The organism is Pseudoalteromonas sp. NH0006-46, assembly GCF_057547735.1.
In genome coordinates this window covers 115,344-173,014 of the sequence record NZ_BAAJML010000008.1, presented here as the reverse complement: position 1 = coordinate 173,014, position 57,671 = coordinate 115,344, and the positions used below count along the sequence as shown (strand labels likewise).

General features: G+C 38.3%; 58 protein-coding genes and 2 pseudogenes (2 of these 60 cut by a window edge). 19 read left to right on the top strand and 41 right to left on the bottom strand.

Translation table 11 applies throughout. From position 1 onward, the window contains the following. The 4 genes in view from AC27I2_RS15455 to AC27I2_RS15440 are tightly spaced (at most 12 nt apart) and all read right to left on the bottom strand, a layout consistent with a single transcriptional unit that may run on beyond the window. On the bottom strand, positions 1–1,550 hold the 5' portion of the coding sequence (locus AC27I2_RS15455; protein WP_138527674.1) for a transglutaminase TgpA family protein. The gene continues 427 nt to the left of window position 1, outside the view; the window shows 1,550 of its 1,977 coding nt (coding positions 1–1,550); the start codon lies at positions 1,548–1,550; the stop codon falls past the left edge of the window. Beyond that, on the bottom strand, positions 1,543–2,535 hold the full coding sequence (locus tag AC27I2_RS15450; protein ID WP_138527672.1) for a DUF58 domain-containing protein: 993 nt from the start codon (positions 2,533–2,535) through the stop codon (positions 1,543–1,545). Before AC27I2_RS15450 ends, AC27I2_RS15455 begins: the two co-directional genes overlap by 8 nt. A gap of 5 nt (positions 2,536–2,540) precedes the next feature. Further along, positions 2,541–3,446: an AAA family ATPase gene (locus AC27I2_RS15445; RefSeq protein ID WP_138527670.1), complete on the bottom strand. Its 906-nt coding sequence runs from the start codon at positions 3,444–3,446 to the stop codon at positions 2,541–2,543. A gap of 12 nt (positions 3,447–3,458) precedes the next feature. Further along, positions 3,459–3,842: a response regulator gene (locus tag AC27I2_RS15440; RefSeq protein ID WP_138527668.1), complete on the bottom strand. Its 384-nt coding sequence runs from the start codon at positions 3,840–3,842 to the stop codon at positions 3,459–3,461. 665 nt (positions 3,843–4,507) lie between these two features. On the opposite strand from AC27I2_RS15440, the gene AC27I2_RS15435 reads away from it, so the two are divergent. The 6 genes from AC27I2_RS15435 (at position 4,508) to AC27I2_RS15410 (ending at position 11,241) form a co-directional block, all read left to right on the top strand. After that, complete coding sequence (locus AC27I2_RS15435) at positions 4,508–5,836, top strand: hypothetical protein (RefSeq protein ID WP_487204778.1); 1,329 nt, start codon at positions 4,508–4,510, stop codon at positions 5,834–5,836. 93 nt (positions 5,837–5,929) lie between these two features. Then, positions 5,930–7,237, top strand: a complete 1,308-nt coding sequence (locus AC27I2_RS15430; RefSeq protein WP_487204777.1) for an ABC transporter substrate-binding protein — start codon at positions 5,930–5,932, stop codon at positions 7,235–7,237. A gap of 139 nt (positions 7,238–7,376) precedes the next feature. Further along, positions 7,377–8,249, top strand: a complete 873-nt coding sequence (locus AC27I2_RS15425) for a carbohydrate ABC transporter permease (RefSeq protein WP_002960879.1) — start codon at positions 7,377–7,379, stop codon at positions 8,247–8,249. A gap of 2 nt (positions 8,250–8,251) precedes the next feature. After that, positions 8,252–9,082 carry a carbohydrate ABC transporter permease gene (locus AC27I2_RS15420; protein ID WP_138527662.1) on the top strand — a complete coding sequence of 277 codons (831 nt, stop codon included), beginning with the start codon at positions 8,252–8,254 and terminating at the stop codon, positions 9,080–9,082. A gap of 10 nt (positions 9,083–9,092) precedes the next feature. Next, positions 9,093–10,103, top strand: coding sequence for an ABC transporter ATP-binding protein (locus AC27I2_RS15415; RefSeq protein ID WP_058404010.1), 1,011 nt, complete (start codon positions 9,093–9,095; stop codon positions 10,101–10,103). Positions 10,104–10,272: 169 nt separating this feature from the next. Next, positions 10,273–11,241, top strand: a complete 969-nt coding sequence (locus tag AC27I2_RS15410) for a sugar-binding transcriptional regulator (RefSeq protein ID WP_487204776.1) — start codon at positions 10,273–10,275, stop codon at positions 11,239–11,241. 280 nt (positions 11,242–11,521) lie between these two features. On the opposite strand, the gene AC27I2_RS15405 is transcribed toward AC27I2_RS15410, so the two are convergent. The 4 genes from AC27I2_RS15405 to AC27I2_RS15390 form a co-directional block, all read right to left on the bottom strand. After that, on the bottom strand, positions 11,522–12,298 hold the full coding sequence (locus tag AC27I2_RS15405; RefSeq protein ID WP_058404012.1) for a DNA/RNA non-specific endonuclease: 777 nt from the start codon (positions 12,296–12,298) through the stop codon (positions 11,522–11,524). Positions 12,299–12,574: 276 nt separating this feature from the next. After that, a complete protein-coding gene (locus AC27I2_RS15400) occupies positions 12,575–13,147 on the bottom strand; it encodes a MiaE family protein (protein ID WP_138527656.1) in 573 nt (190 codons plus the stop codon). 75 nt (positions 13,148–13,222) lie between these two features. Beyond that, positions 13,223–13,852, bottom strand: coding sequence for a sulfotransferase (locus AC27I2_RS15395; RefSeq protein ID WP_487204775.1), 630 nt, complete (start codon positions 13,850–13,852; stop codon positions 13,223–13,225). Next, a complete protein-coding gene (locus tag AC27I2_RS15390; protein ID WP_058551958.1) occupies positions 13,853–14,227 on the bottom strand; it encodes an MAPEG family protein in 375 nt (124 codons plus the stop codon). Positions 14,228–14,386: 159 nt separating this feature from the next. Between AC27I2_RS15390 and AC27I2_RS15385 the strand changes: the two genes are divergently transcribed. Further along, the gene (locus AC27I2_RS15385; RefSeq protein ID WP_487204774.1) at positions 14,387–15,739 is read left to right on the top strand and encodes a DUF2254 domain-containing protein; all 1,353 of its coding nucleotides are present in this window, start codon (positions 14,387–14,389) and stop codon (positions 15,737–15,739) included. A 27-nt stretch (positions 15,740–15,766) separates the two neighbouring features. Here AC27I2_RS15385 and AC27I2_RS15380 read toward each other — a convergent pair whose 3' ends face one another. The 3 genes from AC27I2_RS15380 to ggt form a co-directional block, all read right to left on the bottom strand. Continuing rightward, on the bottom strand, positions 15,767–16,495 hold the full coding sequence (locus tag AC27I2_RS15380; RefSeq protein ID WP_487204773.1) for an SIMPL domain-containing protein: 729 nt from the start codon (positions 16,493–16,495) through the stop codon (positions 15,767–15,769). 153 nt (positions 16,496–16,648) lie between these two features. Beyond that, positions 16,649–18,343, bottom strand: a complete 1,695-nt coding sequence (locus tag AC27I2_RS15375) for an NAD-dependent malic enzyme (RefSeq protein ID WP_058404018.1) — start codon at positions 18,341–18,343, stop codon at positions 16,649–16,651. A 137-nt stretch (positions 18,344–18,480) separates the two neighbouring features. Further along, a complete protein-coding gene (ggt, locus tag AC27I2_RS15370) occupies positions 18,481–20,259 on the bottom strand; it encodes a gamma-glutamyltransferase (protein WP_487204772.1) in 1,779 nt (592 codons plus the stop codon). A 96-nt stretch (positions 20,260–20,355) separates the two neighbouring features. On the opposite strand from ggt, the gene rrtA reads away from it, so the two are divergent. Further along, complete coding sequence (gene rrtA, locus AC27I2_RS15365; RefSeq protein ID WP_058404042.1) at positions 20,356–20,940, top strand: rhombosortase; 585 nt, start codon at positions 20,356–20,358, stop codon at positions 20,938–20,940. A gap of 82 nt (positions 20,941–21,022) precedes the next feature. Here rrtA and AC27I2_RS15360 read toward each other — a convergent pair whose 3' ends face one another. From AC27I2_RS15360 to AC27I2_RS15340, 5 genes are all read right to left on the bottom strand, one after another. After that, positions 21,023–23,524 carry a S9 family peptidase gene (locus tag AC27I2_RS15360; protein ID WP_487204771.1) on the bottom strand — a complete coding sequence of 834 codons (2,502 nt, stop codon included), beginning with the start codon at positions 23,522–23,524 and terminating at the stop codon, positions 21,023–21,025. Between the two features lie 119 nt (positions 23,525–23,643). Continuing rightward, positions 23,644–24,804: an endonuclease/exonuclease/phosphatase family protein gene (locus AC27I2_RS15355; RefSeq protein WP_058404021.1), complete on the bottom strand. Its 1,161-nt coding sequence runs from the start codon at positions 24,802–24,804 to the stop codon at positions 23,644–23,646. Between the two features lie 218 nt (positions 24,805–25,022). Then, entirely contained in the window at positions 25,023–26,171 is a 1,149-nt protein-coding gene (locus AC27I2_RS15350; protein ID WP_058404022.1) for a 5-(carboxyamino)imidazole ribonucleotide synthase, read from the bottom strand. Positions 26,172–26,173: 2 nt separating this feature from the next. Then, on the bottom strand, positions 26,174–26,656 hold the full coding sequence (purE, locus tag AC27I2_RS15345; protein WP_058404023.1) for a 5-(carboxyamino)imidazole ribonucleotide mutase: 483 nt from the start codon (positions 26,654–26,656) through the stop codon (positions 26,174–26,176). A 204-nt stretch (positions 26,657–26,860) separates the two neighbouring features. Next, on the bottom strand, positions 26,861–28,450 hold the full coding sequence (locus AC27I2_RS15340; protein ID WP_487204792.1) for an ABC-F family ATPase: 1,590 nt from the start codon (positions 28,448–28,450) through the stop codon (positions 26,861–26,863). Between the two features lie 518 nt (positions 28,451–28,968). Here AC27I2_RS15340 and AC27I2_RS15335 point away from each other — a divergent pair. Further along, on the top strand, positions 28,969–30,177 hold the full coding sequence (locus AC27I2_RS15335) for a porin (protein WP_487204770.1): 1,209 nt from the start codon (positions 28,969–28,971) through the stop codon (positions 30,175–30,177). Between the two features lie 214 nt (positions 30,178–30,391). Here the strand turns inward: AC27I2_RS15335 and AC27I2_RS15330 are convergent, their stop codons facing one another. Next, positions 30,392–31,273, bottom strand: a complete 882-nt coding sequence (locus AC27I2_RS15330; protein WP_138527637.1) for an alpha/beta hydrolase — start codon at positions 31,271–31,273, stop codon at positions 30,392–30,394. 15 nt (positions 31,274–31,288) lie between these two features. Then, the gene (locus tag AC27I2_RS15325) at positions 31,289–31,777 is read right to left on the bottom strand and encodes a GNAT family N-acetyltransferase (RefSeq protein WP_487204769.1); all 489 of its coding nucleotides are present in this window, start codon (positions 31,775–31,777) and stop codon (positions 31,289–31,291) included. Between the two features lie 91 nt (positions 31,778–31,868). Between AC27I2_RS15325 and AC27I2_RS15320 the strand changes: the two genes are divergently transcribed. Next, positions 31,869–32,069, top strand: a complete 201-nt coding sequence (locus tag AC27I2_RS15320; RefSeq protein WP_008133044.1) for a hypothetical protein — start codon at positions 31,869–31,871, stop codon at positions 32,067–32,069. A gap of 57 nt (positions 32,070–32,126) precedes the next feature. Here the strand turns inward: AC27I2_RS15320 and AC27I2_RS15315 are convergent, their stop codons facing one another. Further along, the gene (locus tag AC27I2_RS15315; protein WP_058404027.1) at positions 32,127–32,321 is read right to left on the bottom strand and encodes a CPXCG motif-containing cysteine-rich protein; all 195 of its coding nucleotides are present in this window, start codon (positions 32,319–32,321) and stop codon (positions 32,127–32,129) included. A gap of 214 nt (positions 32,322–32,535) precedes the next feature. Here AC27I2_RS15315 and msrA point away from each other — a divergent pair, with 214 nt between their 5' ends. The 3 genes and pseudogenes from msrA to AC27I2_RS15300 all read left to right on the top strand — a co-directional run bounded on the left by msrA (position 32,536) and on the right by AC27I2_RS15300 (position 35,113). Continuing rightward, entirely contained in the window at positions 32,536–33,135 is a 600-nt protein-coding gene (gene msrA, locus AC27I2_RS15310) for a peptide-methionine (S)-S-oxide reductase MsrA (protein WP_487204768.1), read from the top strand. 176 nt (positions 33,136–33,311) lie between these two features. Then, positions 33,312–34,226 (top strand): annotated as a pseudogene (locus AC27I2_RS15305) (2OG-Fe(II) oxygenase family protein). Between the two features lie 134 nt (positions 34,227–34,360). Next, positions 34,361–35,113 carry a substrate-binding periplasmic protein gene (locus tag AC27I2_RS15300; RefSeq protein ID WP_487204767.1) on the top strand — a complete coding sequence of 251 codons (753 nt, stop codon included), beginning with the start codon at positions 34,361–34,363 and terminating at the stop codon, positions 35,111–35,113. 59 nt (positions 35,114–35,172) lie between these two features. Here AC27I2_RS15300 and AC27I2_RS15295 read toward each other — a convergent pair whose 3' ends face one another. The 4 genes from AC27I2_RS15295 to AC27I2_RS15280 all read right to left on the bottom strand — a co-directional run bounded on the left by AC27I2_RS15295 (position 35,173) and on the right by AC27I2_RS15280 (position 40,900). Then, positions 35,173–37,284 carry a TonB-dependent siderophore receptor gene (locus tag AC27I2_RS15295; RefSeq protein ID WP_487204766.1) on the bottom strand — a complete coding sequence of 704 codons (2,112 nt, stop codon included), beginning with the start codon at positions 37,282–37,284 and terminating at the stop codon, positions 35,173–35,175. Positions 37,285–37,368: 84 nt separating this feature from the next. After that, entirely contained in the window at positions 37,369–38,640 is a 1,272-nt protein-coding gene (locus tag AC27I2_RS15290) for a DUF3526 domain-containing protein (RefSeq protein WP_487204765.1), read from the bottom strand. Then, on the bottom strand, positions 38,637–40,085 hold the full coding sequence (locus AC27I2_RS15285) for an ABC transporter permease (protein WP_487204764.1): 1,449 nt from the start codon (positions 40,083–40,085) through the stop codon (positions 38,637–38,639). Before AC27I2_RS15285 ends, AC27I2_RS15290 begins: the two co-directional genes overlap by 4 nt. Then, positions 40,085–40,900 (bottom strand): ABC transporter ATP-binding protein, encoded by an 816-nt coding sequence (locus tag AC27I2_RS15280; RefSeq protein WP_487204763.1) that lies wholly within the window; start codon positions 40,898–40,900, stop codon positions 40,085–40,087. The genes AC27I2_RS15285 and AC27I2_RS15280 overlap by 1 nt, the downstream gene beginning before the upstream one ends. A gap of 205 nt (positions 40,901–41,105) precedes the next feature. On the opposite strand from AC27I2_RS15280, the gene AC27I2_RS15275 reads away from it, so the two are divergent. The 4 genes from AC27I2_RS15275 to bktB all read left to right on the top strand — a co-directional run bounded on the left by AC27I2_RS15275 (position 41,106) and on the right by bktB (position 44,832). Then, positions 41,106–41,672, top strand: coding sequence for a diguanylate cyclase domain-containing protein (locus AC27I2_RS15275; RefSeq protein ID WP_487204791.1), 567 nt, complete (start codon positions 41,106–41,108; stop codon positions 41,670–41,672). A gap of 75 nt (positions 41,673–41,747) precedes the next feature. Then, a complete protein-coding gene (locus tag AC27I2_RS15270; protein WP_487204762.1) occupies positions 41,748–42,449 on the top strand; it encodes a metal-dependent hydrolase in 702 nt (233 codons plus the stop codon). A 200-nt stretch (positions 42,450–42,649) separates the two neighbouring features. Next, positions 42,650–43,252: a thiamine biosynthesis protein ThiC gene (locus tag AC27I2_RS15265; RefSeq protein ID WP_487204761.1), complete on the top strand. Its 603-nt coding sequence runs from the start codon at positions 42,650–42,652 to the stop codon at positions 43,250–43,252. A 389-nt stretch (positions 43,253–43,641) separates the two neighbouring features. After that, a complete protein-coding gene (bktB, locus tag AC27I2_RS15260; protein ID WP_058404033.1) occupies positions 43,642–44,832 on the top strand; it encodes a beta-ketothiolase BktB in 1,191 nt (396 codons plus the stop codon). A 172-nt stretch (positions 44,833–45,004) separates the two neighbouring features. Here the strand turns inward: bktB and AC27I2_RS15255 are convergent, their stop codons facing one another. From AC27I2_RS15255 to AC27I2_RS15205, 11 genes and pseudogenes are all read right to left on the bottom strand, one after another. After that, positions 45,005–45,313 carry a DUF6419 family natural product biosynthesis protein gene (locus AC27I2_RS15255; RefSeq protein WP_058404043.1) on the bottom strand — a complete coding sequence of 103 codons (309 nt, stop codon included), beginning with the start codon at positions 45,311–45,313 and terminating at the stop codon, positions 45,005–45,007. Between the two features lie 115 nt (positions 45,314–45,428). Beyond that, complete coding sequence (locus tag AC27I2_RS15250) at positions 45,429–45,791, bottom strand: hypothetical protein (protein WP_058404034.1); 363 nt, start codon at positions 45,789–45,791, stop codon at positions 45,429–45,431. A gap of 35 nt (positions 45,792–45,826) precedes the next feature. Beyond that, entirely contained in the window at positions 45,827–46,381 is a 555-nt protein-coding gene (locus AC27I2_RS15245) for a GNAT family N-acetyltransferase (protein WP_058404035.1), read from the bottom strand. Positions 46,382–46,402: 21 nt separating this feature from the next. Further along, entirely contained in the window at positions 46,403–46,756 is a 354-nt protein-coding gene (locus AC27I2_RS15240) for a hypothetical protein (protein WP_235591424.1), read from the bottom strand. A gap of 164 nt (positions 46,757–46,920) precedes the next feature. Continuing rightward, positions 46,921–47,232 carry a hypothetical protein gene (locus tag AC27I2_RS15235; protein WP_058404036.1) on the bottom strand — a complete coding sequence of 104 codons (312 nt, stop codon included), beginning with the start codon at positions 47,230–47,232 and terminating at the stop codon, positions 46,921–46,923. A gap of 254 nt (positions 47,233–47,486) precedes the next feature. Beyond that, positions 47,487–47,885, bottom strand: a complete 399-nt coding sequence (locus AC27I2_RS15230; protein WP_487204760.1) for a hypothetical protein — start codon at positions 47,883–47,885, stop codon at positions 47,487–47,489. Positions 47,886–47,947: 62 nt separating this feature from the next. After that, complete coding sequence (locus tag AC27I2_RS15225; RefSeq protein WP_487204759.1) at positions 47,948–48,358, bottom strand: cytochrome c oxidase assembly factor Coa1 family protein; 411 nt, start codon at positions 48,356–48,358, stop codon at positions 47,948–47,950. Between the two features lie 99 nt (positions 48,359–48,457). After that, complete coding sequence (locus AC27I2_RS15220) at positions 48,458–48,676, bottom strand: hypothetical protein (protein WP_487204758.1); 219 nt, start codon at positions 48,674–48,676, stop codon at positions 48,458–48,460. A gap of 153 nt (positions 48,677–48,829) precedes the next feature. After that, entirely contained in the window at positions 48,830–49,282 is a 453-nt protein-coding gene (locus AC27I2_RS15215) for a hypothetical protein (RefSeq protein WP_487204757.1), read from the bottom strand. A gap of 224 nt (positions 49,283–49,506) precedes the next feature. Then, positions 49,507–49,629, bottom strand: a pseudogene (locus AC27I2_RS15210) (transposase); the annotation flags it as partial. A 304-nt stretch (positions 49,630–49,933) separates the two neighbouring features. Beyond that, entirely contained in the window at positions 49,934–50,182 is a 249-nt protein-coding gene (locus tag AC27I2_RS15205) for a hypothetical protein (RefSeq protein WP_058404807.1), read from the bottom strand. Between the two features lie 191 nt (positions 50,183–50,373). Here AC27I2_RS15205 and AC27I2_RS15200 point away from each other — a divergent pair, with 191 nt between their 5' ends. Then, positions 50,374–51,528, top strand: coding sequence for an IS110 family RNA-guided transposase (locus AC27I2_RS15200; protein WP_058404808.1), 1,155 nt, complete (start codon positions 50,374–50,376; stop codon positions 51,526–51,528). 471 nt (positions 51,529–51,999) lie between these two features. On the opposite strand, the gene AC27I2_RS15195 is transcribed toward AC27I2_RS15200, so the two are convergent. Together AC27I2_RS15195 and AC27I2_RS15190 are read right to left on the bottom strand one after the other, a co-directional pair. Further along, entirely contained in the window at positions 52,000–52,437 is a 438-nt protein-coding gene (locus AC27I2_RS15195) for a hypothetical protein (protein ID WP_487204756.1), read from the bottom strand. A gap of 106 nt (positions 52,438–52,543) precedes the next feature. Then, the gene (locus tag AC27I2_RS15190; RefSeq protein WP_058405604.1) at positions 52,544–52,939 is read right to left on the bottom strand and encodes a hypothetical protein; all 396 of its coding nucleotides are present in this window, start codon (positions 52,937–52,939) and stop codon (positions 52,544–52,546) included. A gap of 372 nt (positions 52,940–53,311) precedes the next feature. On the opposite strand from AC27I2_RS15190, the gene gloA reads away from it, so the two are divergent. After that, positions 53,312–53,839 (top strand): lactoylglutathione lyase, encoded by a 528-nt coding sequence (gene gloA / locus AC27I2_RS15185; RefSeq protein ID WP_487204755.1) that lies wholly within the window; start codon positions 53,312–53,314, stop codon positions 53,837–53,839. A gap of 72 nt (positions 53,840–53,911) precedes the next feature. On the opposite strand, the gene htpX is transcribed toward gloA, so the two are convergent. The 5 genes from htpX to bioB all read right to left on the bottom strand — a co-directional run. Continuing rightward, the gene (htpX, locus tag AC27I2_RS15180; protein ID WP_487204754.1) at positions 53,912–54,775 is read right to left on the bottom strand and encodes a protease HtpX; all 864 of its coding nucleotides are present in this window, start codon (positions 54,773–54,775) and stop codon (positions 53,912–53,914) included. Positions 54,776–54,916: 141 nt separating this feature from the next. Continuing rightward, the gene (bioD, locus tag AC27I2_RS15175) at positions 54,917–55,600 is read right to left on the bottom strand and encodes a dethiobiotin synthase (RefSeq protein ID WP_487204753.1); all 684 of its coding nucleotides are present in this window, start codon (positions 55,598–55,600) and stop codon (positions 54,917–54,919) included. Positions 55,601–55,626: 26 nt separating this feature from the next. Next, entirely contained in the window at positions 55,627–56,460 is an 834-nt protein-coding gene (locus AC27I2_RS15170; protein WP_487204752.1) for a methyltransferase domain-containing protein, read from the bottom strand. Next, a complete protein-coding gene (locus AC27I2_RS15165) occupies positions 56,457–57,608 on the bottom strand; it encodes an aminotransferase class I/II-fold pyridoxal phosphate-dependent enzyme (protein WP_487204751.1) in 1,152 nt (383 codons plus the stop codon). Before AC27I2_RS15165 ends, AC27I2_RS15170 begins: the two co-directional genes overlap by 4 nt. A gap of 13 nt (positions 57,609–57,621) precedes the next feature. Further along, positions 57,622–57,671 carry the end of a biotin synthase BioB gene (gene bioB / locus AC27I2_RS15160; protein WP_058405598.1) on the bottom strand. Its footprint extends 991 nt past the window's final position, so only the last 50 of its 1,041 coding nucleotides appear in the window; its start codon lies off the right edge, out of view — the gene reads right to left on this strand; the stop codon is at positions 57,622–57,624.

Genomic DNA, 57,671 nt, shown 5'->3' with positions numbered 1-57,671 from the left:
TCTAATTGCTCGAGTTCCAGCCTTAACCAGTTTATTGCGGCAAAGTTACTTAAGCTGACTAAGCCAAAGTCTAAATTATTTTTAAACTCTTCGTTTAACTCTTGGTTTTGAGAAAGCGATCCATTTAATCGCTCTGGAGCAACAACCGCCGTGGCATCAAAAATAGTCCAGCCTTTATTTTGTAAATAAACTTCTACCCAAGCATGGGCGTCGTATTGGCGAACAGTGAGCGTATTGTTGTCGTTATTATATTCACCACCTAAATAACCACTCACTACACGAGCAGGAATACCTGCAGATCTAAATATATACGCAGCAGCACTGGCATAATGACCGCAAAAGCCACGTTTATTTTCAAATAAAAATTGATCAAGAGTGTTATTGCCCGACATTGGGGTAGGGGTTAACGTATAGGTGAAATTTTGCTCTACGAAGTAATTAAGTAACGCGTTATAAAATGTTTGTTCATTACTTACTTGCTCTTTTAACTGCATGGCAAGTTTATTAGTTTTAATATTTTGCTTAAAGCCTAAATAAGTGTACCTGTTTTGCTCAAACTCATTGAGGGGATTCACTGAAAATTGATAGCTTGCTACATTGTATTGCAGGCTTTTGGCTTGATAACTTTGTTTTCTGAGCAAACCAAGCGCATTAGCGTCTACATTTTTACTGTTACTAGTTGAGTAGGTTAATCCATAAAGCCACTTTTGTGTTGCAGGCTCTGCAATGACTGAGTAGTTGGCAATAAGCGTGTTTTGCTCGGTTGCTAAATTTTGATTTGATTGTTGATTATTATATTTTAAAAAGTCAGACGTAAGCCATGCATTACCATTAAATTCATCATGAATAATTGCACGCCAATAGTAAGGCGTTAGAGGAGGTTGTTTACTAAACGTTGCTCTAAAAACAAGTTCATCTGAGTTAGATAATTTAGCAATATCAAAAGGGTCGACTTGTTCAGAAAGTCCAGTTTTAGCTAGTTTTGGGCCGGGCAACTGCCAAAAAGCAGGCATTTTTGGTAAAAACAAAAGTAGAAATATGGCCAGCGGTAATGCCATTAATAACAATTTTGAGCTTTGTTTAGCGCTTATTTTTAGATTATGTTTAGACTCAAGTAGTCCAAGAACAGCAAAGTTTAATATATATAAGCCACTTACCGTTAACGTAGTTACTATTGTTTGGCTAAATAAATAAACAGAAGACAAAGAGAAAAACGTCAGTGTGGTTATAACATGATAGTGCTTTTTGTTTTTTGCTTGTAGTAATTTAAATAAACTTGATAACAAAAGCATAGCAACAAACAGTATTACAGTATCGGACATTCCGATTGTAAATACCATTAAGCCCAATGCGCCTGCGGCAAGTATATTTGCCAGCCATGCATTAGGCTTTGCTATGTTTTTTCCTGTTATAAATGCATTCCAAAGGCATAACCCAGCCAACACACTAATAAATGGAAGCGGCAAGTGGGATGTAAAAAATATAACTAAGCAGGCGTAAATAAAACATAACGATAAATTAATTACTTTTTCGTTTTTAAGTTCAATCATTATTATCACCAGCAAAAGAACTTAAGCTTTCTAAACATTGTTGCTTATGTGCTTGCCCAGTGTTGATGTTAATTAATGTGTTTGGCAATTTTAACATGAAAGGGGTGTTGTGTTCAGTGGCTTCACACACTAAATAACATAGCTGACTTAAACGTTGCTCAGTGGCGCCAGTCATTAGATTAAAATCAAATAATGCATTCGTTGTTTTAAAATCAACAAAGTCTTTTACTAATAATTGTTTGGTTTTGGCATAGTGCTTCCAAGATATTCTGTTTAAGCCCATTTCAGGCTGATGAATTAATAGGTTTTCGAATTCTTCTGTACCAGGCTTTTTTGCCATTCCATTTTGTGCGTATTCGTCTTGCGAAGAAATATGCGCATCACTAAGCACATATTCGTGGGCTGGGTAAACATAGGTTTTAGTTTGTATTTGTAAGTAGCTCCACACAGATACCAAACCAAAAGGATAATTACTGGCTATTTTTATTCGTTGGAGTTCATAACTGCCTCGGTTTTCATAAGGAAGTGGCAAACTACTACTAATCGACTTATTTGAAATTGTGTCGTAATGAGTATGTGCTTTTAGGTCATTGTTGTAGGTAATAGAAACCGACTGACATATAGAGTTACTTTGTAAACTCAATTTTAAAATTGGCTTTTGCGGAGAAAAGCTCGGCAATACTTTATCAAAAGTAACTGTTAACCCTTTTGCGTTGCTGTACCCCATAAAAACAGCCAGTACAATGACTACAAACATTAAATAAGACATTACCAAAATTAAATTATTTTGATAGTTAATACCCATTACAAAATTTAAAATAGCAACAATAACAAAATACCACCCTAAGGAAGACGGCAGTACATAAATTGTATTGTGTTCAAGCGTAATAGAATTTTTAAGGTGTTTGTTTTTTAGAAACTTTTCAAAAATTATCCGTTTAAAAGATGTAAATAAACTAACTCGTTTTGCTTTTTTAGCTGGCATAAAGGCTATACCGGAACCGGCACTGCTTGTAACAGCTCTCTTACTTGAGCTTCGCCCGAGTCGCTATGCAATCCCAAACGGTGTAGGCAAACACTTGAAAACACCGCCTGCACATCTTCAGGAATTACAAAGTCGCGGCCATCTATATATGCCCATGATTTAGCGGCTTTGGCTAATGCAATACTTGCACGAGGTGATAATGAAGCTGCAAATGAATGACTGTTTCTCGTAAAGTTTACCAATTCAATAATGTAATCAACAATCGGTATACTCAGTGTTACACCGTTAATTTGTGTTTGAATTTGTTTTAATTGTTGCTCATCAATTCGCTTAGGTAATTGGCTATAGTCACGTTTTTGTAAATTTAAAATTAAACGTTTTTCTGCATCTTTTGTTGGAAAGCCCAAGCTAATACGCATCATAAAACGATCTAATTGTGATTCTGGTAGCGGGTATGTACCTGACTGATAAAGTGGATTTTGGGTAGCAATAACAAAAAATGGATCGGGGAGGTTATACTTTTTACCATCAACCGTGACTTGTTGTTCTTCCATCGCTTCGAGTAAAGCACTTTGTGTTTTAGGACCGGCACGATTTATTTCATCAGCTAATACAACTTGGCTAAAAATAGGGCCTTTATGAAAAGTAAAACTATGTTCATTACTATTAAAAACATTTGTTCCAAGTATATCTGCAGGTAACAGGTCGCTGGTAAATTGAATACGTTGGTAAGATAAGCCAAGTACAGTAGCTAACCCATGCGACAATGTTGTTTTGCCCATACCGGGTAAATCTTCAATTAATAAGTGGCCTTGACTAAACAGGCAAGTAAGCGCTAATTTTATCTGCTTTTGTTTTCCAAAAATAACATTTGATAAGTCGTCTATGATCGCGGTAACGGTGCTTTGCATGCTAACCTTTTATTATTTTATGAGTTCGAGACGTTTCATTACTGTGTCTACTTTTTTGGCATTAAAAGGTTTTGCTATAAATCCTTTAGCCCCTAGCTCCCATGTATTCTGTACATTTTCCAAACTGTTATGTCCAGAGCACATAACTACATGAGCGTGAGGGTAGGTTATATTAATAAATTCTAAAATATCAGTCCCATCAGAGTCGGGTAAATCCACATCTAAAAATATAACATTAGGGGATTTTTTATCGATAACCGGTTTTGCAGAGCTAAAATCAGTGCTTTCTAAAATGTCTTCATAACCCAGTTCGGTTAAAATTTGATTTAGATAATCTCGAATTTCTTTTACATCGTCAATGATGAGGATAGGCTCTAGTGGGCGAACAAATTCCATATGTAAGTTACTTCTTTTAATACTTCTCAAGTATTTTAATATTAAGCTAAGGCTTACATAACCTCAAGAATGTTGCACAAAAAATCACTCTATAACACTACTTTAATCAAACTATATGTGTTTAATAATGAGGGTCTGTTGATCTTTCAAGATTTAATCTCATCAGTCTATTTGGTATTCAGGCAAGTTAGAGTCTAAAAAGTGTGGGGATTACCCATAAATTGACCATAACACAGAAGTAGTTATCGAGCCCACTTGGTTACAAAGCTCGCGCCACCATTAAACAGCCCCAGTTTGAACGATTTTTAATCCGCAAAAAACAACAGACCCTAGGCCCTGCATATAAAAAGCATTAACAACCCGTATAAAATCAATACTATATTCCTACCTTTATCGTCATTAAATTTAATAACATGTTTAATCATACTTTTTTCACTTATTAATTTTATTACACAAACTATTGATATAAATACATTTAATTAACAATTTTAAATTTGTAAATGTTTTGTAATAAAAAACCGTTGACCTATCAAATTCATTCTGTGATTATGCCCACCAGTTGAGCTTATGCCCATTAATGAAATTTGTTACAGTAATTCAACTTAATGCTCGCATAACTTTTCTACACACTCACACTAAACACTACACAAAACGAAGAGCTTATTATGTTAAAAAACAAAAATACAAAATTCGCAATTTCACTTTTAACTGCCGCTATGGCTTCATCTATGCCCGCACACGCTGACATGTCTGACTATTTAGACCGCATTGATGTTGATTTTCTATTAATGCAAAACTTTCAGTCTATTCAAGCTAAAGACGGTGCATTTCGTCCAGATGATGAAGTACAAGAGTCTGGTTTTGGGCGTATAAGAGCAAATTTACAGCTTAAATTTCACATTAATGAATTTATCACGGCAGATATAGATATAGCTGAAGAACCAAATGATTTTGGTGGCGGCGATCGAGACTTTTCATTTCATAATGACTTTGCTGGTGTAGAGTTTGACTTACTTGGCTTATATGGCACACCAAAAGATGATGAAAATCTAACGCTTAGATTAGGCAATATTGGTGCAGCGCCATTTCAGTTTAAAGGCTTTCAAGATGGTGCAGATAACCAAGGTAATGCACTCATTGGTAATGGCATAACCGACTACGCAACTGCGGAGAACGGCGCGCAGCTTAGTTACACTAAAACATACGATAGCGGTATGCTTCGTTCATATAATGTTGCGGGTCATATAACAACTTCTAGTTTTGGCGAAGCGTTTCAGCAAGACCGTGGTTATAATTATCGTCTTCAAGGTACTTTGGAATTTGAAGGTGGCTTCAAAGCTGGTTTAAATTTTTTCAAAGCCAATCAAGGCGACCAATTGAATTTTGAAAATGGCGTAGCTAGTTTAGATGGAGTAACTACAACAAACTATCGTTTTGGCGATGGTGAAAACTATAACTTTTCTGCCTCACCATCAAATGAGCGTGACACGCATGTAGGCGCAATGCCTGGACTTGAGCAGTCAATAATACAGCTAAATCTAGCATACCAACCATCTGATGAAACAAGCCTAGTGTTTATGGTTGGTAAATCATCAGATGATTACACATTTGCAGATGCAGCGGGTAATGCAGTAGCAGGTATCACTTACTTTGGTACCGATGGCGTAGCCGACGCTAATGGCACAACGTACGATTCAAACAGTGTGATAAAAGGTGATACATCAGTAGAATATTTTGTGTTTGAAGCACAACAATACCTTATCCCTAAACAGTTATATGTAGCGGCTCGTTATTCGGATGCAGAAAATACATCTGATTTAATTGAGCAAACAGACAATACAGTAGAGCGTATTCAAGTTGCTGCAGGGTACTGGTTTAACGATAAGACGTTATTAAAAGTTGAATATGTAAATCAAGAAGAGGGTGTTAATTCTGCAGGCCAAATAGGCGCAGGTTTTGACGGTTTCACATCTGAGATTTCAGTTAAGTTTTAACTTTTATTCAGTGGCTTTGTATTTAATTCAACTAGTTTAATCTGTTAATTAGGTACAAGCACACTATTTAACGTGACAAATAAGGTATTTACGATGAAAAACAAATTATTAATGCTTGCCTGCGGCATCATGGCAATGAGCAACGCGTACGCTAAAGAAACTATTACAATAGCTACTGTGAATAATGGTGACATGATCACCATGAAAGAACTTAGTAACGAGTTCACAAGCCAACACCCTTATATCGACTTAAAGTGGGTAACACTTGAAGAAAATATACTTCGCCAGCGAGTAACAACCGACGTTGCTACAAAAGGGGGTCAGTACGATGTTATGACCATCGGTACTTATGAAGTACCAATTTGGGGCAAACAAAGCTGGTTAACAGAGTTAGATAACCTAGGTAAAAATTACGATTTAGATGATTTAATACCCGCTATTCGAAGTGGGCTTACCGTAAACGATAAGTTATACGCTGCTCCTTTTTATGGTGAAAGCTCAATGGTAATGTATCGCACTGATTTGATGGAAAAAGCCGGTTTAACAATGCCGAAAGCACCGTCTTGGGATTTTATCCGCAAAGCGGCTAAAGCCATGACAAACAAAGAAGACGGTGTTTATGGATTGTGTTTAAGAGGTAAAGCAGGATGGGGTGAAAACATAGCTCTTATTACTTCAATGGCAAACTCTTTTGGTGCACGTTGGTTTGATGAAAACTGGAAGCCTCAATTTAATACTCCAGAGTGGGAAGCAACACTGCAATACTATGTTGATGTTATGAATGAATCGGGTCCAGCGGGTTCATCAGCGAATGGATTTAACGAAAACCTAGCGTTATTTCAAACTGGTAAGTGTGGTATTTGGATTGATGCGACCGTAGCCGGTGCTTTTGTAACGAATAAAAAAGACTCTGAAGTAGCGGATAAAGTAGGATTTGCACTCGCACCAGATAACGGCTTAGGTAAACGCGGCAATTGGTTATGGTCGTGGACACTCGCTATTCCTTCAAGCAGTAAAAAACAAGATGCTGCAATGAAATTTATAAGCTGGGCAACATCTAAAGAATACACACAACTTGTAGCCGATAAAAAAGGCTGGGCAAAAGTACCGCCAGGTACACGTAAATCTCTATATAACAATCAGCAGTATATTGAAGCCGCACCATTTGCACAAATTACGCTTGATTCTATTCAAACTGCCGATCCGAAAAACCCAACCGTAAAACCAGTTCCTTATGTTGGTATTCAGTTTGTTGCTATTCCTGAGTTTCAAGGGATAGGAACAGCAGTAGGGCAACAATTTTCAGCCGCTTTAACTGAGCAAATGACCGTTAAACAAGCGTTAAACTCGTCTCAGCGTTTAGTAGAAAGAGCAATGCGTAAAGCACGCTACCCTAAGTAATATCACATATGGTGGGCAAGCTCTCAACTTGCCCTATATTTAATGCCAATTCTACTTATGTTCTTAAATATATTATTAAGGGTTTCTGATTTTCACTTAATAGTTAGTAAATAGAATTGGCTTTTTAAAGGTCACCGTTATGGCAACAACTAACTCGCGTACGCTTGCTCGGTTCATGCTTCTTCCTAGCGTAATATTGTTACTCGCTTGGATGATTGTTCCGCTGTGTATGACATTGTATTTTTCATTCATTGATTACAATTTATTAGTTCCGGGTGATAAAGAATTTGTAGGATTTTTAAACTATGAGTTTTTTCTTACCGACCCGGCATTTTTTGAATCTTTCTTTAACACGCTGTATTTAGTAACCGGCGTTCTGTTAATTACCATTTGCGGTGGCATAGGTTTGGCTATTTTATTAGATCAAGCAATATGGGGCCGTAATTATGTTCGCATTATGGTACTTGCGCCATTTTTTGTAATGCCTACGGTATCTGCATTAGTCTGGAAAAATATGCTTATGAACCCTGTAAATGGTTTATTTGCTCACTTTGCTATTTGGTTAGGGTTTGAGCCAATAGACTTTTTTGCCCAAATGCCGCTGTTCTCAATCATTATCATTGTGTCTTGGCAGTGGTTACCTTTTGCTGCGCTTATTTTGCTTACGGCGATTCAATCACTTGACCGCGAACAATTAGAAGCCGCAGATTTAGATGGCGCAGGTCCTTTTAGCAAATTTTTCTATATTGTTTTACCGCATTTATCACGCGCTGTTACAGCGGTTATATTAATAGAAACTATATTTTTACTTTCTATATTTGCTGAAATATTGGTTACAACAAGCGGTGGCCCAGGTTACTCATCGACAAACATTACCTATTTAATTTATACCCAATCATTACTGCAGTTTGATGTAGGCGGTGGTTCGGCAGGTGGCATTGTTGCCGTGATCATTGCAAATATAGTCGCCATATTTTTAATGCGCTTAATTGGCAAAAACTTGGAGGGGTAAGAATGAGTATTAAAAATAACACACGTTCAACACTTATTTATACCATAGCTGCATGGACTGTTAGCTCAATGATTTTCTTCCCAATTTTATGGACGTTAATCACTAGTTTTAAAACAGAATCTGAAGCTATTTCAGCCACACCCACTCTATTTGCATTCGAGTGGACGCTTGTAAACTACTCAGATGTTCTGTCGAGATCACCATACTTTACTCATTTTTGGAACTCGGTTGTGATTTCATTAGGGTCAAGTTTAGTCGGTTTATTAATTGCTGTGCCAGCAGCATGGTCTATGGCTTTTGTACAAAGTAAAAAAACGAAAAACCTTTTAATGTGGATGCTTTCTACCAAAATGCTTCCGCCGGTAGGGGTGTTAATACCTATTTACCTTTTATTCAGAGACTTTGGTTTGCTCGATACAAAATTAGGTTTAGTTATTGTGATGACCCTAATAAATTTACCCATTATGGTGTGGATGCTTTATACCTATTTTAGAGAAATACCCGGTGAAATTTTAGAAGCATCACGCATGGATGGTGCAACTATTGGCGAAGAAATATTCCACGTGCTATTACCTATAGCCTTGCCTGGGATTGCCTCAACACTATTATTAAACGTTATTTTATCGTGGAACGAAGCATTTTGGACCCTGATTTTAACAGCAGCAAATGCTTCACCTTTAACCGCATTTATTGCCAGTTATTCAAGCCCAGAAGGGTTATTTTACGCCAAATTATCGGCAGCATCTGCTATGGCCATTGTGCCAATTTTAATTCTTGGTTGGTTTAGTCAAAAACAATTAGTACGTGGCTTAAGCTTCGGCGCAGTAAAGTAGGAGAACACACATGGGCAGCATCACACTAAAACAAGTAACTAAAAACTTTGATGACGTAAACGTTATTAAACCGTTAGATTTAGAAATTAAAGATGGTGAATTTATTGTATTTGTTGGGCCATCTGGTTGTGGTAAATCAACATTACTACGCATGATTGCTGGGCTTGAAGACACTACAAGCGGCAATATAGAGATAGACGGGCAAGATGCAACACATACACCGCCAGCCAAAAGAGGCTTGGCGATGGTATTTCAATCTTATGCGTTATACCCGCATATGAGCGTGCGTAATAACATTGCTTTTCCACTAAAACGTGCAAAAGTTAGTCCAGCTGAAATAGAGTCTAAAATTGCAAATGCCGCTAAAATTCTTAATTTAACAGATTATTTAGACCGTAAACCGGGCCAGTTATCGGGGGGACAGCGTCAACGTGTAGCAATAGGGCGTGCAATAGTTAGACAACCATCGGCATTTTTATTTGATGAACCACTATCAAATCTTGACGCTTCATTGCGTGTAAATATGCGCTTAGAAATATCTGAGCTACATAAAAGCTTAGCTACTACAATGATTTATGTAACACATGATCAAGTTGAAGCGATGACAATGGCCGACAGAATTGCTGTATTTAATGGTGGCATTATTGAGCAAGTCGGCACTCCATTAGAGCTTTATCAACACCCAGTAAATAAATTTGTTGCAGGTTTTATTGGTTCACCAAAAATGAATTTTATTGAGGTTCCAAATACCGAGACTAACGAAACAACAAGCTTAGGTGTTCGACCAGAGCACTTTATAATTTCACAAGATGCAGGCACATGGGCAGGTAAAGTTGGAGTAATTGAGCACTTAGGATCAGAAAGTTTTTTACACGTAACACTGACAAATGGCACCACTGTAACAGTTAAAGCCGATGGTGATTGTCCGCTAGAATACGGCGATTCGGTATTTTTAACTGCACAAAAAAATAAAGTGCACACGTTTGATACTAATGGGAATACTATTAAAGTTAACAACTAAATTGTAGGCTTACCAATGCCTTGTACTATGAATATAGTATAAGGCATCCGTTATTTCATATTATTGACTTCGGCATTATATAAATAAATGATATATTTATATTAAAGTTGTAGGTTTAAGCCTTTAAATTATATAAATAAATGTTATTCCTTAAATAAAAGAGGTTTAAGTGGCAAAGTTATCGAACACAGAAATTAGAAAGCTCGATGATGCAGCAAGAGCAGGGTGGTTGTATTACGTTGCGGGAAAAACCCAAGATGAAATAGCAAAAAAGCTTAATGTATCGCGTCAATCAGCACAACGAATGGTGGCTTTATCAGTTAGCCAAGGATTAATAAAAGTAAGACTTGATCATCCCATTGCCAAATGCATGGATTTAGCGCAAAAATTAAAAAGTCGATTTGGTTTAGTTTCGTGTGAAGTTGTACCAAGCGATCCTTCAGAGCCTTCAGAGCCTTCGTCGACAGTCGGCTTGGCACAAGCTGGCGCAGCAGAAATACAACGCCATTTGAAATCAGAATCACCTAAAGTATTAGCGATGGGAACCGGCAGAGTTTTGCGAGCTGTTGTTGATGAACTACCAACACTTGATTGCCCACAACATAAAATAGTTGCTATGTTAGGTAACATGGCGTTAGATGGTTCAGCTTCGCCTTATGATGTTGTGGTAAGAATGGCCGAACACACTAATGCAAAACATTATCCGATGCCACTACCAGTTTTACCGCGTAGTATTGAAGAAAAAAACCAACTCCATGCACAACATAATATAACAGCCAATTTAAAACTCGCTAAAAATGCAGACGTAACCTTTGTTGGCATTGGTAGCTTAGGTGAAAAGTCACCATTACATATAGATGGGTTTGTTGACGCAGAAGAATTAAAAGAACTGCAAGGCTTAGGTGCCGTTGGGGAAATGATAAGTTGGGTTTACGATAAAAATGGTCAATTATTAGATTGCACTGTAAACCAACGCGTTGCCAGCACGCCATTAGTAACTAATGAAAACAAACAAATTTATGCTATAGCTGCAGGTGAAGAAAAAGTGTTGGCAATATTAGGTGCAGTGAGATCTAATATGATTAGTGGTTTAATAACGAACGAATACACAGCAGAACGCTTACTTAGTATTGATTAAACAATTAATACATAGGCTATTTATTTAAAAAAATTTAAGTTAAATAAAACCATGTAATGTCCGATACCGTCTAGTATTGGACATAGTAAGAGTGCAATTATGCGCTCTTGCTATTTAATACATTACTACCTATAATTTATATTATGTTAAATAGGTTAATTTACTTAGTTAGTAAGGTAAAGTACTTACCTATTTAACGTATATAACGCTCTATTTAACTATAATTTGGTTTCAAGTGGTAATTAGCGGTATCCAATATACCGCTAACCTTAATGAGTTTTTAGTTACACCCTAGCTCGTTTGATAAACCAAATAAAGATGACTCTATCGTTTGCGCCTGATTACTCGTTAAATTAGGTAATACATTAATTCCAGTTCTACTCTCAACTTCATCAATACTGACTTGGGTGTTACAGAAATTGTCTCTGCGGCCTGCAGTTTGCTGCATAATAAATGCTGATACTTTAATAGTGCTACCAGATTTTTTCATTACGATTTTAAAATAACCACTGGGTATTGTGTGGTTTTCGTTAGCACGCGGTAAATCTGCAAAGTAATATTCGTACATTGGGCCTGTTACTACATAAAGGTTATTACCATCCTCAACATGATTTCTTACAGCAGTTTCAAGCCTAACCCATGGACCTTGGTTTAATGCAGAAGATTGAGGTGTGATATTAGAAAGCAAATTTGTTAAACGCCAATCAGCTGTATTACTAAAAGATGCTAATGGTACCTGATGCCCTCGGTCGGTATTAATTGTTGCGTATGCATCTGTGTAATCACTGGGCTCTAGTGTGTAATGTGAATATAAATCTGGGTCTGCTTTCCAACTTCTTGATCTTGATGGGCCACTCATTGTATCGGGAGTAACTTGGTATGCTACCCAGTCTGCAAATTTGGTATAACGATTATTTTTTAGGGTATAAATACTACGTTCAATCGTTTTGCCGTTATTTAATCCTGTTGGGCAACCTTCTAAGCAATTTGCTGCATCGGCTGTTGAAGCGATAAATAAGCTTGATACGGTTAATGATATTTTTAATAATGCTTTCATTGTTGTTTTATCCTGTATAAATGAGGATAAAAAACTAACAAGCCTTTGTTACAAATATATGTAAATTTATAAATATATTCAATAAGTTAAATAGAAATCATGCATTTAAGACTTAATCATTATGTTTTAATGTTAAAACTTTAGTTCTATTTAATCGCTTAATAAAAATACGCTAAGCCCCCTATTATATCTATTAACGCGTTTGACTTAGATCTTAACTTACAAACAAAAAAAACGCAGGCAAATGCCTGCGTTTTGTGATTACATAAAATATAGTTAATGCAGTGCGGCTGTAAATGGGATGCTTTTACAAATTTCAGCTTCAGCAATTAGTAATTCTTCCAAGCGTACGTCTACTTCTTCTTTATCAAAGTATTCGTAAGCTAATTCAACAAAAAGGTTTTTATGTTTTTCTTCTGATTTAGCAATGGCCACATAAAAATCTTTTTCTTTACCAGCTGGTAATGCTTGGGCAACTAATGAAAAACGCTCATGCCCACGAGCTTCAATTACGCCGCCCACTAATAACCTATCCATTAAAAAACCATCACGACCGTGTCTAAATAAAGCGCGAATTTGTTTTATGTACGGGTCTTTTTGGTCATCACCTAGCGTTGTATCGCGTTCAGTTAATAGTTTAAGTACTTGTTTAAAATGTATTAGTTCTTCAAGCGCTAGGTCTGTCATCGCTTTAACAAGTTTACGCTTGTCTGGATAGTGCGAAAGCATAGAAATAGCCATGCCCGATGCTTTTTTTTCTGCAGCAGCGTGATCTTGTAAAAAGGTATTAAAGTCGGCAAGTACCGCTTCGGTCCATTCAAATGGAGTATGGTATTTTAATTCAAACATAATAAGTACTACTTAAAAAATAATGCGAGGATTTTAGCGTATTTTGTATTAAAAATCTTGATGGAGTCGCTAAAATTAAATCTGATAAGGCAAATGTTTATCTATACGCCCTTTCGCTGTCGACTCTATTTTTAAGGCGTGCTTTATATCATTCCACGCAGTGACTTTTCCGCCCATATTCATTTTTTCAAAACCTGTTTTATCGCTTGTTAATTCTAAAAAATCACACAGTGCTTTATAACTTGCAGGTTTAGCTATATCAATAGATAAAAAATCTTGCGGGCGGTGTTTAAAGTAGCGCTTGGCTGATTCAAAATGGCTGGTGTAACAATTTACTAAATAACTATCATCGTTAATATTTTCAAGCGACATTTCACTAAAGGTATTTAAATAACAGCGCTTTATATGAATATTAAAACCACCATCGCCGCGCGTTAAATTAGTATGCATACGCGTTAAAAGCTGTTTAATAGAAGGTAACCATGCACTTAGTTCGCGCTCTAGGTAAATAAATTTAGAATCTGGGTAGTGCTTATCAAGTACTTGGTAGTCGTTAAATATGGGGGTGTCGGCGATCGCCGTTGCATTTTTAAAACACGTTTGTGTGTAGGCAGTATGCGCCGTTGCAATACTCAGTTCTAAAAACGCATGGCACACACTTGTTGTGCCAGTACGCGGAAGGCCGATTATAAATAGTTTATTCATTTAGCTATTACGGGTAACAAGCAGTATAAATGCGCTAATAACCATGACTAAAAATGTGGCTACAGCACCTATTTGACGATACTTTAATTTTGCCTCTACTATGCCTAAATTATGAAACACGCGCCCTATTAACAGCGCGGCACCCAATATGTTGCAGTAATGGCTAGCGAGGCCTTGGTATTCAGCTAAAAAAAGCAAAATAATTGTAAAAGGTACATATTCCATAAAATTTGCATGAGCGCGAACTGCACGCTGTAGTTTAACATTACCGTTATCACCGAGTGATATTTGCTCTTTTTTACGCACTTTAATTACATTAAAGCTCAGGTAAATGTAATAAAACGCAAGTAAAGCAGCATAAGTTGAAATGATCACAGTGTATTCCTGTCATTTATTATTTGAATATTACATTAGCCGTTAGCCACGTAATTTTAATTTGGAATAATAACATATATTTTGATAAGCATTATCAGAAGTTTAGTGCTCAACTATGCTAATGTAGTTAAATAGATTTTAAGCTCACATAAGGATTTTATGTTTGTACCTCGTAAAGTAGCCGATAGTTATCGTGAAATGATAAACAGTATTGGTTTTTATCCCTCGTTATTTTCGATTGGTTTTTTACTGTTTGCCATTATTACTATGTCACTTGAATATGTAGCGCCGGTTGAACAAATAAAATCATTTATTTCAGTGGTTTTAGTTGATAGTGCTGAAAACGCACGTACCATTTTAAGTACCCTTGCGGGCAGTATTATATCGCTTACCGTGTTTAGTTTTTCTATGGTTATGGTGGTTTTAAACTCCGCTAGTGCAAGTTTATCGCCACGTGTTGTGCCTGGACTTATTACCCGTAAATCTCACCAAATGGTGCTTGGCTTTTATTTAGGTAGCATAGTTTACTCAATTATTATGCTTATAAATATTAATAAGCTTGAAGGTGGCGATACAGCTATCCCCTCTTTGGGGGTTTTATTTGCGCTCGTATTTGGTTTGATATCGCTGGGGTTATTTGTATTTTTTATCCACTCTATTTCTAAAGCAATACAGGTTGATAACGTTTTAAATGGCTTGTTTAGACAAACCAAAGCAGAGATAAAAAGCATACAAACTAGGCAAGCAGAGTGTCCTTTTAATGACTTCCCAGATTTTACGCAGTGGCATTCAATTAAAAGTACAACAGAGGGTTATTACAAAGGCGTTCACACCGACAAGCTGTGTGCACTTTTAGAGCATGAAAACATCCGTATTTATATCTCTGTAAATCAAGGTTACTTTACAGTTAAAGGGTATCCTTTTTTAAAATGCGATAAAGACATATCAGCCAATGAAGCGCTAATAGCTAAAATTTTAGACTGCTTTATTTTTTATATAGAAGAGTATATTAGCGATCATTATCGTTATGGCTTAACGCAAATTTCTGAAATAGCGGTCAAAGCAATGAGCCCAGGGATAAACGATCCTGGTACTGCGGTTAAATCCATAGATATGCTAAGTATTTTGCTTATTAAGCGCCTTGAAATAAGCGACATAAATTACTCGTTTAAGCACACCGATAACGAACCGCTGTTATTTATACACGAAACAAGTTTTGATGAGCTATTACACGATAATTTTACGCCACTGCGTAATTACGCTAAAAGCGATGCTTATGTAATGACTAACGTACTTGAAGCGTTTAAAAACATTTTGTTTGTGGCTCATGACGATGAAGATGCGCGCAATAGTTTGTTTAACTACTTAAACGCCATAGTCGATGACATTAATGAGCAAGTGACGAATGAGTACGACAGGCGCGAAATTAAAAATATGCTTAATTCTATTACCCGAATAAGTGAGCAACAAGGTGAGAAATTAGTGGCGCGTTTTGAGCGCCACCAAGATTAATCACAATTTTAGCGACCGTTAATATAGTTACTCTATGAAGTATATTGCATAGCTTGAAGCAGTCACTTTTATTTCTCCGGCATGGTAGGCATCGGGTACAAAGTTACCTGGTGTACTATCTGCTTTCATCATTGTTTGCTCGGCGCGCATATAAGGCTGAGATGTTACATTCATTGGGCTAAGCGAAGCTGTATAAAGCCCTTTAAGTTCCACCCCGTAATCTTCACTAAACTCTTTTGCTGCATCGCGGGCATCTTTAATAGCAAGCTTTTGCGCTTTTTTATGAAGCTCGTTGTAATTACTTGCTAAAAATTGTGTGTGATTAATTTCGTTAATCCCGTTGTTTACTAAGCTTTGTAATAGCTCTGGGTATTTTTTTATATCACTTAGTTTTAAGGTAAGTGTGCGCGACACTCTGAAGCCTTTGAATTCTTGCGACCCCGATGTGCGGTTATACTGGCTTTCACGATTTATTGAAATGTGGCCTGCATTAATATCCCCTTCCTTTACACCCACTTCCTTAACGATCTTAATTGCTTTAGCCATTGCGGTATCTGTTCTGTTTTTAGCTGCAATTAGGTTTTTATCAATTTCCGTGATACCAACGCTTAGTTGAACATAGTCTGGCATTGTCGTTAAGGTTGCTTCACCTTTAACATAAATATGGGGGGCGTTTGGTGTTGAGGCCGCAAGCGTATTAAAGCTAACAGCTGTTAAAGCTAAAGCGCTGCCTAAAAAGAGTGTGAGTGATTTCATAGCGTTATCCATTGTATTTAATTAACTCTATTAAAGAGCCTACGTGGTTAACAAAAAATGAACAAGCACAAAAAAACAGGCAATTGCCTGTTTTTTGTTATTAGCTGTAACTTAACGTACAGCCTGAGTTACTTTTAATTACGAGTACCGTAATTAAACACTGCAACGTTTGTAGTTGCGGTATTTTGGCAACCAGTAATTTTTATCTATTGCTGCCCAAAGAGCATCGTCAGAAATTTCTAATGCTACGCCCTCTTCTATCGCTTTTTTAGCAATAGCAAATGCAATGCGTTTACTTAGCGTTTCAATTTCTGTTAGCGCGGGTAGTAAACTACCTTTTCCGCTGTTTGCACGCGGTGAAGACTCAGCAAGCATTTCACTCGACACGCTAAGCATAGCATCGGTAATACGTGTTGCTTTAGCAGCAATAACGCCTAAACCAATACCAGGGAAAATATAACTATTGTTACACTGTGGAATAGGGTAAGTTTCACCATTGTATTGAACAGGATCAAACGGGCTTCCTGTTGCAACTAATGCTTTACCATCGGTCCATTTAATTACATCTTCTGGGTGTGCTTCTACCTGCTTAGACGGATTACTTAATGGGAAAATTATAGGTTGTTCACACGTTGAGTGCATTGCGCGTATTACTTGCTCTGTAAACAAACCTGGCTGACCCGATACACCAATCAATATATCTGGTTTTGCACAGTGCATTACATCCAGTAGCGACGCATATTCACCGCTGTAAGTCCAATCACTTAACGCATTAGTTGGCTGTGCTAAAGCTTGCTGGAAATCTCGCAAACCTTCCATTCCATTCGTTAATAAACCAAAACGGTCAACCATAAATACTTGGCTACGTGCTTGCTCTTCAGAGATACCTTCAAACACCATTTGGCTAATAATTTGCTCAGCAATACCACAACCGGCAGAGCCAGCCCCAACAAACACCACTTTTTGTTGGCTTAATGTTGAGCCTTTAACACGACAGGCGGCTAATAAAGAACCAACTGTGACTGACGCTGTGCCTTGAATGTCGTCATTAAAGCTACAAATTTCTTCACGGTAGCGCTTAAGAAGTGGCATCGCATTAGGCTGTGCAAAGTCTTCAAATTGAAGTAATACACTTGGCCAACGGCGCTTAACCGCTTTGATGAATAGATCTAAAAACTCATCGTACTCATCTTGTGCAATACGTTTATGGCGTGCACCCATATACATTGGGTCGTTTAACAGTTTTTCGTTATTGGTACCTACATCAAGCATTACAGGTAAGGTGTATGCTGGGCTAATACCCCCACATGCTGTGTAAAGCGATAATTTACCAATAGGAATACCCATGCCACCAATACCCTGATCGCCTAAGCCTAAAATACGCTCACCATCAGTTACCACTATTACTTTTACTTTACCTTTTGTCGCATTACGTAAAATATCGTCAATTTGGTAACGATCTTCATACGAAATAAACAAACCGCGTGCGCTACGATAAATATCGGAGAACTTTTCACAGGCATCGCCCACCGTTGGGGTGTAAATAATTGGCATCATTTCTTCAAGGTGATCGCGCACTAGGCGGTAATAAAGCGTTTCGTTGTTATCTTGAATTGCACGTAAATATATGTGCTTATTAAGATTGTCGGTAAAGCTTGAATATTGTTGATAACAACGCTCAACTTGCTCTTCAATTGTTTCAAAGCGTGGAGGAAGTAAACCTGCAAGGTTAAAGTTTTCGCGCTCTTTTTTACTAAATGCACTGCCCTTATTCAGTAAAGGCGTTTCAATAAGGCCAGGGCCAGAGTGATGAATATATAGGTAATTAGGATCAGTATTTGTTGTCATATTTCCAGGCTTTAATGGAGTCTTAAGTTATGATCTGTCATTATCAATGCTCAGAATTTAAATGCAATGAACATAGTACTTGTCAGACCATTGAGAATACAAACACGCACATAGGTCGTGTTTGTATTATACATAATTTAAAATTTGAAAGTGGCGTTATTATCAGATAAATCAGAGAGCGCAACGCCTTCGCGGCGCGGATCTGCTGCACCATACAGCTTATTATTTTTTACTTCTACGCCATGCAAACCTGAGTTTAGATCTAACACACGTACTTTATGACCTCGAGCAGAAAGTGCTGGTTCAAGTGATTCAATAACGGTGCCTTTTTCAAGACTGGTGTAGTCATTACGATTAGTCGTACGCGGCAGGTTTATTGCCTCTTGCACAGATAAGTTCCAATCTAAAACGCCAACAACGACTTGAGCAACGTAATCAATAATACGGCTGCCACCGGGAGACCCTACAACTAAACGTAAGCTGCCATCTTCATTAAACACCATAACAGGTGACATAGAGCTACGCGGTCGTTTGCCTGGCTCTACACGGTTAGCAACTAATTTGCCGTTTTTACGAGGTGAAAGTGAGAAGTCAGTGAGTTGGTTATTTAAAATATATCCATTAACCATCACCGTTGAGCCAAATGCCATTTCAATTGAGCTGGTCATTGATACCGCATTACCAAAGCTATCAACAATAGATACATGAGATGTAGAAGGCAGTTCATACGAATCATCTTGTGCGTAACTTAAAAAATTAACAGGGTTGCCAGCAACCGCATGCTGATCTTTTTCGGTTATGAGTTTTGCACGTGATTTAATGTAGTTTTTGTTTAATAATTCTTGTGTAGGTACCTGAGTAAAATCTGGGTCACCCATATATACATTCCTATCGGCAAACGCAATGCGTGACGCTTGGCTAAAGTAATGAACAGCCTGTTCGCTATTAGGTGTTAGAGCCGAAATATTTGTATGCTCTAGTAAACCTAACATTTGCAAAACAGCCACACCACCACTACTAGGTGGTGCCATAGAACACACATTGTATACGCGGTATTTTATACATACCGCGTCACGCTCTTTGCTTTTATAATGTGCTAGGTCTTGCTGCGTTAATGTGCCGGGTGCAATTTTTGATTTTTGCACTGCTTTAACTATTTGTTTAGCATTTTCGCCTTTATAAAACGCATCTATTCCTTTATGAGCGATGGCTTTGTATAAATCAGCAAGCGGCTGGTTTTTTTTAATGCTACCCGCTTCAATGAGTTTACCTTTTGGGTAAAAATATTCATGTATCACCGGCATACTAATAACACCTGGATTTAACTGACGCGCTAATAAACCATGCAATCGAGGCGATATCACAAAACCTTCTTGGGCGAGTTTAATAGCGGGTTTAAATAGCTCATCCCAAGGCAATACACCATATTGCTTGTGCGCACTAGCAAAGGCATGTAACACGCCTGGCACACCTACAGAACGTCCGCCAACAACCGCTTCAATCCATTTCACCGCTTTACCATGTTTATTTAAAAATAAGTTCTCATCAGCATTTTTAGGAGCCGTTTCTCGTCCATCAAAGCTGGTTAACTTATTATTTGATTTGTTGTAGTACATCATAAATGTACCGCCACCAATACCCGATGATTGTGGCTCAACAAGCGTTAAAATAAGTTGAGTGGCGATTGCTGCATCAACAGCACTGCCGCCTTTTGCTAATATTTGCCTCCCCGCTTGTGACGCATACGGATTGGCTGCTGCAAGCATATATTTATCACCTTTAACAATTTGCTTAGCATTGATCGAGGTAGTGGCTTCTGGTTCACGAACTTCTACTTTTGTGGGTTCTTTTGACAGTACCGGCAAAGACAATACACCTAAGCCAATAGCAAATAATGAGTTAAGTTTAAAATGCATAAAAAATACTAAAAACACTTAATTACAATGGGTAATTGGCATCTTAAAGTTAAACAGGCACAATATGCAAAAATTAATACTAAAAAATACAATAAAATGCTTAATTTACCAATTCAGCCTCGTTATATTTTACCGCCCCTTTGCCTGATACTTTTTAGCACTATTTTTGCTGCATTTGATTTAAATTATTTACTTGAATTTAACCGCAACTTTGTTGAACAAGGTGAGGTATGGCGAGTGTTCACCAGCCAGTTTGTGCACGCTAATTGGGCACATTTAGGTTTAAATTGCGGGGGGATATTTCTAATTTGGCTATTGCACGGCGAATATACGACACCTACACGGTATACCACTAATATATGTTTACTGGCTCTTTGGTGTGGACTCGGTGTTTATTGGTTTTGCCCAAATATACATATTTATACAGGGCTCAGCGCCCTACTTCACGGTGTAATTATTTGGGGGGCAGTGAAAGATGTCACGTTGGGGCTAAAGTCGGGTTATTTGTTGTTTATAGGTGTATGGGTAAAAATAGCGTTTGAGCAATTTAGCGGTCCAAATGCCGACATAGGTAAGTTAATAAACTCTACTGTTGCAATAGATGCACATTTAATAGGTGCTATAGGTGGCACACTGCTTGGCATACCTTTGGCAATTGCATACTTAAAAAATAACGATTAAGCTTTCCAATATTAATAAAAACGCCGCGTTAGTAAACGCGGCGTTTTTTTATACTTAAATTTAAAAATTTAAAAATTTAAGATTAAAGCGTTTCTTTAAATAGCTTATAAATACGGCGGTATTCATCTAACCAACTTGAAGGCTGCACAAAACCATGCGGTTCAACGGGGAAGATAGCCGTTTCAAAGTTTTCTTTTTCAAGCTCAATTAAGCGCTGTACTAAACGCACTGAGTCTTGAAAAAATACGTTATCGTCTACCATTGGTGCATTTATTAATAACGGCTTATTTAACCCTTCAGCAAAGTAAATAGGTGAGCTGCGCTCGTATGCAATGGGATCCACATCTGGGTGGTTTAATATATTACCCGTATATGCTGTATTATAGTGTGCCCAATCGGTTACCGGGCGAAGCGCTGCACCTGATTGAAATAACTCTGGTGCCGTAAATAACGCCATAAAGGTCATAAAGCCACCATAAGACCCGCCATACGTGCCTACTGCCTTAGTATCCACGTTAGCATTTTCAGCCATCCATTTAACACCATCCGCTAAATCTTGTGTTTCTGGCGTGCCCATTTGGCGATAAATTGCTGCACGCCAGTCGCGTCCATACCCTTTAGATGCGCGATAATCCATATCCATTACCACGTAACCTTCATCAGCCAATAATGAATGAAACATAAACTCTCTAAAGTAAACAGACCAACCCATGTGTGAGTTTTGTAAATACCCTGCACCGTGATTAAAAATCACCGCTTTACGGGTTTTACCACTTTCGCCTTCTACGTAATCAGCTGGGTAGTATACCTTGGCGTATATTGGCTGATCTGTATGGCTTGATGGCACTGCAACTATTTTAGGTGCCGTTAATTTTTTAGCTAAAAACGCGTTAGATACCGTATTAGTTAAACGTGTTGCCGTCGCATTAGCTTTAGCATCTGTTACATATAGCTCAGCAGGCATGGTAATTTTAGAGTGTACTAGCAATAATTTACTTTCATCTGGGCTTAACGTGTAGTCGGTCATGCCATTTAAATCAGTAATTTTTTCACTTACAGCTGTTTGTGGATTTACACGAAAAATTTCGTATAAACCTGGGTGTTCAACATTTGCTTTGTAATAAATAGCAGAATCGTCACTTGTAACTGTTGGGTTTGATACCTCAAACTGACCTTGAGTTAACGCAATGGCTTTACCGTTTAATGGTTTTTTATAAAGTTGGCTGTAACCTGACTCTTCTGAAAGGTAATAAAGAGTATTTGTGTTATTTAACCAGCCAAAATTATTAAATGCATAAGCAATCCATGCATCGTCATGTAAACGATGCTGCGACTCGAGTGTATTATTTTCAAAGTCTACGGTTGCAATCCAACGATCTTTGTTGTCCCACGCTTCAAGCATAATAGCAACTTGCGAACCATCGTTGTTCCACACTATTGGGCTTTGACCTAATCCCCACCCAGTGATCAAATTAATAGCGCGGGGTGATTTTTTTGATTCATAGGTTTTGCCTAGTCGTGCATAATTTTCTTTTTTGACACTGGCTAATACATCTTCATCAAAACCTGGCAGCGTATCAAACGCTAGCGTGTTTTGTGTTTTATCATTTAAATTTATGTATATAAGTTGTGATGTTTCTTCTGTTGCATCAGCAATACGACGACGAACTTTTTTAGGGGCTATGGTTGCGTCATCAGTCACATAATGTGGCATTATATCGGTGTCACTGCGCCAGCTAGATTGCTTTTTCACAACCACCAATAACGCATCACCGTTTGGAGAAAGTTCTACTTTATCAACTTTATTGCCTTTGCCTAAATAGTAACTTGTATCCGCTATAGAGGTATTTTGCTCGTTTATTTGTGTATTACGCGCGTGCTGATCTTTTTTATTTTTGTGTTCAAGGGCAATATATTCAATAAGTTTGTGTTGTTCTTTTGCAATGTACGAACTCGGCTCGCTAATTCCTTTTGGTTTATCAGCAAGCTTTAAGTTAGCAATTTCTTGCGTTAACCCCGTCACTAAATCGACTTTAAAAAACACATTCCCTTGACGATAAGCCAATGCGCCATCATTTAAAAACTGTGGATTGGATTCATTAACCGAGCTATGGGTTACTTGGCGAATTGTGTCAGTTTTTACATTTTTAACAAACACATTGCCTTTAAACACGTAGGCTTGCATTGCTTTATTGTTTGAAAAAACTGCGTTTCTAGCGCCCAGTGTATGTAGCTTACTCAATGCGACTTGTTCAGCTGTTTGAGACGTTAATGACTGGCTAAATAAATCATGTAAGGTGTTACCTTGTTGCTTTTGAGCATAAATAATTGTTGCTGAATCAGTACCCCAAAAAGCATTTTGAGGTTGGTTACCTATCCAATCAGGATCAGCCATTGCTTGCTTTAATGTAATTTTTTCAGAGCCAACATCGGCAGGTGTACTTACCACCGCCTCAACTTTATTTGTTGCCGAAATATTATTTTTAGATGATGTGTTTGCAGTTGCACTACAACCCGCAAGCATAACACTTGAGGCAACAGCCAATGCGACTAACGTTTTAGATGAGGAAAAATTAAAGATCATAGTGCTTCTATACCGTTATTATAATTAACGCGTATTTAAGCAGAAGCACCAAAGTTAATGCAATTTTTTAAGATAAATAGCCAATTAACAGGGTAAAGCTCTGTTTACTCATTCCTTAATTATTTAATTGCTAAATCAAGCCACACTAAACGATGATCGCTTGATGCCGTTCTATCTTTAATTAACCGATATTGCTCGCTTGATTCAACTGGCCAAAATACCCCGCCATCTTTTATTTCTAACCCATAAGTCGATGGTAATACATAATCAACACGTGCCTGCCAATTGGCAGTAAAGCGTTTTGCATAGGAAAACTCGTATTGCTGCTTAGCACCTTCACTTTGAGGTAAAAAGCGAGCATTGATTAATGGATTATTAAGTAATTGATCGGTTGTTTCTAAACGCGCTTTGTCACCTTCGGGTGCTGCATTTAAATCACCCAAAATAACAAAACGAGACTGCGTCTCTAGCCCGCCTTTTTGTCCATTATCGTCGTATAAATAGTTAGCATTTGCTACGTAGTCAGCAATTAATCTAATTTCGTCATGGTTACGTTTGCCATTTCTATCTTCTTCGCCATCAAACACCGGAGGCGTAGGATGCGAGGCTAATATATGCACTGCTTTGTTATTAATAACAACCGGTACATCCCAAAACGATTTAGAACTTAACCTAAGAGCTTGCCACTCTTGAGCGCTATACCAATTCTCACCTGTTTTTGGCATTAACGGCATTTGGGCATTAGGCATATCTTTGTATTTAAAGGTTTGAAGAGTTCTAATTTTGTCAAAATCGATTGGGTACTTAGATAGTATGGCCATCCCATAATGCCCTTCAAAAAAGCCAAAGCCTTGGGCATCACCCATTACTTTACTTTTTTTACCATCGTTATCTAGGTCAAACTCTGTCGCAAGGCCCGTATTAACGGGTGCTATATAAGAATAAGGGTAATCAATGGCGGTTTGCTGGTTTTGGCTTACGTTTAAGTAATGTGTTTTAAAGTAATCAATACCTTGTTCTTTAGGAACAAAGTCAAACTCGTTTAGTAAAATAATATCTGGGCGAACGCGCTGGATAATTTCTGCAATATTTTTAATCTGTTGTGTGTTTGAGGTAAGAGCTTTGACTAAGGCATCACTTTTAATAAGCTCGCCTTTGGCAGTGTAATTTGTAGCATCCATACTGACATTGAATGTGGCAACACGAATAGACTCTGTCGCATGAATATTGACACTCAAAAACGTGGCGACTAACGCGCCATAAATTAGTTTAGATTTCATTTAAACACTCACCTTGAAATAATTGGTTTTATTATTTCATAATGTAGTGCGTTTTTGTTTTTTTACAGACAAAAAATGCCGAGTAAACTCAGCATTTTTTAATTAAGGTGCAATTTAATTTTGGCTCGAGGTATTTCACCTAAAGTTCTGAGTAAATGCGGCATAAAGCGTCTTGCTTATTTAACTGAGAAAAGGCTCATCCGTCCTGCTCAAGGCCCCTAGCCTAAAATTAGTTTTTCTGCCGTTTTTAAAATACCCGGGTAATCGTGCTCTGGTAAATAATCAGTTAATTGACTTAACTTGTCTGACAGGTCATTCATATTGTGAGCCGATACATTAATATGACCCATTTTACGACCTGGCTTCGCCGCTTTACCGTACCAATGGCTTGTTACGTCAGGTAATGTAAGTACCTCAGCAGGGATGCTTGCTTGTCCAAGCACATTGATCATAGCCGTAATATGTTTTAGCTCAGTATTTCCAAGTGGTAAACCTGCAACGGCACGCATATGATTTTCAAATTGCGAACAATGACAACCTTGCTGAGTCCAATGACCTGAATTATGGACTCGTGGTGCAATTTCATTAACTAATAGTGTGCCCATTACATCAAAAAACTCTATGGCCAATACACCCACATAGTTAAGTTCGTTAGCAATTTTAGTAAATGCGTCGTTTGCTTGTGCTTCTACCTGTTTATTATTTTTACCAGCAACAGAAAGCGTTAGCACACCGTTGGTATGCTCGTTTTCTGTTAACGGATAAATAGCAACATTACCGTGTTTATCTCGCGCACCAATAATAGAGACTTCTCGATCAAACGGGATCATTTTTTCTGCAATAATCGTGTGCGGCGCATCCTGTGACCCTGATGCTATAAAATCAGCCATTTCTGACCAAATTTGTTCTATTTGATCATCTGATTTTAATCGCCATTGCCCTTTACCGTCGTAGCCTGCTTGGCAGGTTTTTATTACAAGTGGCTTACCTAGGTTTTTAGCAGCAAGTTCTAAATGTGCTTTTTCAGTAATTAGCTGATAAGGCGCACATTCAACCCCTGTTTTATTAAGTAACGCTTTTTCTAGTGCTCTATCACCACCTGTTTTAATTGCGGCTTTACCCGGATAAAACTTGTTGCTATTACAGCATAGCGTTAAAACATCATCAGGAATGTGCTCAAATTCAGCCGTGATTGCATCAGCTGATTCAATAGCTTGTTCAAGCGTTGTTGTATACACTTCACCCGTTAGCGGGTGAACAATTTTTTGGCTGCCAACATCGTAAGCAACTACATTCAAATTAAGTGGTGCGCCTGCAAGGCTCATCATACGTGCAAGTTGTCCTGCACCTAAAATTAAAATATTCATCGTTACTCAGCAGGATTTGGGTTAGCTAATATTGTGTCGGTTTGATTTTTACGAAATGCTTCGATTTTTTCAAAAATTTCAGGGTTATAGCAACCTAAAATTTGCGCAGCTAACAAACCTGCGTTTGCAGCGCCAGGCTCACCAATGGCCAAAGTCCCTACTGCAACGCCTTTAGGCATTTGACAAATCGAAAGTAGCGAGTCAACGCCATTAAGCGCTTTAGACTTTACTGGCACGCCTAAAACAGGAACCGATGTAAAAGCAGCCGCCATACCCGGTAGATGGGCAGCGCCACCTGCGCCTGCAATAATAACTTTGATGCCGCGTTCTGCAGCTGAGCTTGCATAATCAGCAAGTAATTGAGGAGTGCGATGTGCAGATACAACTTTGGTTTCGTACTTAATGCCAAACTGCTCTAGCATAAGCGCAGCGTGTTCCATGGTTGGCCAATCTGATTTAGAACCCATAATAATGCCAACAGTCATAAATACTCCTCAGTAATGTATTTTAAAATAGCGGACTTATGTCCGGTTTTAGGCGGGTATTATACCCAAACACGTTTAATTTGCGAGGTTCGAATGATATTAAATGAAGATTAACGGCTAATTTTTTATAAATAATAAACATAAAACAAAAACAAAAAAAGCCATGTTAAACATGGCTTTTTTAATTCTGTAATTACAAAGTAACTAGGCTTCTTTACTTGCTAGGTACTCTGAGTAATTACCTCTAAAGTCGATTATCTTACCGTCTTTAATTTCCCATATGCGGGTAGCAACAGAAGATACAAATTGGCGGTCATGCGATACAAACAACAACGTGCCTTCGTAAGCTTCAAGGGCTAAGTTAAGCGCTTCAATTGATTCCATATCCATGTGGTTGGTTGGCTCATCCATTAATAATATGTTTGGTTTATGCATCATGATTTTGCCAAACAACATACGGCCTTGCTCACCACCAGATATTACTTTTACTGACTTTTTAATGTCGTTTTGCGAAAACAACATACGACCTAAAAAGCTACGAACAACTTGCTCATCATCGCCTTCTTGCTGCCATTGCTCCATCCACTCAAACAAGTTCATGTCTTTTTCAAATTCGTCGGCATGATCTTGTGCGTAGTAGCCAATGTTAGCGTTTTCAGACCACTTAAATTCACCCGCTTTTGGCGCAAGTTTTCCTGCCAACGTATTAAGTAGCGTTGTTTTACCCACGCCGTTTTCACCAATTATGGCAATGCGCTCGCCTACTTCTACTAAACCTTCTAGGCCTGTGAATAACGTATTGTCTTCAAAACCTTGGCTAAGGCTTGTCATTTCTAGTGCGTTACGAAACAGTTGTTTTTCTTGGTCAAAACGAATAAATGGTGTTTGACGAGACGAGGCTTTTACTTCGTCTAACTGAATTTTGTCAATACGCTTAGCACGCGATGTAGCTTGCTTAGCTTTAGAGGCATTAGCCGAGAAACGTGATACAAATTGTTGTAGCTCTGCAATTTGGCTTTTCTTTTTGGCATTTTCGCTTAATAAACGTTCGCGTGCCTGCGTTGCTGCAAACATGTATTCGTCGTAGTTGCCTGGATAAATACGAAGCTCGCCGTAATCTATGTCAGCCATGTGCGTACACACAGAGTTTAAAAAGTGGCGGTCATGCGAGATGATGATCATAGTACAATCGCGCTGGTTCAATACATCTTCTAACCACTTGATCGTGTAAATATCCAAGTTATTGGTAGGCTCATCAAGTAGCATGATATCTGGGTCAGAAAACAACACCTGAGAAAGTAGTACTCGCAATTTAAAACCAGGCGCAATTTCAGACATGGGCCCGTAATGCTGCTCAGTAGCAATACCAACACCTAATAAAAGCTCACCGGCTTTAGATTCGGCAGAGTAACCGTCCATTTCAGCAAATTCTGTTTCAAGATCGGCTACTTTCATACCATCTTCTTCACTCATTTCTGGTAAAGAATAAATACGATCCCGCTCTTGTTTAATATCCCATAACTCTTTGTGACCCATTATCACTGTATCGATTACAGAGTATTCTTCGTAAGCAAACTGGTCTTGGTTTAGTTTAGCAACGCGCTCATTTGGATCTGTGCTTACATTACCTGAAGATGGTTCAAGCTCACCGCTTAAAATTTTCATAAACGTTGACTTACCACAACCATTTGCACCGATTAAACCGTAGCGGTTTCCATCGCCAAATTTTGCTGAGATATTTTCAAATAATGGTTTAGCACCAAATTGCATGGTGATATTAGCTGTACTAATAATAGCGCTACCCTCCAAAGGAGTTTGTGATGTATTTAATTTTCGCGCAGTTTATATCAAAAAGGGCATTTTTTCTATCAAAAATCGAACTTAACAAGCACTGAAACTTAATTATTAAGGGTGTGCAATTCTTATTTTATTTTTATATTTAACTTATGATTTGAAGTGAATTTAAAACCCAATAAAACTTGATTACGCAGATTTTTGAATACTCATCACGGTGATGCTATTCCACTGAAAAACAACAAGATTAGAGCTTTTACACTAAAAATTAATTTATAGCTAACGTGAAAAAACATCATAATAATTAATTATTTTTAAGGTTGTAAATTTTCAGGCTGCTTATGTATTTACTATAAAAATACACTTTAATAACAACTTAAAAACACAATTAACCCACCGTGAATGTCTACATAATATATGAATAATTTCGATGATGTTTTTTCACTTTTTACCAATAAAGGTGTTTGTTAGTGTGCCTTGCACTTACCATTTTACCGACGTACACAAGGCAGTACACAATGAAATTGAAATTAACATCAATGCTGATAGCAACAATGATTAGCCCTTCGGTATTCTCTGAAGTAAACGTATACAAGGACGAGCGTAATTCAATGAGCGTGGGTGGTTTTATTGACGTAAGGATTATAAATACACAAAATCAAACAGAAGTTGTAAACGGTACATCGCGTATAAACTTTAAATTTGATCGCGAACTTAAGCAAGGCTGGACTGCATTAGGGCGTGTAGAATGGGGTGTAAACCCTGTAGGTAGCAGCAATATTGTTTACAACAACCGCTTTGAATCAATTCAAGATGAGTTTTTATATAATCGCTTAGGTTATGCCGGCCTTTCGCACGAAAAATATGGCCAAATTACTATTGGTAAGCAATGGGGGGCATGGTACGACGTTGTTTATGGCACCAACAACAGCTTTGTATGGGATGGTAATGCTGCTGGCGTTTATACCTACAACAAAGACGATGGCGCAGTAAACGGCACCGGCCGTGGCGATAAACTTATTCAATATCGTAACAGCTACAACGATTTAAGTTTTACACTGCAAGCACAGCTTAAAAACAGCGAATTTTACACCTGTGATGTAAGCGATATAACTGAATATGAATGCGAGACATTGTGGAACACTGGCGATAGCGCTGCACAGGAAGTTGAGTTTAACTACACCTTTGGTGCCTCGGTTACTTACACCCCTACAGACATGTTAACGCTTACAGCCGGTGTAAACCGAGGTGAGTTTGATTTAACTTACGGCGATGGCTCTACACAAAATGTTGAAGATTTAATATACGGTGCAGGTATTATGTGGGGCAGCGTAGATCAAAAAGGTCTTTATGTTGCCGCTAATATTAATAAAAACAAAAATCACGATACCGATAACCTTGGTCGCTTAATTAAAGACGCAATGGGTGTAGAAACATTTGCATCGTACCGCTTTGATAACGATTTTCGCCCTATTATCGCCTACAACGTATTTGATGCAGGTGATGGTTACGTAATTCAACCTAACTTTAATGCCGACCCGAACGATGTATTTAAACGCCAATTTGCTGTTATTGGCCTTCATTATTTATTTGACGAAGACACAATTGCGTATGTAGAGGCCCGTAAAGATTTTAGTGACTTTGAAAGCAACAATAAAGATCAGCAAGCCCAAATGGAACAGTCGGAAGATGACGGAATCGCATTTGGATTTAGATACCAATTATAAAATTATAATTTGCCCTTTCATGCCCTACTAAGCTAGGGCGTTTTACTTGTGACACCACCTACTCTTTGACAATAATCATATTTTTTAAACTCTTAGTTAAGATTAACCTTTAACCAATATAGTATGATGTGTTCTTTAACAATATTAAAAAGGAATAGCCTTAATCAAAAGAGCTATTTCGTCAATTACTTACTACTTTAAGTTGAGCGACATGCTAAGGTGTTTTATTTAAAAACCTTTGATATCCGCCTAGCGCATCAGCAACACTCAATAGTGGATTGTCGCTATGTTCGGCATTGGGGTTAATAATAGATTCCCACAGTAAGTTGTTATTATGGTTGGTTTTAAATGTCTGCTCTAAATTATTATATGCCTCTAACATTAACGGGTGCTCATCCCCACCTACCGACAAAAACAAATAGGTTGGCTGCTTAAACGCCTCCTTCTTTGATTTTAAAAACGTATCAACCTTACTTACTACTGTCATATCGTCGTACCAAGCTGCAGGGCTAAACGCAAAATAGCCATTAAATAATTCGTTTTTTGTATGAAATACATACAACACAAAACTTCCACCAGCAGAAAACCCACTTAGCACACGGTTATTGTTTAGCTTAAATTTACTCGATAAATAAGGCAGAAGCTCTACTTCAATAAACTGTAAAAACTTATCAGCCTCACCATTAGGCTGCGTTCCATCATCTAATCTAGCTTCAGTATTAACCTCTTGGCGTGCGTAAGGCGGCACTAGGTCGCGATTACGAGAAGATACAAAAAATAAGTTTGGAATAGCCACTAATATTGCTTGCTTACCACCTTGCTTTTTAGCAAGCATAGTTAAAGACTCATCCCATTTATCTAGGTTAAAATTACCATCTGTTTTAATAATTAACGAATACGTTTTATTAGCATCGTAATTACTCGGTAATCTAATAAAAATTTTACGCGTTTCATTTAATACTTTTGAATCGATTGTTACATCTGTATAGGCCGAAACATAATGGTTATAATAACGGCTGCCTAAAATAATTAAGCTCAATGCAATCACAGCAAATACTAAGTTTACTAAGTAATTTTTATTTATGTGTATAGCCATATTTTTCTCTATGTATTAAAAATGACAAAACCAAACGCTGCTTTTATTTTCGCTAAGTTGAAACCCTAGCCCATTTAGCAAATTACACGAGGCTGTATTGCGACTGTCTACCTCGGCATAAATAGTTTTTAACTTAAAAATCATCACTAATTCAGGTATTAACGCTACAAGCGCCTCTTTCATGTAACCCTTACCCCAAAAATCCGGCGCCAGCTCAAAGCCTAAAAAAGCACAGCTTACTTGTTCATTAATTTTATATAGGCCACAACTACCAATCACTTTGTTTAGAGTATTATGCGTAATCGCTAAACGTATAACTTCCCCTTCATAGTAGCCGCTAATATCATCTTGTATTAATTGCTTTACATCACTTTTAGATAGCGGGGTTAAATAGTCATTAAATTTACTAACCAACGGGTTGTTTAAAATAGCATGTAAACTAGTTACATCTTTATGAGATATTAAACGCAGCGATATACGAGGCGTATTTATTTTTTCAAACATGATTTAAATACAGGGCAAATTGCTCTTTATGAACCTGCATTATTAACTTACCATAGTGCATTAACAAGCATTATATAACGAGCACACAAGTATGAGTGACGAATTTAAAGTAATACAACCTACCACAACTGTGTATTGTCCTAAGCGCGGCGAGGGCTGGACCCTAACCGGCATTACTAATATAAATGAGTTTACCTCAGTCATGTTTGATGGCACACGTTACACTCTACCCGCACGTGAAATAGTGGAAGAGCTACTCCCTAACCAGCTAGCTCGAGAACAAAATAAGTAACGCCCCATCAATGAAAAAGGCTACAGTTATGCAGCCTTTTTTATAATTTACGCCAATTTAAAATGTATCGTCTTCACTGTATACATTTACCTTTAGCTCGCCGTCTTCTTCAAATACAACAAACGAAATAGGCTTACAGCATACTTGGCAGTCTTCTATGTATTGCTCATCAATATCTGCAGCATCTAGTAATACCTCTATAACTTCACCGCAATACGGGCAGCTAATTGATTCCTCAGTTAATTGGTTCATCTAACACCAAGTAAATTACATCATCAATGAATTAACCTTAATCAACACGGTTAAACTTTTCAACTGCGTTTTTAGTGGAATACATAGTATTAAAATATAAATTATACACTTTTGACCAAAACCAAATTTGTTAGCTAAAAATATGAAATACCTTTTGTACTTGATAGGTCTAATTAAACGTATAGTTAAATTAATTCTAAAGGTGGATATTTTTATGAAAAAAACACTCTCATTAACGCTAGCATCTACCCTCGTTTTATTTAGCACACTCTCTTACGCAGAAGAGACAAAAAAAGCAGTGCTTGCAGGTGGTTGCTTTTGGTGTATGGAATCAGACTTTGAGAAACTTGAAGGCGTAACCGACGTAATATCTGGCTTTACAGGGGGTAAAATTAAAAACCCTACATATAACGGTAATCATAAAGGACACTATGAAGCGGTTGAAATCACCTATAAACCTAGCATTGTAAGCTATCAAGAAATACTCAATCATTATTGGGTTAATATTGACCCTTTTGATCCGAAAGGCCAATTTTGCGACAAAGGCCCCAGTTATCGCAGTGCTATATTTGTTGCTAATGAAGAAGAACGTAAATTAGCAGAGCAATCCAAACAACGTGTTATTAAAGAGTTTCCTAATCAAACCGTTGTTACGCCAATATTAAATACAACGGTGTTCTACCCTATCAAAGGAAAAGAAAGTTACCATCAAGATTACTACAAAAATAACCCTATCCGTTATAACACTTATCGCTGGCGATGCGGACGAGACAGTCGCCTAGAAGATATTTGGGGCGACAGAGTTACGCATTAAAATAAAAGGCTGCATTTAATGCAGCTTTTTAACGCTTAAAAAGGCATTAAACGATTCTATTATTAATTTTTTATTAATACTGTTTATTTTATTGTCCAGTTTATTAATAATTAACTCTACAATAAACTTAACTCCTAGATTGTTAAACCTGTATTAAATAACTGGAGTTACATCGTATGAAAACCAAACAATTACAATTAGCCCGTGCTCTAGATTTACCAACACGCCAAGAAATGTTAAACCGTGATCACTCGGTACAGCAGTTTTGGGCAAGCAACGACGACCTAATTTCAGACGCTTGGAAAGAATAGGAAGCAAGCGAAGTTGACGCTTCTACCTTTACGCTAGACGATTCGTTACTCGATAAAAATTTACGCAAAGCCATACAACAAGCATGGGAAAATCCATCTAAAGAGCATTTAGTAAAAGCGCTTTTAGAAGAAGTGGCTCCTGATGTGTTTCAGTTTCAATTTTTTGATCCTGAGCGCCTAACCGTTTTACGTGGCTACCTTGAACAAGTATGGAACTCTAATATTCCTATGCGCCCACCTTACGGTATTGTATTAAACCGCCGCGGCGTTATGCTCGATAAACGATCAGAGGGCTATTTAGCAGCGCCAAGTTTTCAAGCATTTTATATCGAAATGCTAAACACTTATATGCGCCCTATTTCGCGTTTATTATTTCCTGAAATTACAGGTTACGACACACAAACATTTGGTTTTTCTATTTACTATGACCCTAGTACAGATGCGTCTATTCGCCCAAATACTGATGCATCAGCGGTAACGTTAAATATTAATTTAAATTTACCGGGTGAGGAGTTTAGCGGTTCTGAGCTTGATTTTTACGACCAAGTTACAGGTAAAGTAACTCAACTTAGTTTTAAGCCAGGTATCGCGATAATCCACTGAGGAAGTGTGGCACATGCTGCTAAACCCATAACCAGTGGCGATAGAACCAACTTTGTACTGTGGTTGTTTGGCGACCGCGGGCGTTTACCAGCTCAAGGCGCACAACGCCCAGTAATAGATGCTACAAAGCGCTGGACTACGCCAGTAACAACACCCGATGACTACGCACCATTTTAAATACCCCTGTATAAAACTGATATCAATCAGCCCATTAAAGCTAATTAATAATTAGTTTAATGGGCTTTTTACTTGTTGCTTTACACGTTAATAACTATCTTTTAAACATCAATAGTTAATTTATTGCAGTAAAAATGACGTTAAACAGCATTTTAATAGCCGCATTGTTATTATCACCCATCGTTAATGCATCAACCACTGAGCAAACGCTCGTAGTAGGTTTTGGTGAAAAACTTCCTCCTTTCGTATTTCCTGATTCAAATAGTGGTCTAACAGTAGATATTATTACAGCGGCTTTAACACCTTTAGGCTACACAATTGAGTCTCGATATTATCCTTATACTCGGCGTGTAAAAGAGTATAAAAAAGGAAATATCGATGTAGTAGCAGATATTAATTTAAATACTGCAAACGGAAACACCCTAAAAGGTTATTTATCATATGCGTCTTATACATACGAAAAACTTGCTTTTGCTTTAAGTAAAAACAACTTTAAATTGAGTGAAATAGCCGATTTGAAAAATTATAGTCTATTGTCATGGCCAAGTGCTGCCATTCACTTAGGAGATGAGTATGCAAATATGGCTAAAGCTAATCCATTGTATAACGAAATACACGACCAATCGCTTCAAGTTAAATTTTTGTACTCAGACAAGGTAGATGTTATACAAATGGATAAACAAAGCTTTGACTACTTTCGCGCAAATATAAAAGATATTGATACAACACAAAAAATTGATAGGTTCCCTTTGTTTGGAAAAAGCCCTAATGGATATTTATTTAAGTCTAAAAAAGTACGCAATGACTTTAATTTACAACTGCAAAAACTCAAAGAATCCGGCAAGTACAAGCAAATTTTTGATGGATACTTAAAAAAATTAATTTAAAAACAAATAGGCTGCTTATATAAGCAGCCTATTTGTTTATATCGTTTTAATGGATACGTTTAAAACTTATAGGATGCAGAAAACTTAACGTTTCTTGGTGTACCAGGTTGTACCCATGCATCGGCAAACGAGTTTGTGTAATACGTTTCATCAAACAGGTTATTTACCTCAGCCGTAATACCAATGGCGTCTGTTACATCATAATTTACAAAAGCACGGGCTGTTGTGTAGCTTGGTAGTTCAAAGTCGGTACCAAAAAAGCCGTTACGCTTGCCCACATGTAATAAACCACCACCAAACTTAATGGCTTTACCGTATAGATCTGTTGATTGCACTAACTGTAAGCTAAGCTGTTGCTCTGGCACGTTTAATAGTGATGCGCCCGCTTCTACTGTGTAACCAAAGTTAGCATCAAAAAATGAGTTTTCGATTGTTGCATCAACGTATGCATACGACGCCCAAATTTTAAGCGTATCGGTAAGCTCACCCGTTAGGTCTATTTCTATCCCTTTACTTTGTGCTTCACCAATGGCTGCGTAAGTAAACGCTGTTGGGTCATCTACAACAAGCATGTTGTCTTGCTTTACTTTAAACACAGCAACAGTACCAAATAATGCGCCATCGTTTAATGTAAATTTAACACCCACCTCAGCAGATGTAGATTGGTTTGGCTCAAAACCATCGCCATTAGCATCGGCACCCGAAAGCGGTCTAAAGTTTTCACCATAAGCCCCATACACCGACAAAAACTCACTCGCTTCGTAAACTAAGCCAAACTGCGGGCTAACACGAGACTCAGTTTGTTTGTTAATTGAGCTTGCTAAGCGATTATTAAGTGTTTGTTCGTAATCATCAAAACGTGCACCAATACGAATATCTAACTTATCGGTAATGCTTATTTGATCTTGAAAAAATACACCCAATGATTTTTGAGTTTCCAAACGGTCTGTATTTGAGGTTGGCGTTGGTAATTCATAAGCGCCATAAACTGGGTTAAATACATTAATGTATTGATCGCCACGAACACGTAAAATTACTTGGTCGTTTTCAAATTTATCGGCATCAACACCCATAATTAAACGGTGTTCAACCCCGCCAAGCTCAAGATTACCCGTTACCTCAGTTCTAAATACTTGGTATTTTGCGTCAAAGTCGCGGTAGCGTCTAAAGCGGTTTACTTCGCCATCTACAACGCCACCAAAACCGGTTTCGGTTGCAAAGCCTTCCAACGACGTATCGCGGTAATTTGCACCAAATAAGATACTCCAATTATCATCAAAGTCATGAATAAACTCTACTTGATGGCCAAGTACATCGGCTTCAATTGGGCCATCGCCTGGCTCACCTAAAAAGCGGCTTTGTGGAATAAGGCCAAGCTCGCCATCTATGGCTAATACGCCCCTATCAAACGGTACTTCTTGGTCGCTATATTCAAGCTCGTATATTAGTTGGCTGTTATTATTAATATTCCACACGATTGACGGGCTAAAGCCTTGCTTAGTGGTTTCTATTGTATCTCTAAAGCTTTCGGCATCTTCATAAAAACCAACCAGTCTAATTGCAACGTCGTCGTTAAGCGCTGTGGTGTAATCTACATCGGCGCGGTAAGTATCAAAACTACCTACAGAAACCTTAATTTCACCTTCGGTATCAAACGTTGGGCGTTTTGTAACTAAGTTTACTGTACCACCTGGTTCACCACGGCCAAATAAAGCCGCACGCGGGCCTTTTAAAACCTCAACCGACTCAATACCCGACAAATCACGTGAGCCACCAAAGCCACGTCCTGCATTAAAGCCATTTACTAAGTAGTTACTTGGTAGGTTTTCGTCGCCTACAAAACCACGTAATGCAAAACTATTCCAAAGCCCACCAAAGTTGTTTTGGCGCGCAACAGAGGCTGATAAATCAAGTGCTTGGTCAAGGCTTACTGCACCTGCGTTTTCAAGGGCTTCTAAATCAATTTTAAGCTCTGATTGCGGTGTTTCTAAAGGGCTAAAGTTACCTTGATAAGCCTGGCGAGATGCAACAACGGTTACTTTTTCAATTGCGTCATCCGTTACGCTTGTACTTTGCATATTTTGCTCAGCAGCCATTACCTGGCTACTAAATAAGCTTACTAGGCAAGTACTTAAATAGGTGAGCTTAAGCCCTTTTGTATTGGTTTTCATTGTGAACCTTGTGAGTAATGTAAGTATTTTATAGTTATGTAGTCATTTATATAGCGCTAAACAGGTACGTTTAGCGCTGTATTTTTAGTTGCTGCTTTGCGTGGTACTTTCAAAGCGTGGCATATTTTCAAGGGCTGCTTTAGTTGGGTCGCCTTTGTAAAATAACCAAGGGTAATAAAACTCGCGTAATTGCTGATGATAATCTCTAATTTGCTGCTCATACTTGTAAGCGGCAATTGAATCGGTATTGGCTTCACGCGTTAAGATGCGCTGCAGTAACAGCGGTGGCGAAACCCAAGATACAAAACCAGCTAACTCGTATTTTTTAGCGGTTGCATCGCGGTAGGCCTTTGAAAGCTCTGCTGCTTTTAAATCGCCCATTTGTTGAAATGCGTAATACCATTTCCACTCAAATTCACTACTCATATCTATATAAGGCGCAAACTCAGGAAACTCTTTAACAAAAGGCTGCATAGTTGCAGATTTAGGTAAATCCCACGCATCGTTTACTGCTTCACGTTGGGTAAGCATAATGTCGCCCCCTTTAGGCGAATGCACAGATTTGTTTATAGCAAGGTCGCCTAAAATAGGAATAATAAAAGCAAACAACACCCATAAACCAATTAAGCTAGAGGCAACACGTGGCGCGCTGGTTGCATTTTTACCCCACCACACACTAAGCGCAGTCCAAAATCCTAAGTATGCAATACACAGCAGCGATACAAACGCCACTTCAAACCAGCTTGCACCTGCTATAACTGCACCCACAAAAAATGGCAGCATTAAACACACTATTACCGCTACAAATCTCACGGTTATACGTGCGCCCCATAAAGCAAAGTAAGACTTAGCCGTAGTAACGAGTAAATCGTGCCTACCGCTGGTGCGCTCATTTGCAAATAAATCATGAAACAGCAATATTATAACCAGTGGCGCTAGCGCACTAATTACAAACACAAAATCTATTTTACCGGCCTGAGCCAGCTCAGCATTTTGTGCATCGCTTTCGTAAATTTGCCCCTCAAGTGCTAATAAGTTAATGCGGTGTTTCCACGGGAATATATCGCGCTCACCTAATGCAGCAAATCCCAGGTTAGATGGCTGCGAGTATGTTAAATGAAAGCTGTAATACGCTAACATGCCCGCATCGTTTTGCTTTTGCTGTACTTTAGCGCGGTCGCTTTGATCTGCTTCTTTTAATCGCTCAATAGTTTGCTGTTGTGCGCTCACTTCACTTAGCCCGCTGTAAATAGCAAAACCCGATAAAACAAGGCTACACAGCACTAATACCACTACGTACTTTTGGCGCAGTAAAAAGCCCCATTCACGCATAAATTGTGTAATTAAATAACTCATATCAAACGTTTTCCTACAAATTTAATACCGCCTACTAGTACTACAATCCACAGTAATAACTGTAAAAACGCAGGTACACTTCTTTGTGCTCGAACATCTGCACTATCTACATTAAAATTAAAATCTTGTAGTATTTGCCAGTTTTCGGCGCTAACGCGTGCTTTTTTAGTGGCTGCGGCATCAGCGTTGCGGTTCATGTCGTCTTTGTAATCAAGCTCTTCACTATGAATTTTGTTAAGTCCTTGCACAAAATCAAAACGAAGCTGCTCAGTTTCACGTAAAAAACGATGATGCGTTTCTATACTTGTTCCCACCACAATCATAGAGAGCGAGCGAATAGCAACCATTGGAGATACCCACCCAAAATAGCGCGATACTTGCGTTTGCTTAAGTTCTGCTTGCATACGCTGCTGAGCAAATTGGTTTAGTACTTTGGCCTGCTTAGCCTCTGATTCACTGGCTACTAAACCTCTAAAGTTTACCGGCAGCTCATCAATACTATTTACGTTGTACTTTTCAAGGAGAGACTGTTTAAATTGCTTAAATGCTGGGTCGTTAGTGTTATGGCCATCGCCTAGTTTTCTAAGTTCGGCTTTAACCGCAAAGTCGGTTTCTATTTTACCAGCAGATGGCACAGCCGTTGAGGCTGTAGTACTTGCTACGCGCGGCATAACAATACACAGTAAAATCCATACAAACGCAAGCGCCGTAAAGCTACCACTGTTTTTACTAAACACGCTCGATGCGAGTAAAATCAGTAATACCCACACGGTTAAATATAAAGCGTAACCTACAACAAAACTGGCAACTGCTAGTAAACTTTCACCCGAAGATACCGTAAACAAAGCCGATACAGCCAGTGGCGCAATAATTAAGCTCACAACCGAAAGCAGTGCTAAGCCTTTACCGGCAATTAGCGTAATACCCGACGTACCTTGCGCTAACAAGTACGACAGCGTATGCGATTCACGCTCACGGCTAATTGAGCTGTAACCAATTAATATAAGAAGCAACGGCGCTAGAGTTTGCACTATAAAAGCAGGCGTTAAGCTACCCAATTTAGTAAGCGCTGTACCTTGGCGTTGATCGGCAAACATTGCACTGTTTTGCCTATGTCCTTCTAAAAATATTGAGTTACCTGTGTATGCATCTATACCTGGGTCGAGGGTGCTCAATGGCGAAGGCGTTCTAAATGCATAGTGCCCGTAATGCACCATTCTGTGCGGGTGACGATCGGGCTGTTCAACAAAGCTTTGCTCGGCATTTGATTGCAGTTCATGGCGATCATGGCTAAGTTCATGCATTGTAATGGCAGTCACCACTACCGATGAAAGGGTAAGCAATAAACCAATGGCTAAAACGGTCATTGCTAGTTTCGAGCGTAGCCAATAGCGCCATTCATCTTTGGCAACTATAACCACTTTTGAAAAGTTATTTATACTCATTACGCGCCTCTTTGCGCAAAGGCTGCGTGTACTTGTTCGGTATCAATGCGGCCATTTTCTGGCGCGTCAAATTCGCCCACCAGCTCACCGGCTCTAAGTAAACCAATACGGTTAGCTACTTGGCAGGCGCCGTATACATCATGAGTCACCATTAAAATAGTCGCACCCGTTAATGCAAGCTCGCGCACTAACTGGTTAAACTCATCTATGGCAACAGGGTCAAGGCCCGATGTAGGCTCATCAAGTAAAAATATGGGGGCTTCACGTAAAATGGCTAATGCAATTGCGGTTTTTTGTCTCATGCCTTTAGAGTAAGTTTGCATATGACGCTCCCACGCACCTTCTTGCAAGGCTACGCGGTTAAATGCGGCATTAATTTGCTCATCTGTTTTATTAATATCAGCAAGTGATAAAAAATATTTTACGTTTTCGCGGGCGGTTAAATGCGGGTATAACGTTGCCGACTCTGGTAAGTAAGCTGTTTTTCCGCGAACAAAATCAAGTGCTTGTGTAACCTCTTTACCCACTACTTTTACTGAACCTTGCGTTGGTTTATTAAAACCCAATAACGTTTTTAACGTGGTTGACTTACCAGCACCGTTACCGCCAAGTAGTGCGTAGATTTCGCCTGAGCCCACAGTAAAATTTAAGTTTTTTAAAATAGCGTTATTTTTAATGCTAAAACTTAACGAATTCACTTCAATAATGGCGTCGCTTTTCGCTGTTTGAGCATTATTTAATTCTGAATTACGGGTATTTTCAGGGCGTTGAGATTCTATTGATGATGTTTGATTTATTGCAGTAGGTGTAGTCACATTCAAACTCTGTATAAGGGTAAATTAGAATGCGACGGATGTTATACTATATCAAACAACAAATGCAATACTATAACATCCTAATTATTTGTTAATAATGCAAAATGTTTAGTTGTAAAATAGTGTAACTACATAAGGTGGGTAAAAATAAACAGACCAAAGACAAACCAACCGAAGTCCCCAGCAAGAACAATTAGTAGAAGTAATTTTACATGACATAACCGAACGCGCAGAGCGCAAGTTTCAAACCCAATTTGAAGCCGATCACGATCCACTCACTGACCTCTTTAATCGCCGTGCAGGCGAAAAGCGCCTAAAAAAAGCACTACGTGAATGCGCTAAACATGGTCAACATCTTGTGCTTATGATGATTGATTTAGACAAATTTAAACCCATTAACGACACCTATGGTCACGAAGCCGGTGATAAAGTGTTGATAGAGATAGCAAACCGCTTTAAAAAACGATTCAATAACAATACTGACATATGTATCCGCCTAGGCGGTGACGAATTCATTGTTGCGCAGCAAATTAATAATTACGATAAAAGCTCAACACAGAACCAAGCCATAGCCCTGCTCGATGAGCTACAGCAGGACATTAGTATTTCTCAAACTAAAAAATGCGCAGTCGGTGCAAGCATAGGTATTGCAGTAGCCCCTAACGATGGCAATGAACTACTTGAATTGATGTTCAACGCTGACAAAATGCTCTACCACGTAAAAGAAACAGGCCGCGGAAATGTTGCATTTTATGACGAGTTAAAAAAATAAGATGCTCTTAAGTATATTGAACAATTAAGTTTTCAATTGCTAAAATGCCAACCTATTTTCCTATCAAGATATACAATGGCAAACTTCAATACTCATCTTAATACTTCTGTTATCATCACCGGCTTAAGTTCAGCCGCTCTTTTATCGGCAGGCCACATTGATTTAAATAGCGCACTTTGGTTATGGTTTTTAGGCTCAATTGGCGGCCTATTACCAGACATAGATTCAGATAACTCCACATCACTCGATACTATTTTTAACTTATTTGCCCTAAGTGCTGTATTAATAGTAATGCATTACATAACCACCGAGCTAATCATCCCAATTAGTTTTGTAGAGTTAGTTGTAGTGCCGTTGTTAGTGTATGGATTTATTAAATATATTATCAGGCCCATTTTTGAGTGGATCACAGTACACAGAGGTAGCTGCCACTCTTTATTATTTATACTGTTATGCGCCTTGTTAACAACACAAGTAACCTGGCAGCTGAATGACCAAACAACCATATATTCAGCCACCTTTGCCTGGTTAACAGGTGGGTTTATTTTACTCGGCGGGTTAATACATTTATTACTTGATGAAATTTACAGCGTCGATTTAAGTAATGTAGAAATTAAACGCTCTTTCGGAACCGCTTTAAAAATAGCTAATTTCGATAATAAATTAATTACGTTGGCGTCTGTTATTGCCATTGCAGGTTTAATCTATGTAGCCCCACCTACAATGCAAACTATCACTTTGTTAAGTGATTGGTCTCGTTTTAAGCTTATATCTTAGTCAATTTAATGTTGGGCTCCTTTAGTGCCTTGGTAACTCAAACTGGCTACAACATTGCTAAAATGCTTGCCACTCTTTGGTACAAAATATTTTTATAATTTTAAACGAAATAATTAAATAGTTTCACCTGTCTTATACCTGCAAGTTCGAAAGTTTTGCAATCATTTAAAGCGTCAAATATAAATTATAAGAGGTCCTTAATGGAATTTACGAATAAACGCACCACCCTAATTGCAGCATCTTTATTGTTGGCGTTAGCGATAACACAGGCTATTTTTACAGCGCTTTACAGTGGCGGAATTAGCTTTTCAAGACAGTATGCATGGGGTTTAGAAGCGGTGCTTTTCACTGTACTTGTTGCCTTTGCAAGTGCTGCTATGGTGCAAGCAAAAAACGCTCAATTAGGCTGGTCGGCAATCACATTTAGCGCTGTTCTTAACATAATACAAGTAAGTATTGGCCTAACTTTATTTTCAACATTTGGAAAAGTAGCAGGTGCAGTAGAAGGCGCACAACCTTTAATTGGTGGTGTAGTGTCTTTATCATTCATGATTTATTACGCAGCTAAATTATTATTAGGCTTAGCAGCACTTGTATTTGGCCTTTCTTTTATTGCCAAAGGCGGCAAAGCCATTGGTAGCCTTACAGCCCTTGCTGGCGGTGTTGCAATGATTGCCAATGCTATATTAATCATATTTGGCCGTGATGGATTTCTGCCATCAGGCGTTGCCGGTGCTTCGGGCATGATTGCAACATTACTTTTAGCAATTTGTTTATTTAGTCTTAACCGTAAAGCAGATTAAGGCTCAATATCACACGAGTGATAATCTGTTTATAAAGGATCTATCAACATCGGCGAATATACTCTATCCGCCGATTTTTTTACGTTTAAAGCATTCGCCGTACATATTCCAAACTATCAAGTTCTAACGCTATTTACGTAATCATAAAATATAGAACCGACCCCATTTTTATTTAATTTGTTTGTAAAATAAGAGCTTCAATCTATTAAATATTAAGAGCGAGTAAACAAAGCAGTCCTTCCATAAGCTTCAAATGGGTAACAATACTTATTCATTATGACTTAGCCTTTTATACCCACCTTGTTAATATGTTAGAGTATTTTAAAAAGACTAAGTTTAATGATTTAGCTTACCCTACTACACTAATAAATTAATAATAAAGAGAAAAAATGACAAAATCTAACACCGGTGTTGTTGTATTAAGTGCTGTAAGAACAGCAATTGGTAGTTTTGGCGGAACCCTAAAAAACTTTTCCCCTGCAGAGCTTGGTACCCTTTGCGCTAAAGAAGCAATCAAAAGAGCAAATATTCCTTTAAACCAAATAGGTTCAACCGTTATTGGTAAGGTAATACATAATGGCCCAGAAGATGCCTACCTATCACGGGTTATAGGCATAGATGCCGGGCTGCCTATAAACAGCCATGCAGTTACACTAAATCGCTTATGTGGTTCAGGCCTTGAAGCCATAATACAAGCAGCGCAACAAATTCAATTAGGTGATGTAGATGCAGCCCTTGCTGGTGGAACAGAAAGTATGAGCACATCAGCTTATACACTTCAAAGTAACCGCTGGGGGCAAAAAATGGGCAACAGCGTAATGCTTGACGAGCTCACAACAACATTACAAGATCCGTGGGATAACAACCCTATGGGGATAACCGCAGAGAACGTTGCAGAAAAATATGCAATTAGCCGCAAACAACAAGATGATTACGCAGCGCAAAGTCACCTTAAAGCAACCAGAGCGATTGAACAAGGTCACTTTAAGTCGCAAATAATGCCAATAGAAATTACATCACGTAAGGGCACGCACCTTTTTGATACCGACGAACATGTTCGTGCCGATACTACAGCCGAAAAACTTGCAACTTTAAAGCCCTATTTTAAAAAAGATGGCACTGTTACCGCAGCAAGCTCATCGGGTATAAACGATGGCGCAGCCATACTTGTACTTATGTCTGAACAAAAAGCTCAAGAACAAGGGCTTCAACCTATTGGACGACTCATTGGCTATGCTCGTGCTGGTGTTGAACCCTCATTAATGGGAACCGGACCTATTCCTGCTGTACAGCAAGTATTTGAAAAAACCGGCTTAACAATCAACGATATGGATATAATTGAATCTAATGAGGCTTTTGCAGCCCAAGCCTTATGCGTAGCAAATGAGTTAAACTTTCCTGCACACAAGGTGAACCCGAATGGCGGCGCCATTGCCTTAGGCCACCCGGTTGGCGCAACAGGCGCTATATTAACTACAAAATGCCTTCACGAGCTGCAGCGTATAAATGGTCAGTATGGTTTAGTCACAATGTGTATTGGCGGCGGGCAAGGTATTGCAGCTATATTTGAAGCGCTTTAATTCTAAGTTTGTAATGCTATTTGATACCACATTAGGTTTAAACATACAGGCTTTATTCACAAGGAGCACTAACAGACGCTTTGCTTTTAGAGAAAAAACAGGGAGCAAAGCGCTGCTACACCTTATTGCTTAACAACAAAAAGCTTGCCTCAAACGTTGGCAAAACTCTCGTCTACAAAACGTGTTTTGAAGTTAACTTTCTTATGCCTACTAAAACACCACCAAATGAGATTGAAAATAATATCGGTATAAACAGTAATGTTTGGGTGTTTTCTATATTTATAGCTGGGCTGCCAATAACTGCCAGCGTATTAATTAACAGCAATATCAAACTTGATTGCAAATAGCCCTTGTAACCTATAGCTCCTGAAAATAACAGCATAATAAATGAACCTGATATTGCAGGCGTAAAAGGTGCGGCGGCGAGTAACATACAAACAAACGAAAATATAACAGCACATCCTATTATTATTTTAAACATAATAACCTCCATGGTGAATGGCTTTTAATACAAGTAGTTTTAACTTTTAAATTGATAATTTTTAGACCTGCTAAGTGACCTAGGGCTGTTATTTCCTAAAATATAGATAAGTCACCTAGATAAAAAGCCTATAATTTAACAACATAACAGTGACTAAAGACCCTAAAAACAGCAAAACTAGCGTTCTTTCAGGTATTGCGTGAATCACAATAGATGGCATTTTTTTTAATACCGATAAAGGCGGCAAAAACAGCATAGAGTAACGCTCAAAATGCTTAAATTTATTAATTAACTTGAATATAAAAAGTTTCATCCCTGACGTGTAAACCAACACAAAGGTAGAAGCCCCTAAAAACTCAACCAACGCCATCATTTCAAGCCCTAACATAATTTCTGGGCCTGCAATAAAAAACACAATGACTAAAGTTAACGACTGCCAAACTCCTTTGGCAATAATGTTTTTTAACTTAACAAGCATGTATTTCCTTATTATTTCTTTTTTATATCAAACTGTTATTGATATTTAAACTCAGTTTTTAACAACCCAAAGCATTTAAGATCGTGAAATTGGTTTTTCCAATAACCGCTATGGCGCCTTATACCCTCTTCTTTAAAACCTACTTTTAATAATACAGCTTCAGACGCGGCATTACCCAAAACAGTATCGGCTTGTATTCTGTGTATGTTACACGCCAATTTACCTGCAAAAGCAGCTTTTACAATACAATTTACAGCGTCTGTTACATACCCTTTACCCCAATAATCCGGGTGCAGGTCATAGCCAATAACAGCACTTTGCATTTTGGCGTTCCATGAATTAAATCCACACGTACCAATTAGTTTATTAGATTTTTTTAACCGAATAGCCCAGCGTATTCCTTTATTTTCATTAAAACGAGAATTAAATAACGTTATTAAATTGCTAGCTTGGGTTAAGTCAGTCATTGCTTCTAAATCATAATATTTAATAACCGACTGGTTTGAAAAAAGCTCAAACAGAGCCATAGAATCTGCTGGTGTTAATTGGTCAAGCAAAATGTGTGAGGTGTTTAATATTGGAAAATCCATTTCATTCCTATTCAGTATCCATTATTTTACGTTTGCTAATACAAACCTTAACTTAAATTCGTAATATGCCAAAATGCTTACAAACCCGGCTTCTAGTACTATAAACATAATGCCAATTAAACTGGCTGTTTGTACATAATATAAAACTATAGCAATGCATATAAAGGCCCATACAACGTTACCTATTGCTAATACAGTGATTGTGTAAACAGGCTTAGCAACTAAAAAAGCAAGGTTTAAAGCGTAAATTCCATAAATAACATTGGCACTTGCAAGTAAAACAACAATATTTACAGGTAGATTATATAAAACCGAAACCCACTCTAATAAAGCAAATAACAATACACCCACGCTAAAACCAGCCGCGCCATCCACGTGTAATATGTTTATAGCTGAATCCTCTCCTTGCTAATTAATAGCAAGTAATAAAGCAAACTTATTAGCTAAAAACATACTATTGTATCTAACAGTAAACTTCATATAATCACCTTGGCCTTAATTTTTAAGATGGGTTTTAAGTAGTTTTGAATATCCCGTTTTTATAAAAGCAGCCTCAAGGCAAATCCAAATGCGCATAGCAATCCACCTGAAAACATAAGCCATTGCTGTACTTTGGCATTTCCTATAGTTGGTTGATCTGTTGATTTAAATATATCTGCAAAAGGTGAGAAAAATATTTTCGGCATTAACGCTCCACTTAGTAGCATTAAAAAAGCCCCAATACTCATTATTAGATCTTCGGCTTTAAATTCGATAATCAAAAAGTCGTAAATACCACTAATTAATAACAAAAAAGCAAAGCTAATACATAGCGTAAACGCTACTTTTTCTCTTGTAGATAAATTATTCATACAAAATCCTTCTTACATAAAACTTTAATCAATAAATTAAACGAGTTACGGTAATAAAACCAACTGTAATTTGTAACTACTTATTAATTAACCTTAATATTTGACCTAAAGCGATTGCCTTATTTACTCTCTTTTATCTAACTTAGGCTAAAACATTAATTGCAAACATAATGACGTGTTTAGCTTACCTATATTGTTTAATAACAGGTGTGGCTAAACAAAAACAAAAACAAATATAAAAACATGTACTCGCCCTAATAAAGTTTGTTTTGTAAATCATTAGTACAATTGTATTTTTCACTTAATTTAGCGAGCCCAATCATTTTCTCGTTAAAAACACGTGAATAAGCAATAGCATGTTCTTCCAGCTCAATGTATGCAGAACAATTACTGGTGTCTGCACCAACCCACAAAACATCCCATTTAGTTTTTAATATGATACAAGCAGACATTTGGATATGTTCAAACCCCGGACGTGCAGGAGCTAAACCATTAGCGACGGCAATAAAAGAAACGCCTTTAGCCTCAAAACTTTGTTTTGCATCAGCGCCGGCATGTTCAATAACAAAGTCATTTCGTAGATGTTCAAAAGAGCAATCACTAGCTAAAACAAGAGGAGAAAAAAGAGAAATAAAAGGTATAACTATCTTCATGAAACCCCTTAATAATTACCACTCAAAATGGGTGAGGAACATTGTCTTGCTACAATTAGTTGTTATATGCCAATTAGCACAATTGGTTCTTCGTTATCCATGAGCAAGTTTAGTTCTTCGATTTTCCAGATACCTGCAGATTTGTACATTGCAACATATGCGAGTCCTGATTTATCATTACCTACTATTTCGATAGCAAAATTTGCTTCACCCTTTACTCCACTATCGGAAATTTCAAATCCATTTGCGTAATCAAATGAAAAATCGGGGGATTGGCCAAAGTTAGCTTGAACAATAGGATTAGTAGATAGTTTACTTACTGCCATCTTGAATGCGCGGCTGTCAGTAAATTTAGCTATTACGGAAGCCATTATTATTGTAAATATGGTGATAAAAACACAAAAGAACATTACTCGTTTATGGAATTTACTTTTACTATTCCACCATGCGAATCCTACATCAATAAATGACATTTAACTCTATACTCCCTTGGCACATAACGGCCCAATATGCCGACGAAACGAGCTCAGCGAATTGAGATCGGAATAATTGGGTTGATATGTGATTACAATTTAACAACCAGTGCTTTTGTTTTTAGACTTAAACAAACCTTTACCAGTTAATAGCGACAAATAAACACCCACGACAATTATCATTAACATTGAGCCAATAAAAATCTCTCTTTGAATTACAAAAATAACTGGAATTACAGAGGCTATAAATAACATAAAAGTGGATGAGATATTCTTCTTAGTAATATAACTCGCAGTTTTAATTCTAAATAATTTCATTATTAAACTCCTTTTTAGTTTTCAACACAAATCACATAACGGCCCGCATAACGGGCAAAAATACGTAGGCTATAATACCGAGCGAAGCGAAGGGAGCCTACGTGTTTTTGTCCCAACGAGCTTGCGAGTGAGTTTATGCGATTGTTAGGTGCCTTAACGCTCAAGTTGACTCATTTCCCTTTTTACGATTTGAATACTCATTTCCGGAGTTAACAATACTTCTTCCCAATTAGTGCATGTGATTTCAAACATTACATCTTTAAAACAAGCAACAAAATGTTTTTTACCATCAAATAGGCTATCACTATGTCGAGGGTGAACCCGATTTGCCCTTATTTGTTCAGAAATCCAAGGTGAGTTCTTTACTTCATATAAGCCGTAAGAGAGGTCACCGAATTTTGCCAAGTTGTGTGAACTACGAACTTCATCATTGGGCTCTCCATACATGATTTTGCTTGAGTTAAATTTTAAAACGTGTAGTTGCTCGCCAATTTTTCCCAGAAATAAGTGCGTCTCTTGCTGAGTACAAACAACGAAGTTTTCGTACATGAAATCACATTCATGCTTTAGTTCTACTGTGTTGATTATTGGTTTTTTCGTAAACATAGAATCGCTGTTAATTGGGGCACCTAACGAGCTTGTAGATTAACTCGTTTTAAATTTATTTTTATTGATGAATCAACCATAGCCGAGTTCCTATTTTGGTTCAATCAGTTATCGCTATTTCACGTAAAATAGAAAAAGAGAATGTACGGTTGTTTTAATGGCTATTTTAGAGGGAGTTACAGGTGCTTGATTGGCATATTTGGGCTTAAAAAGGCTCCCCTTTTTTAATGCAGCCTGTTTTGCAGCTTTTCTATGTTATGAACAAGGCAATACAGCTGCCATTGCGCATTCACTTTCGTTTGCCCCCGTAAGGTCAGTTTATTTATGCCTTTGTTCACTGTAATATTCCGCCTTTTATTTAAAGGAAAGCAGGCTCTATACAACCTCGTCATTTGCAATTCCTTCAATAAAAAGCTGTCGTCGCCCCATCGGGATGTCTATAAAACCTGGCTGCGATGAGATCGCAATAAGAGATTACTGCGTAACGCACCCTAGATGTGTTTGCCGTAAGCTACTTGCTTAACAGCCGTATCGACAGACGAAGTAAACGAATTTGTTTATTGGTTTAGAATTGACCGTCAATTTATAAAAACGGTCAAAAAGAACACTAATGCCTATTGACAGAGTTAAGGCTCATATGTGTTATTTGTATTATTTACAACAATACCAGCCATTTTTGCTACTACCATGATACGTATCTGCAAATAATTTAAAACCCGTGTTGCAGTTGGAACACTTAAAATAATTAAGAACAATGTCAGGCCACGGAGCTTTATTTGGTACTAAATGGAATTCTTCTTGAAACCCATCATCATTTGGTGGAAGAGCAATTAAATTTCCATTTTCCACTTCAGCTTTGATGCGTTTAACAAGAGTAGAAAACTCACTTGGATTTTTCACCAACTTTTTCTGCCTAAGAGATCGGCATTGCTCGCAATTTTTCTTCCGTAGAAATTTAAACACTGAACTCTCTCAATACACATAGACATAATGACTCCCACACGGTGTTAGTCTCCGCTTTTCGTGGGTTAGCTTAATTCAAAGCCAGAGCCATAATTAGTTTGTCAATTAACTAAACAGCAGAGGCTAACATGAATAAACATAGCATACTTTTTATCGGTCTTGATACACATAAAGAATTCAATGAAGTCGCCTATATTGAAGAACATAGAGGTGCGAAACCCGTTCATCTTGGCCGGTTTTCGTCTTCCAAAGTGGCCGTTCAAAAGCTTGTTCGTCAGTTTGAATCCAAATATCCTGGCGCAACACTTCATTTTGTTTATGAAGCTGGCCCATGTGGTTATTGGATTTACAGATTAATTACCAGCCTTGGCCATTGCTGCTATGTGGTTGCACCCTCTCTTATTCCTAAAAAGCCTGGTGAGAAGATTAAAACCGATAAACGTGATGCCCTTAAGCTCGCTAAATTACTTAAGTCTGAAGATTTAACACCTATTTATGTTCCCGAGCCTGAAGATGAAGCCGTACGTGATTTATCTCGCGCACGCGAAGTGGCAATGAAGGATTTAAAAGATGCTAAATATCAATTAAAGGCACTGCTGCTTCGCAATAATATTAATTACAGAGGCACTGCAAATTGGTCACAAAAACATTTACGTTGGCTCACTGAGCTTGTGTTGCCACATCCCGCGCAGCACATCGTCTTACAAGAGTTTTTACACACAATTAATGAACGAATAAGCCGAATTGAACGGCTAGACAATGAACTAACACACCATGTTCACCAGTGGCGTTATTATCCTGTAGTAAAAGCAATACAAGCTATGCGTGGCGTTCGTTTGTTGGTCGCCACCGGCGTTGTTGCTGAGCTTGGCGATTTATCGCGCTTCGACCACCCCCGTAAATTAATGAGTTATCTTGGTCTTGTACCTAGTGAGCACTCGAGTGGTGGCAAACGCCATATTGGCGCCATCACAAAATGCGGAAACGGCCGAGCGAGGCGCCTTCTCGTTGAAGGCGCACACACTTATCGGTATGCGGCAAATATATCGACAGATATGCAAAAACGACAAGAAGGTTTACCAAAGGACATTATTGATATTGCGTGGAAAGCACAACTTAGACTCTGCAAGCGCTATAAAAAAATGATAGCCAAAGGGAAACATTACAACCTGGTTGTCACCGCCATTGCTCGAGAAATGATTGCATACATATGGGCAATTGCAAAAGAAGTGGTGCTAACACCAGTAAATACAAAACTTAGATTGGCAAGAGTATCTGCATGATAAACGAATTAGAGTTAATGCATAGGATCAAGCATCGGGTGTGGCACAACCACCGACGGCGTTAGGATGGCAATGCAACTAACACTGCATTGAACCACGAACATAGACTGAAGACAGGTGCCATCGGTGACCGCCACAGGACGCACTAAGTAAGGTCTGCTCTGTTACTAGAAATAGTAATAACCAACGACAAAATTATCAGGAACAATTTTGAACAGCGAAGCTGATTCACGAAAGGCAGGACGCCTGTAGCCATATCAGCAAGATAACCGACGACATTACTTACTTCATCCTATGTATTAACTCGCTCTAATTCGAGCTAAAGTAATTATGGCTTAAAATAGTTAGGCAGGGAGCAGTGCGTTTAACTTGACAGTGGGCGTCATACCAACGCCGCAAATAAACGGCAAAAAATAGTTGGCTATAATTTGAGAGGCACGAACAAAGCCAACTGTTTTTTGTCCGTACTTTTTAATTTGCTTTGTTAGGTGCGTAAGAATCCAAATACTCACCTACTCGACCACCAAATAGCGAAGGTGATGTATTATGTATTTTACGTTTAGCATATGAGCAAGACTCTTTAACTCTGATGCTGCTCTCAGATTGCCATAATGCCGCGCCTGTATTTTTTACTATTTCTTTTAATGGTTGCTTGCTGATGATAACTGCTTTATCGATGAGCTGTTTGTTACTTAAGTACCACTCATTTATTTCTTCTTGGGTTGCGCTATCACAGTATTTTTTTAAAGATAATATGTAGCTAAAAACCTGACGAGCTCTAAATGCAGCATCTTCATATGAACAAACACCATCTCGTCTTTGCTTGCCCTCTGGGACTGGTTCACAAGATTCCACAGCAGAGACTCTAAATGAAAAAAGCAGAAGCAAAGTTAGTAATACGATCTTCATTGGCACCTAACGCCCCAATAACGGGCGCAAACGCGTAGGGCAAAATAGCGAAGCGGCCCTGCGTGTTTGTGTCCCAGCGAGCGGAGCGAGTGAGTTTATTGGTTTGTTAGGAGTCATTGTCAAAACTCCATTCGATGTTACTTATTGCTTCAGTTTCTTGTAATAGAGACCTCAAAGCTTGAAGCAAGGGAATAGCAGGTTCAATGGGAGCATTGTTCTTGTTGAAAAACCCCTTGGAAAGCCTTTTTAAAAAGCATGTCCATTGATCTGATTCGCCTTCTATGTTGCCGCAGCAAACCCAATATTCGTTGTCGTCAACTATTAATTCTATAAACCACCCCCAATCTTCATATTCTGGATATGAAGTAAAAATTCCTTTCTTCGCTAAATTTTGAGATAGCCAATAAGCTAATTCTGCACCATAAACTTGGGGATTAACCTGTGAATCCTCTGGAAGAAACGGTTTAAAAAGATTTGATTTAAAAACTGCAGTTGTTTCCATACACACTGACTCCTAACAATTTATTGAACACCACTTTGGGGGGTTATAACACCCCAAAGTGACGTATATCACACTGCTTAATAATTCCACTTAATAACTTTAATGTAAACAGGTAATTACGTAGGCTTTAAAACACCCGTTATTAAAATACACCAAAACGACTTTTAATAATGTTATGGGATAAAACACAAGTACTGTACAAATAAACAGCATGGGTAGATATGCCATTTCACGCTTATAAAACACTCAACTCACTGCCTAGTAATTTAGCTAAGTGGTTTTAATTTTTGCCGCTGTTTATTATGATGAGCTTTCACCCTGCCTTTTTAAATCCATTAAGGTTTTTTCAGTCATTTTATTAAGGATTAGCGTATGACTCACTATAACGAATCTCCAGAGCAAATTGCACAAGCCACCGGGGGCTATGTGATGCAGCAAACTATGTTGCGTATTAAAGATCCAGCACCGTCGCTTGCATTTTATGAAAACGTACTGGGCATGAAACTGTTAGGAAAATACGACTTTCCTGGTATGGAGTTTACTTTGTACTTTTTAGGCTACGAGCAAGACATGCCAAAGGGCGATGATACAGAAAAAACACAATGGGTGTTTCGACGCCCTGCGCTGATTGAGCTTACCCATAACTGGGGCACTGAAAACGACGACAGTTTTACCGGTTATCACAGTGGTAATGAAGAACCAAAAGGCTTTGGCCATATTGGGATTAGTGTACCCGATGTATACGCTGCCTGTGAGCGCTTTGCTAAATACGATGTAGAGTTTGTTAAAAAGCCAGATGGTGGTTCAATGAAAGGTCTTGCCTTTATTAAAGACCCTGACGGTTACTGGATTGAAATACTCTCGCCGGAGGGTATTACTGACATTATTCAATCGCAATAAAAAACATTAAACATAAAAAAGCCTGCAAATGCAGGCTTTTTGTTTACAAGTACTGTGAAAAACTTGAATTTTTTAACGACGTAAAGCGTCTATACGCGAGTCAAGCGGCGGGTGCGATGAAAACAACTCAGCCATGCTTTTACCACCCGCAATACCAAACGCCATCATTGATCCTTGTAACTGCGAAGGATGGTTTTGCTTTAAACGTTCAAGAGCGGAGCGCATTTTGTCGGCGCCAACTAATTTTGCTGCACCGCTATCGGCTGCAAATTCACGCTGCCTGCTGTAATGTGCCACAACTATACTTGCCAACACCCCAAACAGTACTTGGAATAACATGTCGAATAAAATGTAGGTCCAGCTTATTCCGCCCTCTTCTTCATCGCCATTAAGAAAGTTATCTACGATATTTGCCAACACTTTCGCAGCAAAAATTACAAAGGTATTAACCACACCTTGAATAAGCGTAAGCGTTACCATGTCGCCACTGGCAATATGTGACACTTCATGAGCGAGCACGGCTTCGGCTTGATCTTGGGTCATGCTTTGCATTAGCCCTGTACTTACAGCGACTAGTGAGTTGTTTTTACTTGGGCCTGTTGCAAACGCGTTCATTTCGGGGCTGTTGTAAATTGCCACTTCAGGCATTGCAATACCCGCTTTTTTGGCTTGCGCAGCAACAGTGTTTATTAACCACTGCTCGGTTTCGTTACTTGGTTGAGTAATAACCTGCGCACCTGTTGATTTTTTAGCAATCCATTTAGACATAAATAGTGAAATAAACGATCCACCAAATCCAAATACGGCTGCAATAAGTAATATACCACCTAGGCTACGATGGCTTAAACCCAGCGCGCTCATTATAATTGAAAGCACCACACCTAATACCAACATAACCGCGAGGTTAGTTAATAAAAACAAAAATACACGTTTCATTCGAGTTCTCCAAAAATAACATTTATTGCTGAGCGATTTTTCTAAAATTTGATCGACTATGAGCAACACTACCCCTATGACACACTATGTCACAGGGGGTGTGTTATTTTGTGACAAACTATGTCACAACACAAGTAGTATTTATGGATTTATTGATAAATTTTCAAGAAGTGTTTTATAAATTTGTAATTTTGGCGTTTGCTCGCTGTAAGGGCTGATAGCAAGAATAGGAAATGGTAACCGCGCCTTTAAACTATCAAGGTTTGCTTGGTACTCATCCATATGCTCATCAACTTGGTTGGCTATCCATCCTACACAGTTAATGCCTAAGCTTTGCATATGTGCCGCGGTTAATAGCGCATGATTTAAGCAACCTAACTTCATACCGACGACTAATATAACGGGTAGTTGTTCTGTTTTAACCCAGTCGTATAAATACTCAGTATTATTAATAGGTAAAGCCCAGCCACCCGCTCCTTCTGTGAGTATAAAGTCAGCGCCTTGCTGCTTTACCGTTTTATAAGCTGCGGTAAGCTTGCTAACGTTTATACTTACCCCAGCCTGCTCTGCGGCTATGTGGGGGGCTATAGGTGGTGCAAAAGTAAAGGGATTTACCACATCGTATTTTGCACTCACCGTTGCACTTTCCATCAGCATAAGTGCGTCGGCATTAACAAGTTGATCAAACGCCATTTCAGACCCAGCAGCTAGGGGTTTATACCCTATTGCCTTTTTTTTGTGTTGAGCAAGTAACTTTAACAATAAACTAGTTACATGAGTTTTTCCGGCGTCGGTGTCAGTACCGGTAATAAAAAATTCTTTCATGGCTGTGCCTTTTAAACAGACGTTATTTACGCTTTATTTAATGATAACAATACTACATGGTAAGAAACACACGCTTTTTGGTTTATTAAAGGGTACGCTGCACACGCTTTTTTTAATGCCGACTTTGTTAATAACCCTTGGCGTGTATTAGCTGTGTTTTGGGTGGTTGCGCCAATAGCCTTTATTGAGCGAATAGCGTGTAATGCAGACGCATATTCGTCTGTATAAATTTTAGAGATTACCCTGTTGACCTGAAAGCCAGAATTTTGGACCGATTGGCTTATATAATCACCCGCATTAAATGTATTAATATGGTTGTGACTATCTACCGCAGCGAACGCTGTTTGTATTTCGTTAAGTGAGCCTTCAACTACAGTGCTAATATAAGCCTGCCCGCCCGGTTTTAACACCCCATAAAGTGACTGTAAAAGCGCCTTAAAATTGGCCGACCATTGCACTGCAAAGTTACTAAAAATTATATCGACACTGCTTGCTTGCAGTGGCAAGTTATCCATATCTGCGCAAATTTTGTAATCACCTTCATTACAGGTTTTGAGCATATCATAGCTTAAATCCATTGATAACACGGTACCGTAAAGGCGTTGAAGTTGCTGGGTGTTTACAAGTGGGCCTGCGCCTAAATCAACGCACACCTTATTTTTATTGCAAGCTAGTGGGTTTATTAGTTTGAATAAATCATCGGCTGCTTTTTTTTGAACATGCGCATGTGTATTGTAATTACCTGCCGCTTTTGAAAAGTTAACTTGCGCTCCTTTTTTAAGTGCCGGGTTAAGCCTTTTTAATTGGGTTGTTGCAGCGGCCTTTGTAACCGGCTCAATATCCAGTGCGTGGGCAATCATAGTAGTGCCTTTGCTAAATGTTTAACAAGATAAGTAATATCATCAAGGGTATGCGCTGCCGTTAAAGTCACTCTTAAGCGCGCAGTATTGTATGCAACCGTGGGCGGTCTAATTGCGGTAAGCCAAATTCCTTGCTGCTTGAGTTTATTGGCCGCTTTTATTGTTTGCTCTGCACAGCCCAGAACAATAGGTTGAATAGCCGTATCGGACTCCATTACCGCTATATTATGCTGTTGTGCAAGGTGTTTAAATGCCGCTATGTTTTTATTTAATGTTGAGCGTTGCGTATCAGCTGTTTTAATATGCTTTATACGCGCTAAGGTATTGTTTGCCATTAACGGCGACATAGCTGTTGAGTATGTGTAATCGCGATTATATTGCAGCATGTAGTCTATAAATAAGTGTGAACCCAATACACACGCGCCGCTACTGGCAACCGCTTTACCAAATGTAATGACGAGTATGTCGGGTAAAGTATCGCCAATAAGTGTTTCGCAACTACCAAGACCTGTTTTACCCAAAGCGCCAAAGCCGTGCGCATCATCTATCATCAACCAAGCATTATGTTGTTTTGCAAGGAGCAGTAGATCTCTTATGGGGGCCGTATCGCCATCCATCGAAAAAACGCCTTCGCTAATAATTAACTTGTTTTGTGCTTTTGACTTTTCGAGCCGAGACCGTAAATGGTTTAAATCGTTATGATTAAAACGTATTAATGCCGCATTAGAGTGAAGCGCCCCATCTATTAAGCTGGCGTGGTTTAACTTGTCTTGAAAAATAGCACTGCTTTGCGCTGCTGATTTATCCTGAAACAACGCTTTAATTACACTGCTATTAGCACTAAAGCCAGAATTAAAAAGCAGCCCAGCTTGATAACCAAACTGAGTGCATAAGTACTGCTCTAATGCTTGTTGCTGTATTTGATACCCTGTTACTAAAGCAGAGCTGTGGCTACCTAGCGTGTTAACATTTTCACTGTGGATAGCTATATCACCAAAGCCCAAATAGTCATTACTAGCAAAATTTAAATACGTTTTATTATCAACCTCAATAGTGCGTGCCGTGGCATTTTGCACCACGTGGCGTTTTCGTAATAGCGATTGCTCTGCCCGCTCATTAAGGTGTGTACTAATAAATTCAAATGGCATGAGTAAGACTTAATTAGGCTTCGTAAAACAATTCAGATGTGGCTTTATCAGCTACTTGCGATG

Bases quoted from the DNA above. Each gene is read 5' to 3' on its own strand.
- bioD (WP_487204753.1), bottom strand. From the start codon at position 55,600: ATGAAAGAATTTTTTATTACCGGTACTGACACCGACGCCGGAAAAACT.
- AC27I2_RS15200 (WP_058404808.1), top strand. From the start codon at position 50,374: ATGAATAAACATAGCATACTTTTTATCGGTCTTGATACACATAAAGAA.
- AC27I2_RS15250 (WP_058404034.1), bottom strand. From the start codon at position 45,791: ATGCTTGTTAAGTTAAAAAACATTATTGCCAAAGGAGTTTGGCAGTCG.
- AC27I2_RS15425 (WP_002960879.1), top strand. From the start codon at position 7,377: ATGGCAACAACTAACTCGCGTACGCTTGCTCGGTTCATGCTTCTTCCT.
- AC27I2_RS15330 (WP_138527637.1), bottom strand. From the start codon at position 31,273: ATGGCTATACACATAAATAAAAATTACTTAGTAAACTTAGTATTTGCT.
- AC27I2_RS15315 (WP_058404027.1), bottom strand. From the start codon at position 32,321: ATGAACCAATTAACTGAGGAATCAATTAGCTGCCCGTATTGCGGTGAA.
- AC27I2_RS15320 (WP_008133044.1), top strand. From the start codon at position 31,869: ATGAGTGACGAATTTAAAGTAATACAACCTACCACAACTGTGTATTGT.
- AC27I2_RS15385 (WP_487204774.1), top strand. From the start codon at position 14,387: ATGTTTGTACCTCGTAAAGTAGCCGATAGTTATCGTGAAATGATAAAC.
- AC27I2_RS15335 (WP_487204770.1), top strand. From the start codon at position 28,969: ATGAAATTGAAATTAACATCAATGCTGATAGCAACAATGATTAGCCCT.
- gloA (WP_487204755.1), top strand. From the start codon at position 53,312: ATGACTCACTATAACGAATCTCCAGAGCAAATTGCACAAGCCACCGGG.
- AC27I2_RS15350 (WP_058404022.1), bottom strand. From the start codon at position 26,171: ATGAATATTTTAATTTTAGGTGCAGGACAACTTGCACGTATGATGAGC.
- AC27I2_RS15440 (WP_138527668.1), bottom strand. From the start codon at position 3,842: ATGGAATTTGTTCGCCCACTAGAGCCTATCCTCATCATTGACGATGTA.
- AC27I2_RS15245 (WP_058404035.1), bottom strand. From the start codon at position 46,381: ATGGATTTTCCAATATTAAACACCTCACACATTTTGCTTGACCAATTA.
- AC27I2_RS15295 (WP_487204766.1), bottom strand. From the start codon at position 37,284: ATGAAAACCAATACAAAAGGGCTTAAGCTCACCTATTTAAGTACTTGC.
- AC27I2_RS15255 (WP_058404043.1), bottom strand. From the start codon at position 45,313: ATGTTTAAAATAATAATAGGATGTGCTGTTATATTTTCGTTTGTTTGT.
- AC27I2_RS15380 (WP_487204773.1), bottom strand. From the start codon at position 16,495: ATGAAATCACTCACACTCTTTTTAGGCAGCGCTTTAGCTTTAACAGCT.
- AC27I2_RS15285 (WP_487204764.1), bottom strand. From the start codon at position 40,085: ATGAGTATAAATAACTTTTCAAAAGTGGTTATAGTTGCCAAAGATGAA.
- AC27I2_RS15170 (WP_487204752.1), bottom strand. From the start codon at position 56,460: ATGATTGCCCACGCACTGGATATTGAGCCGGTTACAAAGGCCGCTGCA.
- AC27I2_RS15405 (WP_058404012.1), bottom strand. From the start codon at position 12,298: ATGAAAGCATTATTAAAAATATCATTAACCGTATCAAGCTTATTTATC.
- htpX (WP_487204754.1), bottom strand. From the start codon at position 54,775: ATGAAACGTGTATTTTTGTTTTTATTAACTAACCTCGCGGTTATGTTG.
- bktB (WP_058404033.1), top strand. From the start codon at position 43,642: ATGACAAAATCTAACACCGGTGTTGTTGTATTAAGTGCTGTAAGAACA.
- AC27I2_RS15375 (WP_058404018.1), bottom strand. From the start codon at position 18,343: ATGACAACAAATACTGATCCTAATTACCTATATATTCATCACTCTGGC.
- AC27I2_RS15355 (WP_058404021.1), bottom strand. From the start codon at position 24,804: ATGAAATCTAAACTAATTTATGGCGCGTTAGTCGCCACGTTTTTGAGT.
- AC27I2_RS15190 (WP_058405604.1), bottom strand. From the start codon at position 52,939: ATGGAAACAACTGCAGTTTTTAAATCAAATCTTTTTAAACCGTTTCTT.
- AC27I2_RS15220 (WP_487204758.1), bottom strand. From the start codon at position 48,676: ATGAAATTATTTAGAATTAAAACTGCGAGTTATATTACTAAGAAGAAT.
- purE (WP_058404023.1), bottom strand. From the start codon at position 26,656: ATGACTGTTGGCATTATTATGGGTTCTAAATCAGATTGGCCAACCATG.
- AC27I2_RS15325 (WP_487204769.1), bottom strand. From the start codon at position 31,777: ATGTTTGAAAAAATAAATACGCCTCGTATATCGCTGCGTTTAATATCT.
- AC27I2_RS15215 (WP_487204757.1), bottom strand. From the start codon at position 49,282: ATGTTTACGAAAAAACCAATAATCAACACAGTAGAACTAAAGCATGAA.
- msrA (WP_487204768.1), top strand. From the start codon at position 32,536: ATGAAAAAAACACTCTCATTAACGCTAGCATCTACCCTCGTTTTATTT.
- AC27I2_RS15300 (WP_487204767.1), top strand. From the start codon at position 34,361: ATGACGTTAAACAGCATTTTAATAGCCGCATTGTTATTATCACCCATC.
- AC27I2_RS15195 (WP_487204756.1), bottom strand. From the start codon at position 52,437: ATGAAGATCGTATTACTAACTTTGCTTCTGCTTTTTTCATTTAGAGTC.
- AC27I2_RS15445 (WP_138527670.1), bottom strand. From the start codon at position 3,446: ATGCAAAGCACCGTTACCGCGATCATAGACGACTTATCAAATGTTATT.
- AC27I2_RS15235 (WP_058404036.1), bottom strand. From the start codon at position 47,232: ATGAATAATTTATCTACAAGAGAAAAAGTAGCGTTTACGCTATGTATT.
- AC27I2_RS15415 (WP_058404010.1), top strand. From the start codon at position 9,093: ATGGGCAGCATCACACTAAAACAAGTAACTAAAAACTTTGATGACGTA.
- AC27I2_RS15265 (WP_487204761.1), top strand. From the start codon at position 42,650: ATGGAATTTACGAATAAACGCACCACCCTAATTGCAGCATCTTTATTG.
- AC27I2_RS15165 (WP_487204751.1), bottom strand. From the start codon at position 57,608: ATGCCATTTGAATTTATTAGTACACACCTTAATGAGCGGGCAGAGCAA.
- AC27I2_RS15430 (WP_487204777.1), top strand. From the start codon at position 5,930: ATGAAAAACAAATTATTAATGCTTGCCTGCGGCATCATGGCAATGAGC.
- AC27I2_RS15450 (WP_138527672.1), bottom strand. From the start codon at position 2,535: ATGCCAGCTAAAAAAGCAAAACGAGTTAGTTTATTTACATCTTTTAAA.
- AC27I2_RS15395 (WP_487204775.1), bottom strand. From the start codon at position 13,852: ATGAATAAACTATTTATAATCGGCCTTCCGCGTACTGGCACAACAAGT.
- AC27I2_RS15435 (WP_487204778.1), top strand. From the start codon at position 4,508: ATGTTAAAAAACAAAAATACAAAATTCGCAATTTCACTTTTAACTGCC.
- ggt (WP_487204772.1), bottom strand. From the start codon at position 20,259: ATGCATTTTAAACTTAACTCATTATTTGCTATTGGCTTAGGTGTATTG.
- AC27I2_RS15230 (WP_487204760.1), bottom strand. From the start codon at position 47,885: ATGAAGATAGTTATACCTTTTATTTCTCTTTTTTCTCCTCTTGTTTTA.
- AC27I2_RS15225 (WP_487204759.1), bottom strand. From the start codon at position 48,358: ATGTCATTTATTGATGTAGGATTCGCATGGTGGAATAGTAAAAGTAAA.
- AC27I2_RS15400 (WP_138527656.1), bottom strand. From the start codon at position 13,147: ATGTTTGAATTAAAATACCATACTCCATTTGAATGGACCGAAGCGGTA.
- AC27I2_RS15420 (WP_138527662.1), top strand. From the start codon at position 8,252: ATGAGTATTAAAAATAACACACGTTCAACACTTATTTATACCATAGCT.
- AC27I2_RS15290 (WP_487204765.1), bottom strand. From the start codon at position 38,640: ATGAGTTATTTAATTACACAATTTATGCGTGAATGGGGCTTTTTACTG.
- AC27I2_RS15360 (WP_487204771.1), bottom strand. From the start codon at position 23,524: ATGATCTTTAATTTTTCCTCATCTAAAACGTTAGTCGCATTGGCTGTT.
- rrtA (WP_058404042.1), top strand. From the start codon at position 20,356: ATGCTTAATTTACCAATTCAGCCTCGTTATATTTTACCGCCCCTTTGC.
- AC27I2_RS15270 (WP_487204762.1), top strand. From the start codon at position 41,748: ATGGCAAACTTCAATACTCATCTTAATACTTCTGTTATCATCACCGGC.